Here is a 57671-nt window from a genome sequence, read left to right on the forward strand (position 1 = left end):
ACGGTGTACCTCCCGGAAGCGGCCATCCGTTTCTGGCCTTGCCGGTGGCGACCGTCCGGCGCAGCGCCACAGCAGACGGTCATCGGGTTGATCACGACCGTCCAATCGAGGGCGCGCCCGGAGTTGTCCTCTCGGGACGCAGCACTCCGGGGAGCGCGGAGCTTGCGGTCGCCGTACAGACGAGAGCAGCTGGTGCCTGATCAGGGCGCGCCGGGACGTGCTGGATCCGGCCGGGGGTGTTTGTCGGTGCCGGCCGCATGGGGACGAGCCCGCGGCTCGTCCCGGGGTGCCCGCGTCGGGAGGTGCGCACCGGGCGCGGATCAGCGCTGTGCGGCGCCAAGCAGGTCGCACAGGTCGGGATGGGCGTGGTGGGCGACTCCTGGTCCACTTCGGATGCTCGGGTGTGCACCGTGGCCGCACGCAGCCCGTCGCCTCGGCGGGTGGTGCCGGCGGATGCCCGAATACGTGTGCGCTGGCCTGCGCCGACCATCCAGCCCAGGTCCGTCTCGGACTCGTGATGCTGCAGCAGGTGCTGCTCGATGGGATCAGGTTCGCCGCGAGTGCCCCTTTCCGCGAAGTGCTCCCTCCCCGCTCACGCCATCGTAGGGTCGACAACGTGCCGGGATGAGGAAACCCGAATACCTCGATGGATTAGCTTCACGGCCTTGCATTCCCGGCCATGGCCGGGAATGCAAGGCCAACTCGGCATGGAAGCCGGCCGGGTCTCTCAATCACGAGCTCACCGGAACCGCCCTGGCTCGACCCGGCTTGGATCAGGCGCTCGCAGCGATGCGAACGGCGATACGCTCGTGGTACCGGAGCTCGACCGCCTGGCGCGCTCGGTGCCGGATGCTCGCGCCGTCGGCGATGCTTTGGCCGAGCCAGGATGTGGCGCTCCTGCTCAGCTGCCGGGATTTGACGAGTCACGGGTCTCGCGCTGCTCGGGTTCGCCTGGGTGGCGATGTTGCCGGAGCTCAGGGTTTGAGGACGACCTTGGTCCACCCGTGCTCGCGGGCGTCGAAGTTGGCGTAGGCGGAGGGCGCTTGGTCCAGCGACAGTTCGTGGGAGACCAGGAAGGAGGGCTTCGCGCGGTCCTTGTGGATCACCTCGGCGAGGAACCGGTTGTAGGCTTTGACGTTGGCCTGCCCGGTGCCCATCCGCTGGCCGGAGAACCAGAACTGGCCCATGTCGAAGGCGAGCTTGCCCTGCTGGGCCAGTTCGTCCGGGCCGTCCGGGTCCTGCGGTAGGAAGATGCCGACCACGCCGAGCGCGCCGGTGGCCTTCACGGAGCTGACCAGGTTGTTCATGATCGCGCTGGGGTTCTCGGTGCCGTGCGGGTCGTGTGCTTGATAGCCCACGCACTCGCAGCCCTTGTCCGCACCGTGCCCCCCGGTGTGCTCGCGGACTTGCTCGACCGGGGAGCCTTGCGAGTCATCGATGGGGACGGCCCCGATCTGCTCGGCGAGCTTGAGCCGGTCGGGGTGGCGATCGACCAGCATCACCGTACTGGCCCCGCGCAGTAGTGCTGAGTACGCCGCCATCAACCCGACGGGGCCGGCGCCGTAGACCACCACGGATTCTCCGGGGGAGACGTCGGCCAGTTCCGTGGCGTGATAGCCGGTCGGAAAGATGTCGGCCAGCATCACGTAGTCGTTTTCCTTGTCCTGGGCGTCCTCGGGCAGCACCAGGCAGTTGAAGTCGGCCCAGGGCACTCGCAGGTACTCAGCCTGGCCTCCGCTGTAGGAGCCCATCCCGGCGAAGCCGTACGCCCCACCGGGGGTGTCGGAGTCCACGCTCAGGCAAAAGCCGGTCTGACCGCGTTCGCAGTTCGCGCAGAAGCCACATCCGATGTTGAACGGCAGGCACACCCGGTCACCGCGCTGGACGCGGTCGACGCCGCTGCCGACCTCCACGACCTCACCGAGGTTCTCGTGCCCGAGGACCCGTCCGTGCTCCATCGGAGTGCGCCCCTCGTACATGTGCAGATCCGAGCCACAGATGTTGGTGCTGGTGATGCGGACCAGCACATCAGCGGGGCGCTCCAGGCGCGGGTCCGGGACGTCCTTGAGAGACACCTCGCGCGGGCCGTCGTACACCAGTGCGCGCACAGTAGTTGCACCCCTTCTCAATCAGGAACGACGTGTCTGTACCCACGGTCACGAGAGCTGCTCACCAGTACCGGCACGCAGACCACCAGACGCGGCCGTCTTCGCAGGACTACCCACCGCGCGCCGATGTATGTCTCTGTCGCTGCGCCAGCGCGGAGACATCAGTCGCCCCGGCAGCACACCGGGCGTGAAAAAGTAATCGGCACGGGTGGGCGCAGCGATCGGCCCCACCCGGTATGGAGCGCCTTGCTCGGAGTGCCGGAGTGAGCACACCGCGTTCGGGTGGGTCTCGCTGGAGAGCTCGTCGAACTCTCACACACAGCCGAGTCCGGCCGCCCGTGCTGTGAGAGACGACCGGGACCAAGCCCGGCTCGGAATCCGGGTCCGGTGCTCCTGACACCGACTCGGGCCGCGCAGTGGCACGTTCTCGTAGCTCAGCGGGCTACCACGCCGACGATCGCGCACAGGAGCACCCGCTCAGCAACGGTCGACAAGCGCCCTCACCAGTAATAGCGCTCCACTGTGCACCCCGGGCCACGTTCAGGAGTACCAGACCCAAAACCTGACGCATCCGGTTCCCACCCGAGTTCCTGGAGCGCTTTCAACGGCTCGACGAACGGCGCGGAGAAACGGGTCGCGGGAGGTTCGTGATCTGCGCTGGTCTGCCGGTTCGGCCGGGCTCAACTCGCGGACGGGTCGACCAGGACGTAATCCTCGGGCAGGGGCTCGTCTGCGAGGTGGGCCTGCAGCATTTCCGTGATGCCCGCGGCGATGCGCTGCTGGGCCTGGAGGGTCATGCCCGAGCAGTGGATCGTCATGGCGTGGTCGGGCATGGTGCGCCACGGGTGGTCGGCCGGGGCGGGTTGCGGGTACCAGGTGTCGCCGGCGTAGCCGCCGAGGTGGCCGCTTTCCAGGGCTTCTACGAGTGCGTCCCGGTCGACGATCGGACCGCGTGCGGTGTTGACCAGCCAGGCTCCGGGTTTCATCGCCGCCAGGCGCTCACGGCCGATCAGGGCCTGGCTGCCGGTCATCAGCGGCAGGGCCAGGCACACGACGTCGGACTCGGTGATGAGGTCGTCGAGGCGGGCGTACTTCACTCCCAACACCGATTCGTCGGCCGGAGTGCGGCGGTGGTTGGCGTAGTAGAGCATCCGCACGTCGAAGGCCTTCAGCCGCAGCGCCGTGCGCGCCCCGATCGCGCCGAGGCCGACAAGGCCGACGGTCTTGCCCTCGAGGTCGTGGGCCCTCTCGGCGACTGCGGCCACGTCCCAGCGCCCGTCGAGGACCTGGTGATAGGCCGGCATCATGTTGCGCACCAGCGCCAGGATCTGCATGACGTTGTGCTCGGCGACGCTGACGACGTTGGAGCCGGTGACCTCGGCGAGACCGATGCCGTGTTGGCGGGCGGTTTCCCAGTCGACGTGGTCGGAGCCGATGCCGGCGTTGAGGACCAGTTTCAGGTTCTTCGCCGCCCCGAGGCGCTCCGCGCTGAGATACACCGGCCAGAACGGCGTGGTGATCAGCACCTCCGCGTCGGCGAGCTCTCGATCCAGCCCGTCACCGGTCTCGGTGGTGCCGACCAACGTGTGGCCTCGCTGCTCCAGCAACGGGCGCAGCCCCAGCGCGTTCTCGGCAGCAGCGATCACAGCCGACTCGTCCCGGACGTTGCCGGTCGGGTAGGAAACGTAGACGACCTTCACGCGCCCCCCTTGCATGCGGCGGCTGGCACCTCGTTCTGATCGTTCTGACCAGTCGCATACCCGGCAGCGGAGACCCGAAAACTCGACGACGGGTTCGCCGGTCGACACGTTCGGTGCAGACCGTTTCCAAGTGAGCTGACAATCGTCTCGCCGACACGAGCCTCCGACGCACCGAGAAGGCACGGGACGGACACGGCCGGGCCGGTGGGCGGCAGCGGATGCGCGCTGCCCTGTTCGAGGTGCAGCCGGAGCACGGCTGAAACCGACGTCGTCCTCGCCCGTGCCGCGCGGTACGGGCGAGGTTTGTGGCGCGGTTACGGTCCTCGTGCACCGGGTGGTTGCGCGCGACGCGTCGAACATTCAGCGCCCAGGACCTGAAGTCCCATTTCCTGGAGCACGTGGCCATGGAGGAGTGGACTCATGCGAGTCACGTTGAGCTACGGTGCGGCGACATCAGGGTGGAGGACGACCCCGGCGCCAAGCTGGTGGAAACGACCGAGCTGACCGCGTCGCAGGTCGAGTACTCGCTGCTGGAACGCACCGTGGAGGGCGAGCTGCTGCCCATGACCGAGGAACTCGGCCTCGGCGTCACTCGTGGGCCCGCTGCGCGGAGGGCTGCTGTCCGGCGAGTACACGCGGGAGAACGCGGACACCACCCGGCCCGACCGCGGCGAGAACATGACGGGGCAGCTGACCGAGCAGGACTACGCGCTGATCGAGCAACTGCGCGAGGTCGCCGACGGCCACGGCAGCACGGCCGTGGCCCTGGCCTGGGTCCAGCAGCGCTCCCGGGTGAGCTCGACCGTCATCGGGTCACGCCGGTGCGGATGCCGACGGCGATGGGCGGCAGCGGGCAGGGCCCAACCCCGAGCAGCTGTTCGCCGCCGCCTACGCCGCGTGCTTCCACGGTGCGCTGCGGCTGACGGCCACAAACAGCGGCACCACGGTCCCCGACGGGGCAACCATCGACGCCGGGGTCGGCATCGGACCGGACGAGACCAGCTTCGGCCTCACCGCGGCCCCGACCGGCCACCTGCCGGACCTGGACCAGCAGACCGCCGACGATCCCGGAGTGCGGAGCTCCCCCGAGCGGTTCTACGGTGGCACCGTGTACCAAACCCCCGCCGGAGCACTGCTCGGACTGCGCCCGGTGGCCCCCGCAGGACAACGGTTCGCCTCCGAACACGCCGGCCTGGACCACGCCGGTTTCCGGGTCGACTCCCGTGAGGACCTGGTGGCCGCTCGTCAGCGGTTCTGCGTCGCCGGGATTCCCCACGGAGAGGTCACCGACCTGCCGGAGGTGGGTCTGGCCATCCTCTCCTGCAGCGACCCCGACGGCATCCACCCCGCCCCGTCCACCTCCTTGCCCTGATCCGGCCACCCGCCCCGGACCTCCCGGGCACGTGCGTACCGACGACGCGCACACGGTCCGCAGAGGCCGGAACCGGGAAGTCCACCCTGGCCTCACCGAGTGAACGAAAGACGTCGTCGACGATCGAGGAGCAACGATGCGAGCCGTGCAGGTCGCCCGAGCGGGCGCCCCACTGGAACTGGTCGAACGGGACGCTCCCCAGGTCCGCGACGATCAGGTGCGGGTGCGCGTGGAAGCGTGCGGAGTCTGCCACAGCGACATGTGGGCCAAGGAGGGAGTGCTGCCCAGCACGCCGTATCCGATCGTCCCCGGTCACGAGATCGTGGGAGTGATCGACGAGCTCGGTCCGGCGGTGACCGGACCGTGGCAGCGGGGAGAACGAGTGGGGATCGGCTGGTTCGGCGGGTCCTGCCACCACTGCGAGTCCTGCCGGCGGGGCGACTTCGTCACCTGCCCGAACGGCACGGTCCCCGGTATCACCTTCGACGGGGGCTACGCCGAGCACGTCGTGGTCTCGGCCGACGCCCTGGTCCGCATGCCCGCCGAACTGTCCGCGGTCGAGGCCGCGCCGCTGCTGTGCGCCGGCGTCACGACCTACCACGCGCTGCGGGAGAGCACCGCCCGGCCCGGTGACCGCGTCGCCGTGCTCGGCGTCGGTGGACTGGGGCACCTGGGCATCCAGTTCGCCGCCCGGATGGGCATGGAGGTCGTCGCGATCTCCCGCGGCCCCGGCAAGGCCGACCTCGCCCACCAGCTGGGTGCGCACCACCACATCGACAGCCAGGCCACCGACCCCGGCCGGGCCCTGGCCGAGCTCGGCGGTGCCCAAGTGGTGCTGGCGACCGCGGCCAGCGGGGCGGCGGCCAGCCAGACCGTGTCCGGGCTCGCGGCCCGCGGCCAGCTGCTGGTGCTCGGCGCGGCCGACGATCCGCTGCAGGTGGCGGCTCCCTCGCTGATCATGCCAGGCGCCTCGATCGTGGGGCACCCCTCCGGGACCTCGAAGGACTCCGAGGACACGCTCCGGTTCGGCCGGCTCACCGGGGTCCGACCGATGATCGAGACCATGCCGCTGGAAAAGGCGCCCGAGGCCTACGAGAAAATGATCAACAACGAGGCCCGGTTCCGCATGGTCCTGACCACCTGACCGACACCGACGTGGACACGTCGACGGGCCACCGTCACGGCCCGTCGCGAAACGAGGAGGATCCGTCATGGCACTGGTGCGAGTCGGTACCGAGAACAGCGCTCCGGTCGAGCTGTACTACGAGGACCACGGCTCGGGAAGCCCGGTCGTGCTCATCCACGGGTGGCCGCTCAGCGGCCGGTCCTGGGAGAACCAGGTCCCGGAACTCGTGGAAGCGGGCCACCGCGTGATCACCTACGACCGCCGCGGTTTCGGTCGCTCGTCGCAACCGTGGAACGGCTACGATTACGACACGTTCGCCGCCGACCTCGACGCACTGCTGAACCACCTCGACCTGCGGGACGCGACGCTGGTCGGCTTCTCGATGGGCGGCGGCGAGGTCGTGCGCTACCTCAGCCGCTACGGCACCGACCGCGTGGCCGGGGCCGTGTTGGCCTCCGCGGTGCCGCCCTACCTCTACCAGAGCGCGGACAACCCCGCCGGTGGGCTGGACGACGCGACGATCCAGCAGTTCCGCGACGGCGTGCGCGGCGACCGCATCGCGTTCCTCGACGGGTTCGTCACCACCTTCTTCACCGCCGGCGAGCGCTCCGACCTGGTCAGCGAGCCCAACCGCCGCTACCACCTCGAGATGGCCTCCTTCGCCTCGCCGAAGGGCACGCTGGACTGCATCACCGCGTTCGGGCTCACCGACTTCCGCGCGGAGCTCGCCGAGGTGTCCGCACCGACGCTGGTCATCCACGGCGACTCCGATGCGATCGTGCCGTTCGAGGTCAGCGGCAAGCGCTCCCACGAGACGATCACCCACAGCTCGCTGGCGCTGATCAAGGGCGGTCCGCACGGGCTCAACGTCACCCACCCCGAGCAGTTCAACCGCGCCCTGCTCGACTTCCTGTCCTGAACGGCCACGAGGACGTCGTGCTCCCCCGAGAAGACGCGGCCGCTTACGACACCACCCGGCCCTACGAACTGTCGTTCCGGGAAACCTACGAGTCCTCGTTGCCGGCTCGACCCCGCACGGCCCTGGACCGTCCGCTGACTTCCTCCGCGCTCGCACCGCCCACCCGGTGGTCACGGGACCAGGTGCTTCAGCGACTCATCGGGACGTTCTTCGACCGACAACGACTACAGCGCGTCCGGGAAAGACCTCGCCGACCCGGCGCTCGCCCACCGGAGCCCGTTGTCGCTCGCGGCACGCTGGGACGGCGCGGCGGCGGCGCTGCAGGGAAGCGGCCTGCATGAACCGGTGTACCCGCTTGCGCGAGACCTGCTCACCCCATCGAGCCAGCAGGCTGCCCTCCGGGTGCCCACTCGGTGGCGATGCCGTTCCGTGATGTTGATGATTTTTCCGTTGGTGTTTCATCGTTGCTCCGTTGTTCCGACGGTTTCTTGTCGAGCCATTCGTGGACCCTGACGGCGCACATCCGGCATGCGGGAGGTGGACGTCGCCGTGTGCTCCGGTTGGTCTTCGGGTCATTCGACGTCGACGACCGAGTACCTCACTTCGGGTGATGCGCGAAGTGCTCCGTCGCCCGCTTCAAAAATCGAGCTCCATGCGCACCGTGTTGTAGTCCTTGCGGAGCTGTTCCAGTTCAGCGCGTTTCGAGTCGCCAACGTTCCCTCGGTCACCTCGAGATCGCGGGCAACTTCGACGACCGGATTACCCGACTCAGGTGCCAACTCTGCCCCACGGGCGCGATACTCGGCAGTGCGCCTCCGCCGCGAAGCCGTCATGGTCAACCTGTTTCACAGCGAGTCGATCACCGCTCTCGCCTGTCCGCTGTGGGAACTGTCCAGGAGGCAGCACGAGCTCGGTGATGGCCTCCCCGGTGGGCGGCCGTTCTGGTCGGTGTCGAAGGGCCGGTGGCGCGGGGTCGTGTCCTTCGTGGAGGAACCAGGTGCTCTGTCCATCCTCAGTTTTGACGGATCGGGCGCGTGGGTAGTCGTGAACTGGATCTTGTGAGGAGGGAATCCCATGGAGCGCAACAGAGTGGTGATCGTGGGAGGTGGATTCGCCGGATATCACGCGGCGGAACACCTCGCCAAGAGCGTGGATCCGAACGAGACCGAGATCGTTCTGATCAACCCCACGGACTACTTCCTGTACCTTCCGCTGTTGCCCGAGGTCGCGTCCGGCATCTTGGATCCTCGATCGGTCTCGATCCCGCTGCCCGGGGCGTTCCCCGGTGTGCGGTTCGTCCTCGGTGAGGTCACCGCGGTGGACCCGGATCGCCAGGAGCTGACCTATACCGATCCCGAGGACAACACGGGTTCGCTGTCGTTCGACCGCGTGGTGCTGGCTGCGGGCAGCGTCAACAAGCTGTTGCCGATTCCGGGAGTCGCCACGCACGGGCACGGCTTTCGGGGTGTTCCGGAGGCCCTGTACTTCCGCGATCACGTGACCCGGCAGGTCGAGCTGGCGGCCGCTACCGACGACCAGCAGGAGCGCGACGCCCGATGCACGTTCGTCGTGGTCGGCGCCGGGTATACGGGGACGGAAGTTGCTGCCCAGGGCCCGTCGTTCACCGACATGCTCGCGAAGCGGCACCCGGAACTCAGCGACCAGCCGATGCGCTGGCTGCTCTTGGACGTCGCACCACGCGTGTTGCCGGGGCTCGACCGACGACTTTCCCGGACGGCTGACAGCGTCCTGCGCAAACGCGGTGTCGAAGTGCTGACCGAGACGTCGATCGGGGAGGCGTCCGACTCGGGCGTCACGTTCAAGAGCGGTCAGTTCGTGCCCACGCGCTCGCTGATCTGGTGCGTGGGTGTTCGACCGGATCCCCTCGTGGAGGCGCTCGGCTTGGAGACCCAGCAGGGCAGGCTGGCCGTGACCGAGCAGTTGTCGGTGCCTGGACACGCACATGTGTTCGCCTGCGGAGACGCGGCCGCGGTACCGGACTCTCAGAATCCTGGTGAACTGGCACCGATGACGGCTCAGCACGCCGTGCGGCAGGGCAAGCTCGCGGGCCGCAACGTTGCCGCGTCCCTCAAGCGGCAAGCGTTGTCCCGCTACCGCCACAGGGATCTCGGTTTCGTGGTGGATCTCGGAGCCCGAAAGGCCGCGGCGAACCCGTTGCACGTTCCCATGTCCGGGCTGCCGGCGAAGGCCGTCACGCGCGGCTATCACCTGATGTCCATGCGTTCCAACCGGATACGCGTCGCCACCGATTGGTTCCTGGACGCCACGAGCCGCCGTCAACTGGTGCAACTCGGCATGGTCCGTTCCGGAACCGTGCCGCTGGACACCGCGTCGCCGGAGGTGCCGAACCTGCGCTCGAACGGGGGGACTGAGCAGGAGAGCACCGAAGGCTGAATCACGCCCGACCAGGACCCCTCCCGACAGAGGAGCTGTTGATGAAGGCCGTGCGCTTCCACGCGCAAGGTGATTTGCGAGTCGAAGATCTCGACGAGCCGACCGTCGGTCCCGGTGAGGTGAAGCTGAAGGTCGAGTGGTGCGGTTTGTGCGGCACCGACCTCCACGAGTACACCGCCGGACCGATCTTCGTGCCCACTCGGGACGCGCCGCATGCAGTCACGGGCGAAAGCGCGCCGGTGGTGCTGGGACACGAGTTCTCCGGACGAGTCGTCGAATGCGGCGAAGAAGTCGCGCGGGTTTCCCGCGGCGACAACGTCGCTGTGGAACCGCTGGTCCGGGACAACACGTGCAACGCCTGCCAACGCGGTCTCTACAACGTGTGTGACAACGTCGGGTTCCACGGTCTTAGCGGTGGTGGGGGTGGCCTCTCCGAGTACACGGTCGTCCCCGAGTTCATGGTGCACCGCCTGCCGGACGGGATGAGCACCGAGATCGGCGCCCTGATCGAGCCGATCGCAGTGGGTTGGCACGCGGTTCAGCAGGCGAACTTCCGGGCTGGCCAGACCGCGCTCGTGGTCGGGGCCGGACCGATCGGTCTGGTCACCGTGCTCGCGCTCGAGGCAGCAGGTGCCCGGTGGGTGGCGGTCAGCGAGATGGCTGATGCCCGCAAGAAGAAGGCAGAGCAGTTCGGTGCGGATCTCGTGCTCGATCCGCAGGAGGACGACGTCGCTGCTAAGGTCCACGAACTCACCGGCGGAGGTGTGGACGCGGCGTTCGAATGCACCGGCAAGAAGTCGACGCTGGAGACGGCGGTGCACTCCGCCCGTCGGCACGGCGTGGTGTGCAACGTCGCCATCTGGGAGCAGCCCACCGAGCTGCGGATGAACGACTTGGTGTTCACCGAGGTCGCGTTGACCTCAAGCCTGGCCTATGCGCACGACTTCCCCGCCGTGCTGGCCGCGGTGCAGGACGGCAGGATCGACGCGAGCCAGCTGATCACCGCTCGAATCGACCTGGAAGACGTGGTCCGGGGAGGATTCGAGGAGCTCGTCGACAACAAGGACCAGCACGTGAAGATCCTCGTGCGGCCCTGACTTCGCGTGGAGCTCGTCGCGACCGGGGAACCAGGCCCGGGAAGGCGTGGTGCCGAGCCACCGGTTCCGGGGTCCTGCTCGGGCCGCTGACCCGTTTGGCGGTCAAGGGCCGTCCGGGCGGGCCCGCGGTCCGCCCTCACCACCGTTCGCGGCCGCGTCGCCATGGTGGTTGCCCGTCCGGGTCTATCACCACCCGGCCGAGTGGACCGGCCCACGCTCGGGTCAGTTTCGAGACCCGTGGTCGGGGGTGGAAGCGCAGGTGTCCTGGTGGCCGGGTGGACGTCCGCCCGCTGGCGTGCCATTCGTCGAGAGCGGTCGCCGACCGGCGCAAGACCGCAGCTGCCTGCTCCGGATCGACGAGGTCCTCGACGTCGTCCGCGTCCCGACCCAGGTGCTCCCGCAAAAGGCGCAACCGGAGGTCTTGGGCGAATCCGTGCGAACGCGAGCCGTCCGGGCACGACTCGTCGACGACCGCGGCTGTGAGTTCGGAATCATACGTCCACGATCTGCGGTTGAGATTGGCCGAGCCCACCGTGCTCCAGACGTCGTCGACGACGCACACCTTCGAATGCACGTAGATCGGCAGTCCCTCGGTGTTCTCCAGCTCGTAGACGTCCAAGCGGTCGCCGCCAGCCGCGTGCAGCAGATCCAGGGCTTTCCGGTGCGCCACGTCGCTCGTCGCGACGTGCACCTTGCCCGCCTTGTCGGGCCTGCTGGGCAGCACGGCGACCATGCGCAGCGCCGGCTCCCGGCGCAAGGCTTCGGCGAAGACCTCCGCGACCATCGGCGACCACAGAAACTGATCCTCGACGTAGATGAACCTGCGGGCGTTGCGGAGGGCTTTGACGTAGCCACGCGCGATGCTCACCTCTCCGCGTGGCGCGAACGGGTAGCGCGGAATCTTGCTCGGGTAGGTGCGCAACAGTTGTACCGCGTGCGAACCGCAGCGAGGCGGCGCTGGGAGCTGGTTCGGTAGTGCGATCCGTCCACGCTTGTTGGTACGAAACTTCTCGCGGAGCCCGTGGAACGGCTGGCGCCGGGAGGACGTCGTGTCGTGCCACCGCTCTCGGAAGCAGTGCTCGACCGCGGCCACGGCCGGCCCGCGCACTGCGAGGTGCGCATCGTGCCACGCCGGTCGCGAACCGTAGACCCGGGCTATCGAGGGCAGCACCTGGGGATCGCCGTGATGGTGGGAGTCGTCGCGCCGGCTCGGGCAGGGATCGATACCTCCGATCAGCGCGACATCGGAATCGGGGCGTCCGGGCCGACGAATCACGACGAACTTCTGGTGGTGGGCCCCGAAGGCCCGTATCCGCTGGTCCAGCACCGCGAAGCCGCCGAGGCGGTACAGCAGGTCGACGAAGCTCCTGTTCTGCGGGACGAAGTCCTTGCGCACGTCCAGGTACTGGCACCAGAAGAGCCCACGGACGATGACGCCGGCATCGAGGGCCCGGGCGCACTCGGCGCCGATCGATGGTCCGGCCGCCTGGAGCCGTTGAGTCGGATCGCCGATGAACGCGGAGAGGTAGACCTGATCCCCAGCAGTGGTGTCGGCGAGTTCCGAGAGCAAGCGGTGAAAGTACTCTTGCCCGTCCACCAGGATCCGCACCTGATTGTTGACGGACCAAGCGGCGTCGTCCGGCTCTCGACGATCGATTTCCGTTGCCGGGTTGCCGCGTTCGGCAGCGGTCAGGAGCCACTTCCGCGCGGCGCCACCTTCGGGCACGGAATCCAACGGTGCTACGACCTCCTCGTTCCCGGGGCGCGACCAGCGATCTTCGCGGCCGCTGGCGACCCTTCCACACGACGGTCCGCACTCGTGAGTCACCCCGGTCGCCGTTCAACCGACGTGGCGCGCGAGCACGACGCAGGAGCACCGCGGTGGGACGGGGCCCATCATCGAAAACTGTCCAGGGCAGCTCAGGGAAGAGCTGCTGGGACGGCAGGAGGGGCGGTCGAAGCGGCACTCCGGAGTCGCCGCGCATCGCCATCCCGCTGTACGGGTCGTCGACCGGTGCCGGGCGTGTTCCGCTGTACCGGGAGGACGTGGTGCTGGTGTACGCCCAGCCCCTCGGACCCACCAGCAGGGTTCAGTGGAGTGGGCGTGCTACGGAGACCACGCACGCGGGGAGGACGACGACCGCGCTGGTCGTTGCTCGAGGTGGTGGATGTCAGCGATGCGTTGGACGATCTGACCGCCGACTTGCATGCGCGGCACTTCCGGGGCATCGACTTCTACCGCGCTCGCTCCCCACCCGTCCGGCGAGCAGTTCTGACAACACCCCGCCCCGGATCGCTTTCGCCGCGACGGGCGAGTCGCTCCGAGAAATCCTGCCCGTTGAAGCGGCTTCGGATTCCGCGTTCGCTCGGGCCATGCAGCGCTGAGGGCATCGGCCGTCCGGCTTCCGCCGGAGTCGGGCTCAGCCCAGCGCAGGCTTCCGCAGCGGGGCCCTCGCCCGGGCGACGGTGGTGGAGGTTCCGCTTCCTCGTTTCGGAACGTTCTGCCTACTCCTGCCCCGTGCCTCGGTAGACCGGGCGGTCGGCCGCGGCGAGGGAGCTCAGGACCTGGAGCTCGCCGGGCCGGTTGCCCGCAGCGGCGAGGCGTGACAGCGCCTGGGCCCGCTCGTGCAGTCCGAGGGACGCGCATTGACCGGCCGCGGCGCGGAGGCTGCGCCGCTCCGCGTCGAACCAGGCCTCGGGGTCGACGAGCAGCCGGTCCGCGAGCACGCGGCCAGCACCTGCGTGAAGTGGGGCGGATCGATCGGTGCCGAGTCCTACACCAGCGGTTCCGAACACTGCGGATGAGCGACCGCGCGGGCCGGGATCGATGCGATGGTCGGTGCGGGCGCGGTCGGTTTCGCGGGAAACGGCGGCCGGTCTCGGGAAACCCCCGACCGTTGGTGCGACTTCAGCGCTCCTCTCCGGCCCCCGAGGACGGCGGGGCGATCCCGGCAGATCGCCCCGCCGGAGAGTCCACCGCGAGATCGCGGTTCAGACGACTGCGGTCATGCCGCCGTCGACGAACACGACCTGGCCGTTGACGAACGAGGAGGCGTCGGAGGCCAGGAACACCGCCGGGCCGACCAGGTCACCGGTGTCGCCCCATCGTCCCGCGGGCGTGCGGCCGGTCACCCAGTCGCTGAAATCGGGATCGGCCACCAGCGTGGAGGTCAGCTCGGTCGCGATGTAGCCGGGAGCGATTCCGTTGATCTGTAACCCGTGCCCGGCCCACTCGGCGGTCATGGCCCGTGTGAGGTTCCGCAGCGCCCCTTTGGCGGCCGCGTACGGCGCGATCGACGGTCGGGCCAGCTCGGTCTGCACCGAGCAGACATTGATGATCTTGCCGTTTCCGCGGTGCACCATGCCGCGCGCCACCGTCCGGCCCACGATGAATGCACTGGTCAGGTCGGTGCGCAGCACCGTCTCCCAATCCTCGACCGAGAGATCGAACATCGATTCGCGGTGCTGAAAGCCCGCGTTGTTGACCAGGATGTCGATGCCGCCGTGCCGGGCGTTGATCTCGGCGACGCTCTCGGCGACGGCGGTCTCGTCGGTGACGTCGAAGCACACCCCCTCGCACGTGGCCTGCGGCACGGCCGCGCGCAGGGCGTCGCGGGCGTCGAACACCCGCTGCCGGTCGCGGCCGTTGAGCAGCACCGTCGCGCCGGCTTCGGCGAGGCCGGTCGCGACGACGTTGCCGATGCCGCGGCTGCTGCCGGTGACGAGCGCGACGCGACCGCTGAGATCGAACAGCTCGGATACCAACGAACGCTCCAATCAAGCGAGGACGAACAGGAGGGAGGAGAGGGCGAAGCCCATCAAACCGATGGTGGTCTGCATGACGGTCCAGGTTTTCAGCGTTGTCTTCACGTCCATCCCGAAGAAGCGTCCCACCAGCCAGAACCCGGAGTCGTTGACGTGTCCCGCGGTGACCGACCCGGCCGCCAGCGCCAGCACCAGCGCGGCCAGCTGGACCGAGCTGAAGTCCTGCTCGAGCACCACCGGCTGAACCAGGCCGGCGGCCGTGGTCAGCGCGACGGTGGCCGAGCCCTGCGCGACCCGGATCACGGTAGCGATCACGTACGCGGCGACGATCACCGGCATACCGATGTTCGACATGACGCCGGCGAGCGCATCGCCGATGCCGCTGGCCTGCAGAACACCGCCGAACATGCCGCCCGCGCCGGTGATCAGGATGATCGCGCAGACCGGGCCGAGGGCCGAGTCCAGCAGCTTCTCGACGACCTCCTGGCTACGCCCCCGGCGGGTGCCCAACACGTAGGTGGCGACGAAAACGGTGATGAGCAGCGCGACCGACGTGTCGCCCAGGGCGCGGGCGACCTGGAACCAGCCGGCGTCGGAGTCGACCCAGCCCGCTTCACCGGCGGTGTTCAACCCCGTGTTGGCGAAGATCAGCAGCAGCGGAAGCAGCAGCAGCGAGATCACGGTCCGCGCGGGCGGAGGGTTGTCGTCCTGCTCCACCGGGCTGCCGCCGTTGAGCAGTTCCGGAACCGGCAGGACGATCCGCTTGCCCGCCCAGAGGCCGTACAGGTAGCTGGTCACGTACCAGGTGGGGACCGCGGTCACGAGGGCGAACGCCAGAACCAGGCCGACATCGGCGCCCAGCAGGCCGCTGGCCGCGACCGGCCCCGGGTGCGGTGGCACGAAGATGTGCATCACCGAGAACGCGCCCGCCGCGGGCAGGCCGTAGCGCAGCACACCACCGCCGAGCCGGCGCGCCACCGCGAACACGATCGGCAGCATCACGACCAGGCCCGCGTCGAAGAAGATCGGAAAGCCGAAGATCAGCGAGGCGATGCCCAACGCCAGCGGCGCGCGCCGCTCGCCGAACCTGTTCAGCAGCGTGTCGGTCAGCGACTGCGCACCTCCGCTGACTTCGAGCAGCCTGCCGAACATCGCACCGAGCCCGACCAGCAGTGCCACGCTGGCCAGGGTGGAGCCGAAGCTCTCGGTGAGGGTGTCGATGATGCTGCCGGCCGGGATGCCGGCCGCGAACGCGGTGGCGAGGCTGACCACGACCAGCGCGAGGAAGGCGTGCACGCGCAGTTTGATGATCAGGAACAGGAGGACGGCGATCGCGGCTGCGGCGATGCCGAGCAGCGGGCCCGACCCCATGGTCTGCGTCCAGCCGTCGATGTTCATTCACAAGCTCCGTTGCTTTGTCCGGGGATCGGTGGTCACCGCACGGCGGGACAGGTGTTGAGGTCGAGCGCCGCGAGGGTCTGCCGCACGAGGTCTTCCGGGGGGTTGGCGGTGTCGACGGTCGTCCCGTCCTCGTCCGGTTCGAGTGGTTCGAGATCGTCGAACTGCGAATGCAGCAGCGACGAGGGCATGAAGTGTCCGGAACGGCTCGTGAGCCGCCCTCCGATGGTTTCGGCGGTGCCGGAGAGGTGCACGAACCGCACGCTCGCCCGGGACTGCCGCAGCACGTCGCGGTACGTCCGCTTCAGCGCGGAGCAGGTCACGATCGTGCTCGTCCCGTCAGCCGAGTGCCGTGCGCTCCAGTCGCGGATGCTCCGCAGCCATGGCATCCGGTCGTCGTCGGTGAGGGGCAGACCCGCCGTCATCCTGTCGATGTTGGCTTCGGGGTGGAAGTCGTCGGCCTCGGCCGAGGGCCACTGGAGGTGGTGTGCGAGCAGCTGCGCGACGGTGCTCTTGCCCGCCCCCGAAACGCCCATCACAACCAGGCATGTGGAGCTCATACGCCTCCTCGTCGAGCTGTGTTGATCGATGTGGGAAGTTCACCCGGTGTTACGTACTACCTTTGACGCCGAAAGGTATCACCAAAATGTGTGACTGGGAATACACGATCTACTGGGTAGTCTGCGTGTGTGAAATCAGCAGGCGTCGAGCGGGAGAACAGCGTGACGAGGTCCGGAGGCGGACGCGAGGGGAGTGAGCAGCGGGGCGGCTCGGCGAACAACACGACGTCGGCGAGCACCGGGGGCGAAGCGAAGGCCGGAGTACTGCACAGCGGCGTGGTGGACACGGTCGGCCGGGAGATCACCGACGGCCGGTTGCCGGACGGGCACGTGCTGACGCTCGACGTGCTCGAAGAGCGCTTCGGAGTCTCGCGCACGGTGGCGCGGGAGGGCATGCGGATCCTGCAGTCGATGGGGCTGGTCACCTCGCGGCGGAGGGTCGGCATCACGGTGCAGCCGCGGGACTCCTGGAACGTGTTCGACCCACGCGTGATCTGGTGGCGCCTCACCGGCGAGGGGCGCGACGCTCAGCTGCGCTCGCTGACCGAGCTGCGTATCGCGGTCGAACCTCTGGCCGCGGCCGCGGCCGCGCGCAACGCCTCGGGCGAGGTGCGTTCGCGGGTGGTGGATCTGTCGGCGACGATGCGTGCCAGGGGTGAAGCCGGCGAGCTCGACGACTTCCTCGAAGTCGACATCGCGTTCCACACGGCGCTGCTGCGATCCAGCGGCAACGAGATGTTCGAGGCGTTGGCCGACGTGGTCGCCGCGGTGCTGCGGGGCCGCACGCAACTGGGGTTGATGCCGCACCAGCCGGTGTCGCAGGCGCTGACGCTGCACGAACAGGTGGCGGAGGCGGTCGCCGATGCCAGGTCGGACGACGCCGAGGGCGCCATGCGGGAACTGCTCACCGAGGTCCGCGACGCCATGGTCCCGGTGTGGCGGCGGTCGTCCGGTGGGTAACGAAGCACCGGCGATCGATGAACGCTCCCCTCCACGTTCACCACCGGTTCGTCGGCACGCTGGCACGGCGACGCCCGTGCTCGTCAACGAAGCGCGCCTCCTCGGGGTAGCAGGACACGTCTCCGATCGTCGGCAGCCCCCTTCCACGGTCGCTCGACCGAGACGACATCTATCGCCCCGGACATCTCCAGTGCGTCCACGGGTGGTCATACGTGGTGTGTTGCGTGCTCTGCCGAGTCGGGGCCGAATGCACGGGGAGTGTCGCTGTTTCGCTGAGGCTGGTTCCTCCGCGGAGGCATTGCGCGGGTCCACGTGCGGGGTGAGTGAAAGGTCGTCGGAGGCCTGCCGGGGGAGCATGGGGATGACACGGGGCTTCCTGCTTGATCTGCTTCGTGCCTTCGAACAACCGGGGAGGCGCGCTCCTGGTGAAGTGTCCGCGCGACCGGGAGCACTTCAGCTGCTCGCAGGCTCGTTACCGGGAGTTCCACCACTGGTATGCCGTGGCCGCCAGCTCCGGTAGGAGCAGGTGCGTGCGGCGAAGACAGCGGCCGAGGTCGGGTTCGAGGGAGCGTAGCTGCCAGACGTGCTGGATGCCCATGTCGTGCAGCTGTGCCGCGTCGAGATCGCACTTTCCGGTGAGGGCCAGAACGGGTGTGCGGTGTTCGCGTGCCAGCGTGGCAACGGCGCTGGGCGCCTTTCCGCAGTTGCTCTGCGCGTCCAGTGCGCCTTCACCGGTGATGACCAGGTCGTGGTGGTGGATGCGGTCGGGCAGGTCGGTGGTTTCGAGGACGTATTCTGCTCCGGACCTGCGTGTTGCGTTGAGCACGGCCAGCGCTGCGTAACCGACGCCGCCGGCGGCACCGGCGCCGGCTTGATCGACAGCCGTACGGTCGAGAAGGTCGGCGAACCGCGTGAGTCCGGTTTCCAGCTCCCGTACCTGGTCGGTGGTCGCGCCCTTCTGAGGCCCGTAGACGGCTGCGGCCCCGTTGTCGCCCAGCAGCGGGTTGGTGACGTCGGTGGCAAGCGTGAACGGAACTGCGCGGAAACGCGCCTTGAGCCCCTCGGGCACGAGGACGTGGGCCAAGCGGGTCAGTGCGCCACCACCCGGTGATAGCTCTCTCCCGTCCTCGTCGAGCAGGTGCACGCCGAGTGCCTGCAGCATTCCGGCTCCGCCGTCGGTGCTGGCGCTGCCGCCGACGGCCAGAGTCGTGCTCGTGCACCCGTGCTCGTAGGCGGCCATGATCAGCTCGCCGAGACCGTAGGAGGTGGCTCCCAGCGGGTCCGGTCGCGCGTTCGGGAGCTTCGCGAGGCCGCAGATGTCGGCGAGTTCGATGACGGCGTGACCGTCGCACTCGGCGAAGCCGGTCCTGACCGGGTCGCCGAGTGGACCGCTGGCTCGGACGGGCGTCCACCGGTATCCGGCGCGCAGGACGGCTTGGAGCGTTCCCTCGCCTCCATCGGCGACCGGGTGTACGGATACCTCGGCGTGCGCGTCGATTTCGTTGATGCCCTGCTTCGTCAGTTGTGCGGCTTCGAGGCCAGTCAGGGATCCCTTGAACTTGTCCGGCGCCACGAGGACCCGTGTGATGGTCATCAGGATGCCACTCCGAGCAGTGCGGCAGCGGTGGGCACGAGCGCGATGATGATGAGGCCGCCCAACACGTCGAAGAACAGGCCGCAGCGGATCATCTGGGTGATCCGCACCGCCCCCGAGCCGTACACGATGGCGTTCTGCGGGGTGGCCACGGGGAACATGAACCCGAACGACGCGGCGAACACGCCTGCCAGCGCCGGGACCAGGGGGTTGATCCCGGCTGCGACGGCCAGCGGGATGATGATCGGTACGACCACGGCGGCCGAGGCGGTGTTGCTGGTCGTCTCGGAGATCAGGATGGCCATGGCGACCGCGAAGACGGTCAGCGCGAACGGGGTCGCCACGCCGAACGTGTCCGATGCTGTGACGCCGATGGTTTCGGCGAGTCCGGTCTCCTGCAGCAGGGACCCGAAGATGAGTCCGCTGCCGAACAGCAGGATCGTGCCCCAGTCGATGTTGGTCGCGTCCTGCCACGTCAGCGTCGTCTCGCGTCGCGCCCAGTTCGTGGGCAGGATGAACAGCAGTCCGGCGCCGATGATCGCGACGACCCCCTCGTCCAGCCGTCCCTCGATGACGTCGTAGAGGGTCGAGTTGGTGCCGGTGGTCAGCGCGAACGCGGACGGGGTGATCCAGAGCAGCACCGTCGTCGAGAACGCGACCAGCGTGTTGAGCTCCGCACGGGACAGGCGTCCCATGCGTTGCCGTTCGCGTGCGACGTACTCCTGTACACCACTGATCCTGCGGACCTCGGGCTTGTTGAGCAGGAGGAGCACCGCGGCGAGCACCACGAACATCACGGTGCAGATGGGCAGGGCCATCGCGGTCCACTGTCCGAAGGTGATCTGCGTTCCGGTGGCTTCTTCGATGAGTGCGCGGCCGATGAGGTTCGGTGGGGCGCCGACCGGGGTGAGCAGACCGCCCACGCTGGCCCCGTAGGCGAGCATGAGCATCAGCGCGGTCCCCACTCGCAGATGACGGGGGTCGATGTTGCCCGCAGGGTGGCCTCGTTCCCGAAGCAGACGTGAGATGACACCGAGAATGCCCAGCGCAGTGGGCAGCAGCATGGCGACGGTGGCCGTGTTGGACACGAAGGCCGAGAGCACGCAGGTGATACCGCCGAAGGCGAGGATGATCCGTGGAGTACTGCGGCCCACGCCGGGGATCCCGAGCACGGCGAACGAGAAACGCCGAGTCAGGCCGTGCTTGAGCATCGCCTGCGCCAGAATGAAGGCCCCCACGAAAGTGAGGATGGTCGAGGATCCGAAGGGGGCCAACACCTCGTCAACGGGCGCGACACCCAGCAACACGATCGCCGCGACGCCGAGCAGACCGCTGATGGGAATCGGCAGCGCTTCGGTGATCCACATCGTGATCACTCCGAGCAGCACCGCCGCCAGCATGTGCTGATCGGTGGACAGTGGCAGGGGCAGCAGCGCGAACCCGACCGCGATCACAGGGGCCAACCACAGCCCGTGGGTCTGCCGGAAACGCTCGAACTTCTCCTCGCCGCGAGACAGTTCAGGCCGCACCTGCTCGGTTCTGCTCTCGCTGTCGTCACCTCCGGCGTCGTCGTCGGTTGTCGTGTGTGGAATTCCGGTGTTGGTCACAGCTCCTCCATCCGCATGCAAGGTGGCCATCACTGTGGGGCCGATCACTGCAAAGGTCCAAGACATCCTGGCTCGGCCCGCGATAGGTTTTGCCTATTCGGGATGGAGGAACGGGATGGATTCGCGACAGTTGGGCTATTTCCTGGCGGTCGTCGACCAGGAAGGGTTCGTGCGTGCCGCCGAGCACCTGCACCTGGCGCAGCCGTCGCTGTCACAAGCGATCAGGGCGCTGGAACGGCAGCTCGACACCCCGTTGTTTCACCGCCACAGTCGGGGGGTCACGCTCACCGAGGCGGGCCGTGCCCTGGTCGGGCCGGCTCGACAGGTGGTCCGCGACCTGCAAACAGCGGGTGAGACGATCAATGCGGTCAAGGGTTTGCGGCATGGCCGGATCGACGTCGTCAGCATGCCCTCGCCCGCTATCGCCCCGCTCAGTGACCTGATCAGCGACTTCGGGCGCCGGGCTCCCGCCGTCACCGTCAACGTCGTCGCCGCCGCCACGGCCGAGCGGACTCTCGAGATCGTTCATTCCGGTTCCTGCGAAATCGGCGTGCTCGGAACCCCGTATCCCTTGCACGATGCGAACCTGACGACCCGGCGGTTGCGCAGCCAGCGTTTCGTGCTCATCACCAGCGGAAACGACGACTCGCCCGAGGGCACCCTCCGTCGTGAGGAGCTGGCGGGCCGGCGCCTGATCGTCGGCCCCCGCGGCACCGGCATGCGCCTGTTGATCGAGGAGATGCGCAGTCACGGTGTCGATCTGAGCGTGGTGGTCGAAACCGAACACCGCGAGCAGGTCCTCACGCTGGTCGCCAACGGAGTCGGCAGCGCCGTCCTCACCGACGGCTGGGCGTCCGTGGCCCGCAGGATGGGTTTGCGCGTGCTCGACCTCGAACCGCCTGCGCACCTCGATCTGTGGATGGTCACCCGCCAGGCTCCGATCACTCCCGCGGCCCAGGAATTTTGGGACATGGTCGCTCAGGACGACCAGTCGACATAGGCTCTACCTATTGCATTGCCAGTGAGGATCTGTTGGACTTCTGCCGCGATGGTGACCTTCACTGAGACGGGAGCACAGCACGTCCCGTGCCCCGACATCGCTCCTGGAGGAGGTCCCATGACCACGCGCACCTTCCACATCGCCGCGATCCCCGCCGACGGTGTCGGCACGGAGGTACTCGAAGCAGGCAGAACGCTTCTGGACGCGCTCGCCGCGGACTCGGGCGGGGAGTTCGCCTTCGAGTGGACCGACTACCCGTGGGGAACCGACTATTACCACCGCACTGGTCAGATGATGCCCGATGACGGGCTTGACCAGCTGCGGGATGTCGACGCGATCTACTTCGGCGCGGTGGGAGCACCTGAAGTGCCCGATCACGTCACTCTGTGGGGACTCCGGCTGGCGATCTGCCAGGGATTCGACCAGTGGGCCAATGTCCGTCCGGTCACCTTCCATCCCGGTGTCACCAGCCCCCTGCGCACGATCGATGACACCTCGCTGGACTGGGTGGTGGTTCGGGAGAACAGCGAAGGCGAGTACTCCGGACTCGGCGGACGCAACCTCGCCGGGCGCGGACCCGGCAACGAGGTCGCCGTGCAGTCGTCACTGTTCACGGAGACCGGGTGCGAACGCATCGTCCGCTTCGCCTTCGACCTCGCCCGCACTCGACAGCGCAAGGTCGTCACCAGCGTCACCAAGAGCAATGCCCAGCAGCACGGCATGGTCCTGTGGGACGACGTCTTCGCCCGCGTGGCCGCCGACTACCCCGACGTCGAAGCCAACAGCTGCCTGGTCGACGCCATGGCCGCCCGGTTCGTGCTGCACCCCGAAGACCTCTCCGTCGTGGTGGCCTCGAACCTCCACGCCGACGTCCTGTCCGACCTCGGAAGCGCGCTGGCCGGCAGCCTCGGGCTCGCCACCAGCGCCAACCTCAACCCCGAACGGCGCACCCCGTCCATGTTCGAACCCGTGCACGGCAGCGCACCGGACATCGCCGGCAAGGGCATCGCCAACCCCATCGGCGCCATCGGCAGTGCCGGTCTCATGCTCTCGCACTTCGGACTCCACGATGCCGCCACCCGAGTTCGCGACGCCATCGACGCGACGACCGCAGCCGGTGTACTCCCCGCCGACCTCGGCGGGGACGCGACCAGCAAACAGATCACCGAGGCCGTCCTCGACCATCTCGAGACTGCCCGGTGATCGAGGGAGCCGGGTCTTGACCTGGCACGTCGAGCATCGCTCGGTAGAAAGGACCGGGCGCAGCCGAGCGCTGGACGTGTGATCGGAGAAGCGGATCAGGTCCCGAGCACCAGTCGTTCCCGATGGGGGAGGACGTGGGCGCAGTGGTCCGGCACGTTGTTGCCCATGGGGTTCAGGCCGGGCCGGTGCGTGCGGTACAGCCTTTCCCGTCGCAGAAGGTGATCACGGTGTTGTCGCGCAGGCAGAGGTTCTTGGGCCGGTCGGGGGCTCGTGGTCGGTCGCCGGTGTTGCCGTGGCGGGTAGCGGTCTCCGGGGTGGTGGTTGGTCCAGTGGGAGTCCATGCGGAGTCCGCAGAGTCCGCGCTGAAGGAGACCGGTGAGTAGGTGGGTGCGTGTGCTGCCGTCCTTGGTGGGGCGGGCGGCGCGGATGGTCTGGGCGGCGACGAAGTCGGCTTCGTTGACCAGTGCCGGGGTTTCTGCTCGGACGCTGACCTACCGCTTTGCCGGCAACGGTGGATTCGGCCCCGTGCCTCCCCACCAGTAGGTCAGCGTCGAACTCGCGATCCCCGCGCCGACCACAAGGCGCTTGTTCACCAGCACATGATCGCCGAGCAAAAAACACCACACCGTCCTCGACCCGCCGATCTGCCTGCGTCGGCCCCGTTCCGCTGCTGAAGGACCAACTTTTCAGGACCGACGAGGTCGTCCGCAAGAGGAAGAGCGAGCTGCGTCGGAAACACCCCAAGTTCTCCCCGAAGCAGCAGACCGAACCGCGGCGGATGCACGCCACCGGCGACTACAGCATCATCGACCTGACCGAGCTGTTTTCCGTGTCCTGGCCGGCTGCCTACCGCACGCTCCAACACCGTGGTGGATCGTGACACGTTCCTTACCAGCACTTTTCCCCGCATGGCGGGGTGAAGTCAGGCCGTCGAAGTTCGGTGGTACGAGAGCACCACCGCGGCCGGGCCCCCTTTCCGAGCCGGTCTCGAGCCTTTCCGCCGGATTGCTCCCGCTGCTCGCGAAGCGCGGCGTTTTTCCCGCACACGAGCGGGGGGCTTTACTGCTCACGCGGTGCTTGCTATGCATCTTCCCCAAGATCGCCGTGGGCACGGGCCAGCGCCCGGAGCGTCCTTCTCCACGGTGTCCCACTGCCCGCAGGAGGAATTCGATGCGCGTATGGCGCAACCACGTCGCCACTGCCGTTGCGTGCGTGCTGACCGTCATGACGCTCGCCGTACCGGCTCGGGCCGGGACCGACGTGGCGAGACCCGCCGGGGCACGAGGACCGGCGTTGAGCGCAGATTCCGACGATCTCGCTCGGAGCCTGGAGTGCGGTGCGAACCTGGCCGACAGCACCGAAAAGCCGGTACTGCTGGTTCCGGGAACGACGTTGAATCCCACCGCGGAGTACGCGTGGAACTACCAGCGCGCGTTCGAGCGTCAGCACCGCCCGTACTGCACGGTGCGACTTCCCGGCAACGCGATGGGTGACATCCAGGTCGCTGCGGAATACGTCGTGCACTCGATTCGCACCATGTACCGGCTCAGCGGCCGACGAGTGCAGATTCTCGGTCACAGCCAGGGCGGCATGGTGCCCCGGTGGGCCTTGAAGTTCTGGCCGGACACCCGCGAGCGGGTGGACGACGTCGTCGCGCTGGCGGGCAGCAATCACGGCACCGTCGATGCCAACGCCCTCTGCGCGCCAGCGGTGGGTTGCGCTCCGTCCATCTGGCAGCAGCGCACGAACAGCGATTTCCTCCGCGTGCTGAACTCGGGCGGGGAGACCTACCCGGGCGTTTCCTACACGAACGTCTACACCACCCTCGTCGACGAGGTCGTCCAGCCCAACCTCACCGACAGCGGCTCCACACCGCTGCACGGAGGCGGAGGCGACATCACCAACGTCGCCGTCCAGGACATCTGCCCCACGCACGTCACCGACCACCTGCTCGTGGGCACGTCCGACCCCGTCGCCTACGCCCTGGCGATGGACGCTCTCACCCGTGCCGGCCCGGCCAGACCCGAGACGATCGACGAATCGGTGTGCACGCGTGCATTCCAACCCGGTGTGAACCCGGCGACCTTTCCCCTCCACATGGCGAAGATGACCACCACGGTCACGCGGACCCTCGCGCTGCATCCGCATGTTGCCCGAGAACCGGAGCTGAAGCCCTACGCGCAGGACCTGGGAGGCGACCAACAGCTCGTTTCGGAATGATCGGCGTGTCTGATGGTGCGGGTCGATCGGTCTGCGCAGGGCTGCGGTGCGATCGAGGAGTTGGTCCCCGAGGAGTCGTGGCTGGTCTCCTACCGCGAACTTCGCACTTCTTTCCGGAATGAGCTTTAGGGCAGTCCCGCGTGGGGAGTGTCGACTCGAGTCGTCAGTAGCTTGGCCTCGCGGGCGTGCTTGCGAGCTCCTTCGTGGAAGTCGGGCGCGGTGCAGAGGAACAGCGTGCGACCATCGGTTCCGCCGAGCATGCAGGCGAAGACGCCGGTTCCGACCTGGATCTCCTCGCTGATCTCGCCGCCCGGGTGCACTCGCAGGACCCGGCCGCCCACGGCGTCAGCGATCCACAGCGCTCTGTCCGCGTCCGTGCAGCACCCGTCGGCACCGACGACCACGTGGGCGAGCAGCTTCTCGAGTTCCCGATCGGTGGGTGGTTCCCCGAACTCGGCCCAGGTGCGGCGGTTGGTCAGGCCACCGTCCTCTGCGATGTCGAACGCGGTCACGCGGTTGCCGAAGGTCTCGCAAACCAGCAACGTGCCGTCCTCGGTGATCACGCTGCCGTTGGGGAACCACATGTCGTCGGCGACCTTGCCGACGGTTCCGTCGGGATCGACGCGCAGCAGACCGGCCGGCTCGAGAGGGGCGCCGCCCATGAGGTCGAAACCGAACTCACCGACGAACGCCCTGCCACGGGAGTCGACGACCATGTCGTTGAGGTGCCCGTTGACGTGGCCGGAGAGGTCGGCGTGGGGCACCAGGGTGCCGTCGGTCTCGCGGCGCAGCAGCCGCGCATCACGCATCGAGATCACCAGCAGCCGGCCGTCCGGTAGCCATCCGAGTCCGGAGGGTTGCTGAGGCACCTCGGCCTCGACCCGAAGATCGCTGCCGTCCTCCGCTGCCGAGTACACGCGGAACGTGTAGAAGTCCGAGAACCATATCCTTCGGTCGTGCCAGCGAGGGCCTTCCAGGTAGGCCAGGCCCGTCACGGCGGTGTTGATCTCGCGGCTCAAGTGTCCCCCTTCGAAACGACGGGCTCAGCAGCGTCGAGGAAGCGCTCCAGCTCGGCTTGGACGTTGGATCCGCAGGGTTGGAAGACGACTTCGGTGACCCCGCGGGAGCTGTAATCCTCCAGGAGGCTCCGGACCCGGTCACGGCGTCCGCTGAGCGTGACGTCCTGGAGCGTGGTGCTTCCTCCGGCACGCCAGGCGGCTTGGTCCGCGGCGTTGAGCTCGACGCAGTGTCCGGCGTGGACGGCGAGGTGGCGTTGGTCCCGGGGTGTTTCCTCGACGACGCTCAACCACTCCTCCCCGCCGGGGAGGGCGAGGACGGCATCGGGGCCGCCGAACTCGTACGCGCTGTGGAACGACAGGGCCCAGCCCGGACCACCCGCGGAGCGCGCGTGCTCGGAGTCGTCGTCCTCTCCCTCGTCGAGCACCGTGCCCCACGCGAGATAAGCGGCCCAGGAGTGGTCGGCGATGAAGTCCGGGAGCTGCAATGTGGTGAAGAGGCCGTCGCCGAGTTCGTTGGCGATCTTGTTGCCCTTGGGGCCGAGGGCGCTGATGAGGACCGGGACGTCGATGGGGCGGGCGGGCGCGTGCCCGTCGGGGTGCAGCATCTGCATCCGGGCGCCTTCCCATTCCACGACTTCGCCGCGGAGCAGTGCCCGGTACGTACGGATGTAGGATTCCATGAACGCCCAGGAAATGGCGCCGTAGCCCATCGCCCGGCGACCTGTGAACCCCGTGCCGAATGCCACCGCGACGCGGCCGGGTGCGAGCGCACTGAGCGTTGCCGTGGCGGTGGCGTTGACCATCGGGTGACGCAGGCTCGGGACGAGCACTCCGGGGCCCATACCGATGCGCTCGGTGCGCTGCGCGGCGAGCGCCAGAGTCATCCACACGTCCGGGCTCTGCTGCGGGGTGTCGTACACCCATGCCCGGTGGTAGCCGAGGCGCTCGGCCAGCGCGATGTTGTCAGGAGAGTCCAGGTCGGTGGGAAACGCGCAGGACACGTCCATTGGCGCCCTCCTTCCGGCCGGTGGTTCCGGGGTCAGCCTCGCCGCCGCGACGTTCACCGACCGCAGCGCTAACTGAGCGCATAGTTATCGCCTCTGGTGTGGTGTGTCAAGTCACAGCCGCCTGCGTTTCGGAGATGGCTGCGCACCACCCGCAGGCGCCACCTCCAGAGGGTCCGGGCAGGCGGAAGGGAGGCAACCATGGACGCCGAGCATCCCGGCGTGGCGTCGCGTGGCGAGCGCGTGGTGCTCTCCGAGGCGGTGGACGAGTCACCGGAGCTGTGGGACAGCGGTTTCGGGGAGGTCGCCGGGAACTTGCTGACATCGGCGGTGCGGTGTTTTTCGGCGAGTGGTTTCCACGGAACGACGAACAGGGACATCACCTCGGTCATCGGTCTGCCCCCCGGGGGGCGCTTTGTGTGCACTTCCCCTCGAAGGAACGCGTACTCTTCGAAATCATCCGAACCGGGCACGAAAGCTCGCTCGGAGCTCTCGAAGAGGTGGAGGACAGCGATAACGCACTCTCACGCACGAGAGCGCTCGTCGAGCGGTTCGTCGGCCGGCACGCCCGGCATCACGTGGTGGGGCGAGTCAGCCAGTGCGAGCTGGAGGCGCTGGCACCGGAGCACTACGACGAGGTGCTCGGACCGCGCCGGCGGTCCACGGCGATGTTCCGAGAGGCCGTCACCCGGGGAATCGAAGAGGGAGCTTTCGTCGACATCGACGTACCCCGCGTCGTACGTGCCATGCTCTCCTTGGGCGTCGACCTCGTCCGGTGGTACAGGCCCGACGGGCGGGACGCGCCCGAGCAGCTCGGCGAATTCTGTGCTGATCTCGCACTGGGCATGGTGACGAGCCGGGACGACGACGCGACGAACCCGGCCGGGCAGGACCGTTCCACTCGTTGAGGTCGGCACGCGGTGACGAAGTGCTCTCCGCCCGGCGCTGCAGTGATTGTGCTGTTTACCGTGATGGTCACGATTCGCTGTCGCGACGTCGCCCGTGGGTGAGCGCCAGGCTCGTTGTTGCTGCAGGGTGACGAGCGTGGTTGTCCGCCACGGCGGCAACGGTCCGAGGACGGTCTGCTCGTCGTGCGCCAAAATCCGCCCGCGCACCATCACCGACCGGACGACACTCCTCAAAGGACTCGAGCGGGTCCGAGAGCAGGACTTCGCCACCATCGACAACGATCTCCTCGCGCCGTCCCGCCCGATCCGGGACGGCGCGGCACCCTGGCGGCCATCCTGACTCTCAACGCCCGCGGAGCCGGTTCGTACGCCGATCACCGTCCCGACGACGGAGAGGGGGCGGTTCGGGAACCTTCACCGAGGCACCCCGCTCAGCTGCCGCGAACGCGCGACACGGCCATGAACAGGCACGTCGGTGACCAGATCGGTTTCAGATGCCCAGTACGGTGAAAACCCCATGCGGGGTGGCCAACAACAGGGTCCACCTCGGCCACGGGCCCACAGGCACCAAACGATCCACACTGAGACGCGGGACCGCGGTGCGGTCGGCGGTGATCCCGTCGGGACTCGCCCCGAACGCCCGAGGGACGCCGAACTGGAGGAAGAAACGATGACGCAGCGCTCGACCGGCCTCCGGTCGTTGATGTCGCCCGGTCGATACGTGCAGGGGCGTGGCGCCCTGGCCGAACTCGGCACGCACGTGGCCCGGCTCGGCGAGCGGCCCCTGCTGGTCGCCGACGACCAGGTGCGGGAGCTGACGGAGGAGCCGATCCGCGCCTCGTTCGAAGCGGCGGGTCTGCCGGTGCTGTTCGAGACCTTCGGCGGTGTGCCCAGTCGCGTCGAGAGCGAACGGGTCGCGGCGCGGCTGCGCGACCACGGCGCCGACGTGGTCGTCGGCGTCGGTGGCGGTGCGCCCATCGACACGGCCAAGGCCGCCGGCGACGATCTCGGCATCCCGCGGGTCAGCGTGCCGACGGTGGCCTCCACCGACGCGCCCACCTCGGCGCTGTCGGTGGTCTACACCGAGGATGGCGCGTTCGAGTCCTACCGGTTCTACGACCGCAACCCGGACGTGGTCGTCCTCGACACCGAGCTGATCGCCAAGGCCCCCACCCACTTCCTGGTCGCCGGTGTCGGTGACGCGCTGGCCACGTGGATCGAGGCCCGCGCCGTCTCCCGCGGTGACGGAACGACGATGACCGGTGATCGCGCCACCCGCGCCGGTACGGCGCTGGCCAAGCTCTCCTGGGACATCCTGTGGGAGTCGGCGCTGCCGGCGGTGCGGGCGGTCGAGCACGACCTGGTCACCCCGGCGGTGGAGGCGGTGGCCGAGGCCAACACGCTGCTGTCCGGCCTCGGTTTCGAGTCCGGCGGGCTGGCCGCCGCGCACGCGATCCACGACGGGCTCACCGCCGTGCCGCACACCCACGCCCTGGCGCACGGGCAGAAGGTCAACATCGGGTCGATCGCCCAGCTGATCCTCGAAGGAGCTCCGAGTTCCGAGATCGAGGAATTCGTCCGGTTCACCGCGCGAGTGGGACTGCCGACGACGTTGACCGAGGCGGGACTGGGCGAGGCGACCGACGACGTGCTGCGCACCGTCGCGGAGGCGGCCACGGCCCCGAGCGAAACGATCCACAACCTGCCGTTCGCCGTGACGGTCACCGACGTGGTGGACGCGCTCAGAGCCGTGGAGGTCTTTGGGCAGCAGGCGCGGGACGAAGCGGGTCTGTCGCGGGCGCAGGCGCCCACCGCTCACGGGTGAGGCGGCGCGGGCGCGCTCGAGCCTCGGCCACCGAGGCCGATGTCGAAGACCTCCAGGACGGCGAGGGCACCGAGCAGGAACAGGTGCTGCACCCGGGGCCCGTGGTCTCGGCGTGGATCCGGGACAGCGTGGTGATCACGTCGTTGCCCTCGGGGACGAGGACCTGGGGGAGCGGCACGGCGGCGCCCTCCGCAGTAGCGACTCGGCTTCGCCGTGCAGCGCGAACCGACCCTAGCGCGGTTCCGATCAAGCGAAGCCCGTCGTGGACGGGCGTAGCGCGGAACGGTTCCCCGCGAAGCAGGTCCGGCCGATGGTGGTCGTCGGTCGGCCGGCAGGTTTCCCCGGATTCGCCGTCGACACGGGCCCACCGGCATGGGCGGTGTGGCGTTCGCGCGTGCGCGGTGCTCGTCCACCAGCGCGGAGGGTCGAGCGGCGGTCCGCGCATCGCGTCGAGGACGAACGGCAGGACATCGATCGTCAGCACCGCGATCGGGCGGGTGAAATCCGGCAACCTCGGCCACTCGGGGCGCGGTGAGGACGGGGGTGCCTCGAGCGGTACCAGGGCGTGGTTGCCGGGGTCGAGCGGCATGCTTGCCCCGCACCCGTGATCCCTTGAGCATCCCCGTGACCGCGGGGCGCGGAGCACGGCCGTGTTGTCCGGTTCGCCCTCGACCCGAACGGCGGTGAGAAGGCTGCCGTCAGCCGCAGGCGGCACCAAGCCCGGTCCTGCCACGACCGTTGCCACGACCACCGACCACCTGCCCGATAAGTGCCGTTGCAGCACTGAGGGCGCGGCGTGAAGCCCGTAACCGGTGGGGAAGCGGTTTGGGCGACCGGCCCACGGGTAGGCCACGCACATGGGCTTTACCCGCGACAAATCCTGTTCGCACGGCCCCGGCCGGTCCTCGGCCGGGGCCATCGGCATCGGTGTCGCCGCCGGGGTGGTGGCTGCGGTCGGCATGATGTTCGGCCGCAAGGCGGCGACGACCGCCAAGATCGGCGAGGGGCACCCCCTCAAGCATCGCGCGCTCGACCTGGCCTCCGGCGTCATGCAGCCGAAGTACCCGCTGGACGCGATGAGCACCTACCTCAACGGCTTCCACATGTACGCCGACGAGATGGGGCGGCAGGTCGAGGCGACGCATTTCTGCGTCCATCTGCGCCATGACCTGCACCAGTGCGTGATTTTCGACCGCAATGCGCCCGATGCCCGCCTGATCGGGATCGAATACATCATCAGCGAGGAGCGTTTTCGCGCTCTGCCCGAAGATGAGAAGAAGCTGTGGCACAGCCACCACTACGAGGTCAAGTCCGGGGTCCTGGCCGCTCCGGGAATTCCCGATATGGCTGAGCACACCTATTTCGACGACCTCGTGACGACCTATGGGAAGACGTTCCACACCTGGCAGTACGATCGCGACGATTTCCCCTACGGAGTCCCGCAGCTGATGATGGGCCTGACAGGGGACGGGCAGGCTGATGAGGAGCTGGTCCGCCGCCGGGACCGCAGGCTCGGCATCTCCACGCGGCATAAGCGGGAGAGCCGGGCCGACATCCCGATGCCGGAGGTGGCCTCGGGCGCCAACCCCTGGGAGAGCGGCCGTACCGTGCAGACACGCCTGGAGGAGATGGACTTCAAGTGGTAGCCACGCCCGGCAACTCGCGGAAGACCAGACCAGCGGCTCGACCGCGAGCTCGCCGATCTGGCTCCCGTCATCCGCCGCGACACCGGGGCATGGTTATGCCTGCTGCGTGACGGCTGGCCCCACGCTCGGCCCCGGGACATCATCGGCGCGCCGAGGGACTTCACCCGATTCGACCGGCGACAGCACGGCGCGCTCGACGTGCCGTGGCTGGCGTGGGCGTGGATCGGCCGCCGGTCACGCTGCTGTCCAGTCGCACCGAGGGCGAGCGCGTCCGCCACAGCGAGCTGTTCCCCGCCCTCCGAGCTCACATCGCACTACTCGAGCCGCACTGACTGACTGGCCGCGCAGCTCGGGCTCAACACCGCAGGTCCGGCTGCGCTGCGATGCCGCCGATGAGGATGTCGACGATCTGGCAGGCCAGGTCGTGCACGTCTTCGTCGGACTGGTCGTCGATCTTGCGGTACCACGTGTCGACGGTGTTGAGGCTGCTCAGCAGCGTGCGGGTCGCGAGACTCGCGTCGACTTCCCGCAGTGAGCCGTCCTCGATCCCCTCGGTCACCACCCGGTGAAAGATTCTTTCGTAGTCGCGCCTGAGCTCGTTCAGCGCGACCAGGGAGTCCCGTTGCCGGATCTTCAGCTCGGTCGATTCTTGAGCGCGCACTCCCTGGTGGACGACATGGTGGTAGGCGATATCGCTCATCAGGTTGATCACGTGTGCCAGCGACATCGCTACGAGCCGCTCGCGGCCGGTTCCGTCTCCGTGCGCGTGGGGTTCGACGCGCTCGCGGACGCGTCGCATGCCCTCCTCGTACACCGCGATGAACACGTCGAACTTCGATCGAAAGTGGTAGTAGATCAGACCCTTGGTAGCGCCCACGTCATCAGCGATGTCGTCGATCGTGGTGCTTCCGAACCCCCGGCGCATGAACGCGTCCGCAGCGGCGTCGAGGATCCTCCCCTTGACCCCGCTGTCCACCTCGGAACTTGTACTCAACGACTCCTCCATCGCTCGTCGGACTCCACGTCATCATGCCACCGCGGCCCGTGCGCAGGTCCCTGAACCGGTATTGACTTCGAGTGCTCGCCATCACATACTACTCAGTAGTATCCCTGGTGAGAGGATTATTACCTGTGAGTTTCAGCTTTGACGGCAAGGTCGCCATCGTGACCGGAGCCGGTGGTGGCCTCGGCCGGGCGCACGCTCTGGCGCTGGCCGACCGAGGTGCGAGGGTCCTGGTCAACGACGTCGGCGGGTCCCCGTCGGGCGGAGGGGCCGACGACGGCCCGGCGGCGAGCGTGGTCGCCGAGATCGAACATCGCGGTGGCGAGGCCACGGCCGACCGCTCCGACGTCACCGACGCGACCAGCGCCGACGAGATGGTCGCTCGAGCGATCCAGCGGTGGGGTCGCATCGACATCCTGATCAACAACGCGGGCATTCTGCGGGACAAGTCGTTCGCCAAGGCCGATGTCGACAACTTCCGGAAGGTCCTCGACGTCCACCTGATGGGCTCGGTGCACTGCACGAAGGCTGTCTGGCCGCACATGGTCGAGCAGGGCTTCGGGCGCGTCCTGATGACGACGTCCGCCTCGGGCATCTACGGCAACTTCGGCCAGGCGAACTACGGCGCGGCCAAGTCCGGCGTCGTTGGTCTGATGAACGTGCTCGCGATCGAAGGCGCCCACAAGGGAATCCACGTCAACGCACTAGCGCCAACGGCGGCGACGAGAATGACCGAAGAGCTCATCGACGCCGCTGCGCTGGACGTGCTGACCCCCGAGTCGATCGCACCCGGGGCGCTGTTCCTGGTCTCCGAGGCCGCGCCGAACAAGACGATCCTCGCCGCCGGAGCCGGTGTCTTCGCCGTGGCACGCATGGAGGAGTCCGCCGGCGTATATCTGCCCGCGGAGGCGCGCTCTCCGGAGAGCATCGCCGAGCGCTGGGGCGAGATCAGCGACATGTCCGCGTCCGTGGTCACCGGATCCGCGTTCGAGCAGACGAACCGTTACGTCGCGCTCGCCGGTGAACACCACCATGCGACGGGAGCAGCACAGTGAGGGAAGCAGTCATCGTGTCCACCGCCCGGACGCCGATCGGCAGGGCCTACCGAGGGGCGTTCAACAACACCTCCGGGCAACATCTCGCCGCGCACGCGCTCACCGGAGCGCTCGGCAAGGCGGGCCTCGACGGCACGGATGTCGAGGACGTCGTCCTCGGGTGCGCGAGGCCGGAAGGATCGACCGGTTTCAACATCGCACGCCAGGCCTCCCTGCGCGCGGGCATGACCGTTGACCGGCAATGCTCCTCGGGCTCGATGGCGATGGCGATGGCGATGGCGATGGCGATGGCGACCGCCGCGAAGCAGATCGGCTCCGACGGGAGGTCGGTGGCCGTCGGCGGCGGGGTCGAGTCGACCCCCCCGGTCCAGAACGATCACAAGAACCGCTTCCGCGAAGTCGATGAGTGGTTGGCCCGGGAAGTTCCGGCCATCTGCATGCCGATGCTGGAGACCGCGGAGGTCGTCGCCGAGCGCTACGGCGTCGGCCCGGAGGAGCAGGACGCGTTCGCTCTGGCGTCGCAGCAGCGCACCGCCGCGCAGGAGCGGGGCTTGTTCGCCGACGAGATCGTCCCGCTCTCCGGTACGAGACTCCGGGTGGACGAGGCGACCGGGGAGTCCCGCTCCGAGGCCTTCCGGCTCGACGAGGACGAAGGCGGTCGCCCGTCGACGACGATCGACGGGTTGTCCGCACTGCCTCCGGTGCTCACCGGCGACGATGTCGCCGGCCGACCTTCCGTCACGGCGGGCAACGCTTCGCAACTGTCGGACGGTGCTTCCACCGCGGTGCTGATGGAAGCCGGCGAGGCGTCCCGCCGCGGTCTCGAACCGCTCGGGACGTACCGGGGTGTCTCGGTGGCGGGGTGCCCGCCGGCCGAGACGGGTACCGGGCCGGTCTTCGCGGTCCCGAAACCGCTGGCACAGCACGACCTGTCGATCGACGACATCGACCTCCGGGAACTGAACGAAGCGTTCGCCTCGCAGGCACTGTTCTGCCGAGACGAGCTCGGACTGGACTCCGGCAAGGTCAACGTCAACGGCGGCACCGTCTCCATCGGCCACCCCCACGGCATGTCCGGGGCACGGCTGGTCGGTCACGCCCTGCTCGAAGGCCTGCGTCGCGGGTCGCGCCATGTCGTCGTCACGATGTGCGTCGGCGGCGGTATGGGTGCCGCCGGATTGTTCGAGGTGGCCTCATGACTCCAGACGCCCTCTTCGACGTCAGCGGCAGGACCGTCGTGGTCACCGGGGGGTCCCGGGGAATCGGCTTGATGATCGCCCGAGGCTTCGTCGAAGCCGGCGCCACCGTCGTCATATCGTCCCGCAAGGCCGAAGCCTGCCAGCAAGCGGCCGACGAGCTGTCCGCATCCGGAACCTGCGTCGCACACCCCGCGGATCTCTCCACGCAGGACGGTATCGCGAGCCTGACCGAACGGGTCCGGGAACTCTCCTCCCGCGTCGACGTGCTGGTCAACAACGCGGGCGCCACCTGGGGCGCGCCGATCGACGAGTTTCCGGACAGCGGGTTCGACAAGGTGTTCGACGTCAACGTCAAGGCGATCTTCGCGCTGACTCAGCAGTTGCTCCCCCAGCTGCGGGCCGCGTCGAGTGCCGAGGACCCCGCACGCGTCATCAACATCGGCTCGGTAGACGGCATCGCGGTCTCGGCCTCCGACAACTTCTCGTACGGTGCCAGCAAGGCCGCCGTGCACATGCTCACGCGCAAGCTCGCCAGCGTGACCGCAACCGACGGGATCACCGTGAACGCCATCGCGCCGGGACCCTTCCCCAGCAAGATGATGGCCCACGCGCTCGACGACCCCGAACACCGTTCCGAGATCGTGGACCGCATACCGCTCGGCCGCCCGGGCGCCCCGGAGGACATCGCGGGAACCGCGGTCTTCCTCGCGTCCCGTGCCGGTGCGTACCTCACCGGCACCGTCATCCCGGTTGACGGCGGCCTGACCGGAGCACGGTGACAACCACCGAACTCGACCGTGGTGGTTCGAGCACTACCGAACGCAGAGCGACAACCACAGCACGACCGCGCTCGAGGCATCGAATTTTCCGTATCACACGTTCCAACGCCTGATCGGCTTTGTCGCGAAGGGTGACAGCATGACACCAGTCATCGCCATTATGTTGATCTACTTCTTGCTCATGTTCGGCATAGGGTACTGGGCGAAATCGCGGGTGAAGTCTTCCAAGGACTTTCTGGTCGCCGGCCAAACGCTCGGTTTCTTCGTGATGGCCGTCGGCACGTTCTCCTCGATCCAGAGCGGCTTCGGAATGATCGGCCACACCGCCAACATCTACTCGTGGGGGCTGCAAGCGATCGTAGCGGCGGCGTTCCTCGTTCCCGTGGCCTTCGCGGTGTCCTGGTTCCTGCTCGGCTCCCGGCTCTACAGGCTGGCGCGGCAGTACGACGTGTACTCCATCCCCGACGTCATCCGCATCAGGTACCCCAGCCGCCCGGCTCATCTTTCGATGTCCATCGCGACGTTCGTCGGCTCGGTCGCCTACATGACCGCTCAAGTCACCGCGACCGGAGTGATCGTCAGCCTCATCTTCGGCACGTCGGTCACCGTCGGCGCGATCACCGGGGCGGCCATAGTGGCGCTCTACACCATCGCCGGCGGGATGCTGGCCGGAGCCTGGACCGACTTCATTCAGGGCTTGCTCATGGTCGTGCTGTCGATCGGGACGTTCTTCGTGGCCACCAATACCGTCGGTGGGTGGAGCACGATGCTCACCACCATCAGCAACCACGACATCGAGTTCCTCCAGCTGGATGCCACGCAACCGCTGACCTATATCTACGCCTTCGCCGTGATGGCGATCCTGGGCACCGCAGCACAACCGCAACTGATCACCAAGTTTCTCATGCTGCGCTCCCCCTCGGAGCTGAAGTGGGGTGCACTGGTCGCCGCGCTGGCATACGGGATCACCACCCTGTTCGCGCTCAGCGTCGGCCTGACGATGCGCGCCCTCACCATCGAAGGACGGGCTCCGGAGCTCGACAACATCGACAACACGACCACATGGTTCTTCAACAACATGGTGCCGCCGGTGTTCGCCGGGTTCGTCCTCGCAGGCCTCCTCGCCGCGATCATGTCCAGTTCGAACTCCTTCATCGCCGTCGGTGCGTCCTCGTTGATGAGGGACCTCCCCAGCGCTCTGGGCATCACCGTTCGCAACGAAGTTCGCTGGGCACGACTCGCCAGCGCGTTCGTCGTGTCGTGTTCACTGGTGTTCGCTCTCTACCTGTCACAAGTGGTCTTCCTGCTCGGCGCGATCGGTTGGGCCGCTTTCGCCGCGGCGATCTTCGGGCCGCTCGCGCTCGGCCTGTACTGGCGGCGCGCCACGGGACTGGCCACCACCGTCGCCATCAGCTTCGGCATTGTCGCGAACCTCGCCACCACTGTTCTCACCGCGCAGGGGATCATTGCGATTCCGACCTACATCCAGACCGGCGGACTCGTCACCTGCCTCGGCATCATGATCTTCATCATCGTCTCCGTCTGCGCTCCCTCCCGCGCTTCCGCGGACAGGTTCACGGAAATGTGGGAACTTCGGGCGGCGGAGAAGACCGCGACCAAGTAGCCACCGCCGACGCGCACGCGACAAGATCTCGACCCAAGGATTTCCGAATGAGTATCGATCGCACGGACAAACTGGTCGGCGCATGCTTCGCGGCAACCACCGCCGCGACCGTCGGAATGTTCTCCAACTACTGGCCCGTCGTGTACTACTCGATTCCCGTGCTGGTGACGCTTTTCATGCTGATGGGCTCACTGGACAAACGTGACGAGTGGAACCCGCCCGCGACCGCCGGCATCGTGTCCTTCGGCCTGGTGCTCGTACTCCTCTTCGGAGTGGCGAACGCGGCGCTGCACGACGGCGGCATCATCGGTGGGCTACCGACCTCGACCGCCGTATTCGTGTACGCGATCTGGCCGGTCGCCACCGTGGTCGGACCGCTGGTGTTCGCCTGGGTCTACCACACGTGGCTCCGCCACGACCTCGAAGACACGGATGCACAACCCGTCGCACAGTAGCTCGCGCGTCGACGGCTTCGCCGTGCTCCCGAAGGTGCCGGCTGTCGCCCGTCGGCAGACGAAGTACCACCGACACGTTCCACCGGACAACGGAAAGGCTCGCGCACTCGTGCCACCCGAAGAGTTCCCGCTGTGTGATGTCCCGAAGCACTTCACCGCCCTTAAGCCGCACACCACCGCTGTACGCTGCGACGGCGACGAGCTGACCTGGGCGGACCTGCACCACGAGAGCAATCGCGTCGCACACGGGTTGCTGCGGTCCGGAGTCTCGGCGGGCAGCATCGTCACACTCGCACTGCCCAACGGAACCGACGTGATCGTGTCCACGTTCGCCTGTTACAAGGTGGGCGTCACCCCCCAACCGCTGTCGCCGAAACTCACCGACACGGAGCGGGATGAGATCCTGACGTTGGCCCGGCCTGCGGCCGTCGTCACCGACGCGAACAACCCTCGCATCGCGGGTGGGGTGACGGTCGACCGGCTTCGCGAGCTCGGGGCGACGGACGAGGACCTCCCGACCGCGATCGCACCCTCCTGGAAGGCCCCGACGTCCGGCGGGTCGACCGGCCACCCGAAGATCATCCTCTCGGGCGGACCTGCGACGTACCGCGGCTTCGATGCGACCGTGTGGGGCATCGGCCCCGCGGATCGGCTACTCGTACCCGCGCCCCTGCACCACAACGCGCCGTTCGCCACGGCGCTGGCCGCCCTGTTCACCGGTGCGACCGTGACGTTGACGAAGAAGTTCGACCCGGTCGGCACTCTCGAGGAAGTGGCCCGCAACTCGATCAGCTGGCTCTACCTCGTACCGACGATGATGCGCCGGATCCACGCCCTGCCCGACGACGTCAAGGAGCAGTACGACCTGTCCTCGCTGATCTCCGTCTGGCACGTGGCCGAGCCGTGCCCGCCGTGGCTGAAACGTGCCTGGATCGACTGGATCGGCCCGAAGGCGGTCTGGGAGCTGTACGGCGGCACGGAAGCGCAGGCAGGATGCACCGTCAACGGACGTGAGTGGTTGGCCCACCCCGGATCGGTGGGACGCGTCGCCTGGGGCGAGATCAAGATCGTAGCCGCCGACGGAACGGACGTGACCTCACCCCGCACGCCGGGTGAGGTCTACATGCGGCCGGAGCCGGGAAACCCCGAGCCCTACCGCTACATCGGCGCGAAGCCGAAAGCGCTCGACGGCTGGGAGTCCCTCGGCGACCTGGGCGAGTTCGACGAGGACGGATACCTGTACCTGCACGACCGTCTGTCCGACACGATTATCGCGGGTGGGGTGAACATCTACCCGGCGGAGATCGAGAACGCCTTGCTCGAGAACGCCTCGGTGCTCTCCAGCGCCGTGATCGGACTACCGGATCCCGACCTCGGTAACCGCGTACACGCCATCGTCGAAACGTCCGGGGACGCGTCGGTGACCGTGGACGCCATCGCCGCACATGTCAGCACTCGACTAGCACCCCACAAGAGACCGACGAGCATCGAGATCGTGCACGAACCATTGCGCGACGACACGGGCAAGATGCGCCGCTCGGCATTACGCGCCCAGCGGCTGGAGCACGCGCCGACGTCGTAGACCCGGCCGCGGTGGTTCGACCGCAGCGACCCCACGAGCCGGCCCGCTGGCCCGGGTTGGTCCTCGTCACGACGGGTCGGCACCGCAGGTCGGTGGCCGGATGAATCTTGGTGTCAGCCCACCTCGGGAGCGCCCCAGAGCTTCGCGGCCATCCGAGTCGACCGGGTCAGTGAGCCCCCTCCGGACCGGATCGGCCGGCGTCAACGGCTCCGTCACCACGGGTGGCGGTCGCTCCTACGGCGCGTGGTCGGTGACGCCGTTCTCCCGGCCCGGCGTGGCCCCGGACGCGGCGGGCCAGCTGATGCTGAGGTAGCAGGCACGGTCCCCGGTCGTGGACGACGTCGGCGAGCACGCGTTCGGCGCGGAGTAACTCCTCCGCAAGGACTGCAACACCGGGTCCGGGGTGAACGAGACGTCCTCGCCCAAGTTGGACACGAACTGCTGCGGAGCGTTGAACACCGCATCCCCACGCACCGCCTGTTGGGCGTTGCCCCGGGGAAGTTCCCCGCGTGGGTCTCCGGACGTGCCGATGCGGAACGCGGTCGAGCCATCCGGGGTCTCCACGAACTGACCCGAATCCGCCAGAGCCGACCCGTCACCAGCGAGCTCGGCTGTCCGCCGAAGCGGGAACGGTCCGGTTTGGAGTGTCCGCTCAAGCGGGAACCACTCCACCCGTTGCCGTGGAAGAGGAGCCGTGCGATGCACGGTAACGCGTCGTTGACTCCGGAGGGGCGCCGTCGCTTTTGTGCACGTGTTCTGCGGGCAAGCGGACGCTCGCGCAGGTGGCCGGGCGAGGCCGGTACCGCCCGGCGAACGTCGAGCGAGTGGTGCGGCAGTAGCGCATCGCTGCACTCGATGCTCGAGCATCGAGTAACCGAGCAGACTGTGATCCGGGCGGTTCGTATCGAGCGTGCCGGAGCCTGCTCGGGCCTGCCCAGGCGTAGCGGAGGTCCACGCTCGTGCGTTCGACGGTCCAGGCGAGACTGCTCGCTGTTGTGCCTTGTGGCTCGGACCGCGGAGAGGCCGTATACCTGTTCCGCGATCCGAGCCGGACTCATCTTCTCGTCGCGGGTCAGGCGAACTGGACCCCGCCGTCGATCATCACCGACTGGCCGGTCATGTAGTCCGAGTCGTGCGAGGCGAGGTACGACACGAAGCCCGCCACGTCCTCGGGCACGGACACCCGACCGAGGTGGATCAGCTCCGAGTACTTCTCGATCGCCGCACCCTTGCGCAACCCCTCGTTCTCGGCCAGCTTCTCGTCGATGTGGTCCCACATCGCGGTGCCGACGATGCCCGGGCAGTACGCGTTGACCGTGATGCCGTGCTGCGCCCATTCCATCGCGGCGGCCTGGGTGAGACCCCGCACGCCCCACTTCGAGGCCGAGTAGGTCCCGAGCAGCGGAAACGGCCGGTGCGCCACGATCGATGCGGCCCCGATGATCTTACCGCCGGTTCCCTGGTCGATCATCTGCCTGGCCGCGGCCGTGTAGCACAGGTACACGCCGCGCAGGTTGATCGACATCAGGTGGTCGAAGTCCTCGGGACCGGTCTCCAGCAGCGGTTTCACGTCGGCGATCCCCGCGTTGGCGATCATGACGTCGAGCTGGCCGAGGTCGGTGGTCGTGCGCTCGACCATGGTTCGCACGGCGTCCGCGTCGGATACGTCGGCGACGATCGCGGTCGAGTTCCTGCCCGTGGCCGTGATTTCGCCCGCGACTTCCTTGAGCGGGCCGCTGTTGGCCTCGACGTCGTTGACCGCGACGTCGAGGCCGTCGGCGGCGAGACGCAGCGCGATCCCCCTGCCGATTCCTCGCGCCGCGCCCGTGACGAGTGCGGCCCGCGGCGGCTGTTCCGGTGTGGTCATGTCTTCCTCCGAGTTGGCCGTGCGGGGAGCGGTCATTCGTGGTTCGGCACGGCCATCTCGCCGAGCGGGGACCAGTCGCTCTGGGGAACCGTCGCGTTGATGATCCGCGGTGTTTCCGCGAGGTAGGGCGGCAGAGTCTTCTGCGCGGTCTTGAAGTGGTCGGAGCCGACGTGCGCGGCACCGGCCTCGTCGTCTCGGAAGGCTTCGACCAGCACGTACTCGGTCGGGTCCTCGACGCTGCGGGACCAGTCGTACCAGAGGCATCCGGGTTCGGCGCGGGTCGCCTGCGTGAACGCGTCGGCGATGTCGGGCCAGCGGTCGGCGTGTTCGGGCTTCACGCGGAACTTCGCGGTAATGACGATCATCGGTTTCCTCGATCCGTTGTGACGACGGGAGCGTGTTCGACGCGGCTCAGGGGGTGAGGATGGCGCGGCCGCGGATGCGTCCGGCCTCCAGATCGTCGAGCGCGTGCTGGAAGTCCTCCAGCGGGTACTTGGTGGTGTGCAGGCGAACCTCGCCCCTGGCCGCGAGGGTCATCAGCTCGCAGAGGTCGTTGTAGGAGCCCACGAGGTTGCCGATGAAATTGATCTCGTTCGAGATGACGTCGATCGTCGGAATGTCGAGGTTCTCGCCGTAACCGACGACGTGGTAGTCACCGGCACGGCGCAACATGCCGACTCCGTCGGCGGTGGCACCGCTTTCCCCGACGAAGTCGACGACGGTCTCGGCGCCGTCCCCACCGGTGAGGTCGAGAACCTCCTCGACGTGGTTGCCCTCCGCGACGACGCCGTGGTCGGCGCCGATGTCGCGGGCCAGCTTCACCGCCTCCGGGTTGCGGTCGACGACGATCAGCTCGGCGGCGGTGAGTGCCTTGAGCACCTGGATCCCGATGTGCCCCAGACCGCCCGCGCCGATCACGACGCACCGGTGCCCCGGACGCAGCGTGCGTGCCGCCTTCGCCGCGGCGTGGTAGGCGGTCAGGCCCGCATCGGCGAGCGCGGCCACGTCGGAGGGTTCCAGGGAGTCGTCGATGCGGACGACGCTGCGGGCCGAGGTCTTGAGGTAGTCCGCGTACCCGCCGTCGGTGTCGATGCCGGGGAACAGCGAGCGGGCGCAGTGGACGTCGTCGCCGGACCGGCACGCCCGGCAGAGCCCGCACGTGACGAGCGGGTGGACGATGACCTTGTCGCCCTCGGCCACGTTCGTCACCGCGTCACCGACGGACTCGACCCAGCCCGCGTTCTCGTGGCCGATCGTGTACGGCAGGGTGACGCCGGACTTCTCCGCCCACTGGCCCTCGAGGATGTGGACGTCGGTCCTGCAGACACCGGCACCACCGATCCGCACGATCACGTCGTGCGGATCGGTGACCCGCGGCGTGGCGACGTCGGTCAGTTCCGGGGACCGGTGATAACCGGTGACCTGTACGGCCCTCATGCCGTGGTCTCCTTCAGATCGAGGGGTTCGTCGGGGTAGCGGGTCCGCAGCAGACCGCGGCAGAAGTGCGCGTTGCCGTCGATCGAGATGCGGGTGGAGCGCGCCAGCCGCAGCCGCAGCGGCGCCTGGTCCGGCGGATACGGGCTGCCGCGTTCGTCGACCAGGACCGGCAGCTGGCCGTCGGTGTCCAGCCCCAGGGCCTCGCGCCGACGCAGCAGGGCCCTGGTCGTGTTGTCGTCCGGCAGGTCGGCGATGGCGATGCGGTGCAGCTCGGTCTCGGCGAGCTCCGGGTCGGCACGCAGCATCCCGGTCAGCACCCGCTCCACCGCGGCGGTGTGCGCCTTGCGGCGGAAGGTGCGCCGCAGGTCGTCGAGGTCGGAATCGGCCTCGTCGCCGAACGTGCCGCGATAGCCGGCGTCGGCGGCGAGCCCGCGGTTGATCATCTCGGAGTCGTGGTGGTCGTCGAGCTCGACGGTGACCGCACGGGTCCAGGGCAGGTCGGTGAGCACGTCCTTGGCGTCCGAGGCCATCAGGTAGGCGAAGTTCGGCGCGCAGAACGCGGTCGGCAACCGCAGGTGCACCGTGACCGAACCCTCGTCGACCACGAGCGAGCGGACGAAACCCAGATCGGTGATGGGCTCGTCCAGCTCGGGATCGACGACGGCTCCGAGGGCGGCGAACGCGTCCTGTTCGGGCCCGCGCATCAGGCCACCTCCGCGGTGCGCGACTCGGGGAGCCGCAGCTCGGCCGGTACGGGGATGTCGTACATCGCCGCCGCGTTGAGCCCGAGGATCTTCTTCTTCTGGGCCGTGGTCAGCGGGGCGTACTCGGTCATGTCCTCCGGGATCTGGAAGTCCACGAACCGTTCGATCAGCCAGCGCGGCGTCCACAGCGCGTAGTCGCTGGAGAACTGGACGCGGTCCTCGTCGAGCCAGTACAGCAGTTCCCCGATGATCTCGGCGAAGTACCTCGGCCGGGTGTGCATGAACGGAATCGCGACGGCGAGGCCGGCGTGCACGTTCGGCTCCTGGGTGGCGATCCAGCAGAAGTCCTCCAGCCGCGGCAGCCCGCAGTGTTCGATCACGAAGTTCAGGTCCGGGAAGTCCGTGGCGACCTTGTCGACGTCGGCGACGTCGAACGCGTCCTTGTCCAGGGGCCGGATCGTCGGCCCCTTGTGGATGTGGATGTTGCGGATTCCCAGCTCCTGACAGACTTCCAGGTAGCGGTACGACCACGGGTCGTCGAGTTTCCAACCGCGCGATTCACCGCGCCATTCGGCGGTGTAGAGCTTGGTTCCCTTGAGGTCGAATCGCTTGGCGTCCTCGCGCAGTTGCTTCAGCCCGACTTCGCCGAACCGCGGGTCCCAGCAGTGGTTGTAGGTGAGCTTGTCCGGGTGTTGCCGCGTCAGCGCGAACGCCTGCTCGGTCTGGCCGAAGCCGTTCTCGTAGAAATCGCCGAGCAGGGCCGGTTGGAAGATCGCGTGGTCCACGTAGCCGTCGTCGAACAGGTCCCGCATGAGCCGCTCGCCGCCCTGGTAGAGGAATTCCTCGTAGGGCCAGAGCTCGGAGTCGGGGCTCAGGTTGCGGTGGTAGTCGTAGAAGCAGTCGATGAACTGCTTGCCGTGGATGTTGCGCTGGTTCTCCGGTCGGGCGTCCCACAACGCGACGTGTGCGTCGATGATGAAGTAGGACTCGCCGTCCTTTCGGTACATGGATGTCCTCCGTGAATGACGGCAGCCGTGCTGCGTTGTCCGGAACACTAGGAATTCACTTCCCGGATTCGAAGGGTTCGGATGTCTCAGTCTGAGACTCCCGGTTCGGGCGCTTCCGGGAACGGGCAGCAGTGGCCGTCTCGGGTGTGCTGGGAACAGCTGTGTCCGGGGTGATTCGAGGTGCACAGCGGATTTCCGCTGTGCGGTCCGTTACGGCGAGGCCGGTGTCGGTGGATCGGTCACCGAGGTGTGCGGATGCCGTACTGGCTGATCTTGCGGTAGATCGTCGCGCGGCTCATGCCGAGGATCTCCGCGGCGCGGGTGACGGTGGTCCCCGGCTCGGCCAGGCAGCGCACGATCTCGTCGCGTTCGACGGTTTCGATGCGGGTCAGCGTGCGGGTCGGCCCGCACAGGACCTCGGGAGGAAGGTGCCGGGTGTCGACGACGTCGCTGCGGTTCGCGGCCTCGCGGACGACCCTGCGCAGCTGCGCGACGTTGTCCGGCCAGTGGTACGTGCGCAGCGTCCGGGCCGCCTTCGGGGTGAACCGGACCCGCCGGTTGCGGGCGCGGGTGCCGAAGTGCTCGGCCAGCGCGAGGATGTCGTCCGGCCTGCGGCGCAGCGGCGGGATCTCCACGACCGTGTCGACGATCCGGGACAGTGCTTCCGGGATCGCCGTCGCCTCGCGGGCCGTGACGGTGATCGGCCGGCGGGCCCGAGTCGTGACGATCTCGGCGAGCTCGGTGGCCGCCCAGGACGGCAGGGCGTCCACTCCTGCTGCGATGACGCTGGTGTTGCCCTTGCCGAGTTCGGGAGTCCACAGCGTGAGCCACGGTTCGGTGTCGCGCGGCTCGGGTGGCCGGGCGTTGAGGATTCGGTCGCGTGGGTGTGCCCGACACAGGGCGGCGCTCAGCAGTGCAGTCTTGCCGGCGCCCCGCTCTCCGACGACCCCGACCGACCGGCCTGCGGCGAGCGCGCACTGCACCTCGGCGAGCGCGGTTTCCCAGTCGGGGGACAGCTGTGGCGAGGGGGAGTCGGGTCGTGCCGCCGTGTTCACGCGGAAGACCTCGCCACGAGGCGTCGGGTGCGGTCGCAGGCCGTGTCCGCGGGACAGCATCAACGCCGAGGTGTGCCCGGCGGCGGTCTGGGCCAGCGCCAGCAGCAGGTTGGCGGACTTCCGCGACCAGGTCGTCAGGTTGACGCTGCCGAGCAGGCGACCGTGCACCGGGTCCGTGACCGGCACGGCCGCGCAGGTGTAGTTCCACAGCCCGGTGCAGTAGTGCTCCTCACCGCGGACCAGCGATGGTGCGCGGTCGGCGAGCGCGAGTCCGAGCCCGTTCGTTCCGGCCTCGCGCTCGGAGAAGGCGAAGCCGGGGGCGAGGTAGCTCCGGTCCAGCGCGTCGACCAGGGTGCGGTCGTGGCACGCACGGCTGAGCACGTGACCTGCCTCGTCGGTGAGCATGAGACTGACGGGCTCGTTCGCCAGCGTCTCCTGCAGGCCGCCGAGCACCTCCTGGCCGCACCGGAAGAACAACGAGTCGTCACCGACCGTGCCGATGAAGACCGGATCGACCCGGTCGGTGGGGGCCCCGTAGCTGTGACTGCGCTGCCACGACGCCGACAGGCGTGGGCCGCGTACCGTCGGTGCACCGCTCGTGCGGCCCGCCCGGGCAAGCTCGTCCACCTGCGCACCTCCCGCCTACCTCGTTGTACGTGCGTTGACTGTGACACAGCCAACGCGCACACCAATGTGACCGGCGTCTCGAAATGAGACGCCGCGGCCGCTCGGTACCGGCGAGGTAGGCCGAGGCGATGCGGTGGCGTGATCGGATGCGGCGGCGCGGTCGCGGGCGCGGCCGAGATCATCGTGGTGGACGCTGACCCGAAGATGAGCACGGCACGCATCGGCCACATCGCCCTCTCGAACCTTCTCACCGGACGGGCGGTGCCCACGCCGTCGACGACGACGTCTGGTTCGTCGGCAGCGACGAGTGCGTCATCGTCGATGGGTCGGGTGGGCGGCCGTCACTCCGGCTCTGAAAGTCGGATTCGGGTGGGTGGTGCGCAACTGCCTGGTCCGCTCCTCGGCAGTCCGACGCCCACGCCTGCGACCAGACCTACCCGCCGGCGGTTGTGTCCGCTGTTCAGCGGTCCGCTGGCGCCTCCCGGTCCGGGTGACACCACCCCCGGATCACGGACGACAGGGGGGAGGGGGGACGCAGTCATGCCGGACCAAGCGACCGGGACTCCCGGTTGGGGCCGCGAGCAAGGTAATGAGGGTGTTGTGTGCAGCCGATCGGGAGCGAGTCGCTCACGAGGCCTCTACCCCCAGTGAAGAGGCCTCGTGGAGTCGAGCTCGGATGATGAGCGCCACGTCGCGCCCGACCGCTTCGCCGGAACGGCTCCGGTGGACGCGGTTTCCGCGATGGTGCACAGGTCCGGACAGTCGGACGTGCTCTGCTCGCCTGCGGGGTCCTGCTGGTTGGTCGATTCGAACGAGTGGTCCTGCGGTCGGTCAGGTATGACCGCATGCCTTGGCCGGGGTGGGTGATCGGTCAAGAATCTCGTTCAGCGCGATCTCGGTTCCAAGCCCGTCCTCCTTCCTCGCTGTGCCTGACGCGGGCTGTGGGTAGCTCATCGTGTCAGATATTCTTGACGCGCTTGGAAAGGTACGGCCGGATGCATCCGCTGTCAAATATCAGCGACAGTGATGTTGTGGATATTTGACATGGATGTGGCTGGGGGACCGATTGGAGGGTCGGCGTGGCAGACGAGGGACGCGAGGCGTTCGCGAGCCGGCTGTACGAACTGATGGACGAGCAGGTCCGGGACGACGGGCGCCCGTGGTCGATCCCGGCGCTGGCACGTGCGCTGACCGAGCGTGGTCATCCCATCTCCCGGCAGCACCTGCACGGCGTGGCCAACCGGAAGCACGTACCGACCTGGGACCTGGTGCGAGCACTCGCCGAACTCTTCGGGACGACGACGGACTCGTTCACGGGGCGCCGATCCGGTGCGGACGACGAACTGCCCGTCCTGCTGAACAGGGCGGGGGAACTGGACGAGAACGGGCGCGCGGAAGTCGCGGACTTCATCCGGTTCCTGCACCAGAAGCGCAGACGGACCGGTCCGGACGGGTGAGACTCCTGCGGCCGGTGGTGCCGCGGTCGGCCGCGGAAACGGAGTGGTCCGGGTGATCGAGGGAGGAACGTGTCGTTACGGCAGGTCTTGAGGCAGCATCGGGAGGAGGCCCGGCTGCGGCGGCAGCTGCGTTCGACGCTGCGACGGGCGGGCATCGCGGAACCCACCGACATGCTCGAGGTGTGCGAGCGCCTCAGTGCGATCTGGCCGGTGCCGATCGTGGCCGCACCGTTCGATCTGCCCGCGCACGGACCGTTCGGGCTCACCATCCGGTACGCACCGGAGCCGCAGGACGAGGCGATCTACATCCTGTATCAGCGGGTGGCGACCCCGTTGCACCAGCAGCACGTCGTGGCGCACGAACTCGGGCACGTTCTCGGCGGTCACCCTCTCGACCCGGTCGACGATCTGTCCGAGATCGACCCGAACGGCAGCACGGGAACGCTCCGCCGCACCTCGTACAACTCCCGCGTCGAGCGGGAGGCCGAGACGATCGCGACCGTCCTGCTCGGCCGTGCCGCCGCGCGGGACGGTGTCACCCTGCCGTCGAACGGTGCCCGGGACCACCGGTTGCGGCGCGTGCTTGGAGACAAGGTCGAATGGTTGTGACGCCGACCGAGGTGCTCGAACTGGGGATGACCGGTTGGTTCGGTTATCGCCTCGCCCGCAGCCCCCGCGACCGCGGGTTGTGGGTCATCGTGATCGCGCTGGTGCTGCTGCTGCTCGGTGAAGCGTTCATGATCACCGCGCTGCGGGCGTTGAGCGACGGCGCGATCACTCCTGGCGCGGGCAAGCTCATCCAGAACTGCGCGCTCGCTCTCGGGTTCTACGCGGTGATGCTGTTCTTCCTGCTGTCGGCGTCCGGGACGCGATACGCCACCGGCCGCGCGGAGGAACGACCACGAGTGCCGCTGCGGGGATGGTGGGACGGTGTCGCGGTCGTGGCCGTGTGCGCGGTGCTGTCCCTGTCGATGGCGGCCACCCCGCCGCGACTCCAGGCCGGTTCCTACCCGGCCAGCGGCCGGTTGCAGGACGCCGCCCTCGAGCGTCCCGAAGTCGTGGCCTTCTACGCGGTGGCTCTCGTCTACTTCACGTACTCCTGCAGCGCTGCCGCCGTCTGGGCGGTGCGCTACGGGCGCGAGTCCAGCGCCCGCGTGCGGTTCGGGCTGTGGCTGGCAGCGGCGGGCATGGTGCTGTTCGGCATCGCCTCCGCCGGGCGCGGGCTGTACGTCGCGTCCGCCGGGGTGGGCCTGGCAGTCCCGGACATGCTGGCCACCGGCGCCACGTCGCTCATCGAGATCGGAGCGGTGCTGTGGATCAGCGGGCTGCTCGCGGTCGGGATCGCCGCACGGTGGGCCACGTTGCGGGTCTGGCTGCACCACCGCCGCCAGTACCGGGCTCTGCGACCGCTGTGGGCGCGACTGCACCGGGCCTTCCCCGAAGACGCACTCGACCACACCCACCGGGAACCGGGGCAGCTCTGGCGGGACCGGCTCTCCGCCGCACAGGTGCACCGCGCGTTCTGGCGCCGCGCGATCGAATGCCGCGACGGCCTCTCCAAGCTCAGCCCCTGGCTGCGGGACGTGGGCTGCGACCCCGATGCCGATCCGGCCGAGCAGGCTGATGCCGTGCGCCGTGCACTCGAATTGCGCGCGAGCGGGCACACCCCCTCCTCGTCGGCGCCCCTGCTGGTAGCAGCACCGACCACGACCACGGCCACTGTGGACACCGATGTGAGCCAGTTGGTCCGACTCGCCCGAGCCCTCGACGCCCACGAGTGAAAGCGGACTCCCATGCAACAGCTCATCACCGCCGACCAGGTGCTGCCCGGCCCGGCCGGGCAGCGGATCGAGGACGGCGCGGTGCTCGTCGACGGGGACACGATCACCGCCGTCGGCCCCCGTGCCGAAGTCGAACCGCAAGCCGACGACGCGCGGCACCGCACCGCGGTGGGCGGAACCGTGCTGCCCGGACTCGTCAACGCCCACGTCCACCTGTCGTGGGACGCCGGCTTCGGCATGCTCGACCGCTACCGCGCGGCCGACGACGCGGAACTGCTGCTCGGCATCGCCGGTCGCGCGCAGCAGGCCCTGCGGGCGGGGGTGACGACTCTGCGGGACCTCGGTGACCGCGACGGGCTGGTGCTGCGGGTGCGCGACGCGATCGACCGCGGTGACCTCGTGGGCCCGCGCCTGCTCGGGTCCGGCCCGCCGCTGACACCGCCGAGGGGGCACTGCTGGTTCTTCGGCGGCGAAGTCTCCGGAATCGAGGAGATCCGCGACCGCATCCGCGGCAACGCCGCGCTCGGCGCCGACGTCATCAAGGTGATGGCCTCGGGCGGGGAGATGACCCCCGACTCGCCGCCCACCTGGCAGAGCCAGTTCTCCCCCGAGGACCTGGCCCTCGTGGTGAAGGAGGCCCACGCGGCCGGGATCCCCGTGGCCGCGCACGCGCACGGCACCGAGGCGATCGCGGCCGCTGCCACGGCCGGCGTGGACACCATCGAGCACTGCTCGTGGCAGGGTGCGGAGAACTCCGGCTCGGAACTGCGAGACGAGGTCGCCCGTGAGATCGCCGCGCGGGGGATCGCCGTGTGCCACGCCTACCCGCCGGACTGGAGGACCTTCCAGCGGATCGTGGTCGGTGAGGAGCGTTCGCAGGCGGCCCTCGACCGGATCCGCTGGATGGACGAGCACGGTATCCGGTTCGTGCCCGGCACCGACGGCGGCCTGCCCACGTCGGTGTTCGACGACTACGTCGGCGCGCTGAGCTACTACGTCGACGCGGTCGGCTGGTCTCCCGCACGCGTGATCGACATGGCCACCAGCGGGGCGGCCCGCGCGCTCGGTCTGGACCGGGTCGGCCGGCTCGCCCCCGGCTACGCCGCGGACCTCCTCGTGGTCGACGGTGATCCGCTCGCCGACGTGACCGCACTGCACCAGCAGCGGCTCGTGCTCGCCCGGGGGCGTGCGGCCACCCCCGAAACCGCTGTCGGGTAGAGCAGGCCGGGCCCGCGCGGGCCCGGGCCAACCACGCCCGTGCTGCGTCGAATTCCGCCGCTGCCAGCTCAGCATCGACCACAGCCGCGTCCACGGTGTACTTGTCAGGACCATACCGAGTCACCACGCAGACTACGGCGGCCGCTCCGGGAGCGAGGAACTCGCAGGTCGCCGACCATCGGCACAGGAACCGTGTGATCGGCTCGGGCCAACGCCACGAGCCGCAGCAGCTCCTCGGACTGCTGTCGACGAGTTCGTGCAAACCCCGCCCGGTTGGACCAAGCCTGCCCGTGGCACACGTCTGCTGACTTGGACCGACGCTCGAGGCAAAGCGTCGATTCGGAGGTTCAGCCGTGGCGGACGTGGAGCATTACCGAGCAGAACCGGTGCGGGTGTGCATCGCCCCGGACACAGAAGTACACGCCGTGCCCGCCGTGGTTGGCGTCGTACTGCCCGGGCCGTTTCCGTGTGGGTGGGCTCCGTGCTCGGTGCCGGCTTCCCGGATGCGGGCGTAGTGACCGTCGAAGTCGCCCTCGGTGACCAAAACGCGTAGTGCTGAAGCGGGAAGTCGATTCCGTGTTCGGCGAACTGGAGCAGGACGGGTCAGGTGTCCACGGGAATCTCGGAGAGGTATTCCCACAGGTCGCGTACGTTGCCGAAGTGGTGTTCCGGAAGCTGCCGGAGAACTGCGAGCAGCTCCGCTCGGGATCCGGAATCCTCGGTGGTGGCCAGGATTCCGGACGTGGTCACTGGTGGGACGACGAAGCTTGCTCGATCGCATCAAGGACTTCGAGCCTTGAGCGGAGCAGGGGGATCGGCTGTCCGTCGCGGCTCAAAAACTGACACTGACGTCAATGTAGAGTCGTGGGGACGTGGTCCGGATCGTCGGATCTCGAGCGACAGGGGCGGCTTATGGTGGATGGATGCTCGGACGGGCGATCATCGGTGGGTACTGGCGGTGTCAGTGCCGTGGGTAGCGAGGAGGGGGCGCGGCTGTTGAGCGGGCACGCGCAGATCGGTGAGGTCGCCGAGCGCACCGGCCTGTCGTTGCGCACGATCCGCTACTACGAGGAGGTCGGTCTGGTGGTGCCGAGCGCGCGCAGCCAGGGCGGTTTCCGGCTCTACGCCGAGCCCGACATCGAGCGGCTGGAAGTGATCAAGCGGATGAAGCCGCTGGGGTTCCAGCTCGACGAGATGCGCGAGCTGCTGGGGATTCTCGATGCCCCGCGCGAGAACGAGCACACGCAGGACGGGCGGAGTCGCCTGCACGAGTTCCGGCAGAAGGCCGAAGATCGGTGTCAGAGCCTGCGGGCGCAGTTGCACGTGGCCGAGGACTTCTCCGCCACGTTGCGCAAGCGCCTGTCCGAATAGTGCGGCTCGACCGGGTACCTGTAGTGGGAAGACCTCCCGCACGGGCGGCAGCGAGAACGCGGTACCGCCCGTACGGGTCGGTGTCAGTGGCTGCCGAGGTTGCCGGCGAGGGCGCTGTGGCGCTTCTCGCTGGAGTCGTTCATCCCCGTGATGGTCAGCGTGGTGCCGCGCTGCTCGTACTTCGTGGTGATCGCGTCGAGCGAGGCGACGGTGGAGGCGTCCCAGATGTTGGCCTCGGACAGGTCGATGACCACGTTCTCCGGATCGTTGGCGTAGTCGAACTGGAACACCAGGTCGTTGCTGGAGGCGAAGAACAGCTGGCCGGTGACCCGGTAGATCTTGGTGCTGCCGTCGGGGTCGAGGACGCTGTCGACGGACACGAGGTGGGCGACCCGGCGGGCGAAGAGCACCATCGCCGTGAGCACGCCGACCACGACGCCGATGGCGAGGTTGTGGGTGAACACGGTGACCGCGACGGTGGCCACCATCACCGCGGTCTCGCTCTTGGGCATCCTGCGCAGCGTGGCGGGGTGGATGCTGTGCCAGTCGAAGGTCCCCACGGAGACCATGATCATGACCCCGACGAGGGCGGCCATCGGGATCAGCGCGACGACGGGGCCGAGCGCGACCACGAGGACGAGCAGGAACAACCCGGCCAGGAAGGTGGACAGCCGGGTGCGGGCACCGGACTTCACGTTGATCATCGTCTGGCCGATCATGGCGCAGCCGCCCATGCCGCCGAAGAAGCCGGTGACGATGTTGGCCACGCCCTGACCCCAGGACTCGCGGGTCTTGTTGGAGTGGGTGTCGGTGATGCCGTCGACGAGCTTGGCCGTCATGAGCGATTCCAGCAGGCCGACCAGTGCCATGGCCAGGGCGTACGGGGCGATGACGCGCAGGGTCTCGAAGGTCAGCGGCACGGAGGGCAGCCCCAGCACCGGCAGACTGCTCGGGAGCTCGCCCTGGTCGCCGACGGTGGGCACGGACATGCTCGCGGCGACGGTGAACGCGGTCAGCGCGACGATGGCCACCAGCGGGGCCGGGATGGCCTTGGTCACGCGGGGCAGTCCGACCATCACGGCCAGTCCGACCGCGACCAGGGCGTAGACCGTCCAGGGCACGTCGGTGAGGTAGGGCAGCTGGGCGGTGAAGATGAGGATGGCCAGGGCGTTGGTGAACCCGACCATGACGCTGCGGGGCAGGAACCGCATGAGCCGGGCGACGCCGAGCCCACCGAGCAGGGCCTGGATCAGTCCGCCCAGGATGACGGTGGCGATGAGGTACTCCACCCCGTGATCGCGAACGACGGGAGCGACGACCAGGGCGACCGCGCCGGTGGCTGCTGAGATCATCGCGGGCCGCCCGCCCACGAAGGCCAGGGTCACGGCCATGGTGAACGAGGCGAACAGCCCCACGCGGGGGTCCACGCCGGCGATGATGGAAAAGGAGATGGCCTCGGGGATCAGGGCCAGTGCGACGACGAGGCCGGCCAGCACCTCGGTGCGCAACACGCGGGGGGACAGCCAGGAGGGACGCCGGAGACGAGAGCTCAGGGCGGCGGGAAGCGACATCATCTTCTTTCGTCAGTGGTGAATGCGGAGAAGGGCCCCAGGCGCAGCCACGTCGACGGAGCTGCGCGGACGGGCGTGACTCTACCTTTACGTCAGGGCAGAGATGGAGAGAATGTGACCCACGTCGGTTTGTGACGCGGTGCACGGTCCACGGGGCGTCGTGGTGAGCCGGGCGCGATGTCATCCGCGGCACGGATGAGGCCCGGCCGAACTACTTGGTCGGGCGGTGCGGTCGGGCCTGCGGTCTCCCGTGGGCGGTGGGTGCTTACTGGGACGGTGCCATGCGGGTGGCGAGGGTGTCGGCGAGTTCGCCGACGTGTTCCGCGTTCTCGAGGCGGTCCAGCCATGCCGTGGGCAGTTCCTGAACGCCGGTGCGGGCCGCGGCCAGAGCACCGGCCATGGAGGCGATGGTGTCGGTGTCGCCGCCGGCGCGGATCGCGTAGCGGATCGCCTCGGCCGGTTGGTCGGGATGCTGCAGGAAAGCCAGGACGGCCAGGGGGACCGAGGTGGGTGCGGCGGCGTCGTTGCCCAGGCGTTCGGCGGCGAAGGCGGGCGAGGCGGTGTCGACGAGGGCGTGCACCTGGTCCAGGTGGGATCGCCAGTCGGTGTGTTCGACGGCGCGGGAGAGTTGGCTGAGGAAGGCCGCCTTGTCCAGGGGTTTGCCCCCGTCGCTGTTCAGGGCCAGGAAGGCAGCACAGGCTTGCAGCATGGCGCCGCGTTGCCCGTGGAGGTGGGAGTGGGTGATCACGGCGCTGCGGGCGGCGAGTTCGGTGACGTGGGCGGGGCTGGTGCCCACCAGCGCGATCGGGGCCACGCGCATGGCGCCCCCGTTTCCGTAGGAGCCCTCCCCGCCGAAGCAGTCCTCGGAGGCTTTCCTCCACGGCGTTCCCCTCAGGACGCGCTCGAAGATTTCCCGGCTGCCCATGCCGTAACCCCGCCAGGGCTCGCGTTGCCATTCCCGGGCCAGTTCGAGCGCCAGGGCGTCCTCGTCGACCGGGACCGGATGTTGCCGGTCGACGAGATGACGCGCCAGCACCAGGGTCAGTGCCGTGTCGTCGGTGTAGCGCAGCTGAGTGGCGGCGCGCTCCTGCTGCGCGAGACGCTCACCGTCGACGCTGTGCGCGCCTTCGAAAGCGGCTCCCAGGGCGTCGCCGACGGCGACACCGAACAACAGCCCCCGTGCCTTGGCGGCGGTCTGGGAAGGTGCTCCGGACGTGGTCATGGGCCGTTCGTCTCCTGCTCGGTGTGGGCGATGATGCGAGGGCAGGGGAGTACTGCGACGCTGGACAGCACGTAGGCAGCACCCTCTCCGGGTGTCATCGGGCACCCGGTACCGGGCTTCGAGCGCGGTCCGCTTCGGCATTGTGCGCACCGAGGTGGTGTGTCCCGGTTTCCGTGTCGCTGGTTCCCCGTTCTCCGGCTCTGCCAGGTCCCCCGGAACCGCCCCTCGCCGTGGTGGTCCGCCCGCGCGGGAACAGCCGCCCGAGGAGGAGCTTCCCAGCTCGCCCTCGGGGCCGGAACGACTGCTTTCCGGCCCCGAGGACGCGGAGCGTTACAGCGTCTGGGCGAGCCTGTTGGCCAGCAGGCTGGTGAACTGCGAGGGCTCCCGGAGCTCACCGCCCTCGGCCAGCAGCGCCATGCCGTGGACGAGTTCGGCCGTCTCCTCCAGCTCCTGACTCTCCCCGTTCTTGCCGTAGGCGTCGCGCATCCCGCTCACGAGGGGGTGGTTGGGGTTGACCTCGAGGATGCGCTTCACCCGCGGCACCTCGTGACCCATGGCGCGGTACATCTTCTCCAGCGTCGGGCCCATGTCGTTGGTGTCGCCGACCACGCAGGCCGGGGACGTGCTCAGGCGCGAGGACAGCCGCACTTCCTTCACGTCGTCGGCGAGCTTGGTCGACATCCAGGACAGCACCTCGGAGAACTCCTGCTCCTGCTGCGCCCGCTCGGTCCCGGAGCCGTCCTCGTCCTGGTCGTTGAGATCGACTTGCCCCTTGGCGATCGACTGGAACTGCTTGCCGTCGAACTCGGGAGCCGACTCCACCCACATCTCGTCGACCGGGTCGGTCAGCAGCAGCACTTCCAGGCCCTTGTCCCGGAAGGCCTCGATGTGCGGGGAGTTCTCGACCTTGGACCGCGAACTCCCGGTGATGTAGTAGATGCTGTCCTGGTCGTCCTTCATCCGCTCGACGTACTGGCGCAGCGTCGTCTTGCTCTCCGGATCGTGCGTGGACTCGAAGGACGCGATCTCGAGGATCTGGTCGCGGTTGTCGAGGTCGTTGACCAGACCCTCCTTGACGGCCTGTCCGAACTGGTCCCAGAACTTCCCGTAGCGGTCCGGGTCCTCGGTCATCATGTCCTTGACCGTGGAAAGGACCTTCTTGACCAGCCGCTTGCGCATCATCTGGATCTGGCGGTCCTGCTGCAGGATCTCCCGCGAGACGTTGAGGGAGAGGTCCTGGGCGTCCACCACGCCCTTGACGAAGCGCAGGTACTCCGGGAGGAGCGCCTCGCAGTCGTCCATGATGAACACGCGCTTGACGTAGAGCTGCACACCGCGCTTGTGGTCGCGCGTGAAGAGGTCGAAGGGAGCCATCGAGGGGATGAACAGCAGCGCCTGGTACTCGAACGTGCCCTCGGCCCGCATGTGGATGGTCTCGAGCGGGTCGTTCCAGTCGTGGCTGATGTGCTTGTAGAACTCGTGGTACTCCTCCTCGGCGACCTCCTCCTTGGGGCGGGCCCAGAGCGCCTTCATCGAGTTGATCGTCTCGATCTGCCGCGTGGTCTCGCCCTCGGAGTCGGTGCGCTCGACCTCCATCCGGACGGGCCACGAGATGAAGTCGGAGTAGCGCTTGACGATGTTGGTGATCGTCGTGCTGTCGGTGTAGTCGAGCAGGCTGTCTTCCTGGTCCTCGGCCTTCAGGTGCAGCGTCACCGCCGTGCCCTGCGGGGCCTCGTCGACCGTTTCGATGGTGTAGGTGCCCTCGCCGGTGGAGTCCCACCGGGTGCCCGTGTCCTCACCGGCCCGGCGGGTCAGCAGCGTCACCCTGTCGGCGACCATGAAGCTGGAGTAGAAACCGAGCCCGAACTGGCCGATCAGCTCCTGCGCGGCCGCGCCGTCCTTCGTGTCCTTGAGCTGCTGGAGGAGTTCGGCCGTTCCCGACTTCGCGATCGTGCCGATGAGCTCCTGGACCTCGTCGCGCGACATGCCGATGCCGTTGTCGCGCACCGTCAGCGTGCGATGCTCCCGGTCGGCCTCGATCAGGACGTGCGGATCGGAGGTGTCCACCTCCAGGTCCTTGTCGCGGAAGGACTCCAACCGCACCTTGTCGAGCGCGTCCGAGGCGTTGGAAACGAGTTCGCGCAGGAACGTGTCCTTGTTCGAGTAGATGGCGTGCACCATCAACTGCAACAATTTGCGCGATTCCGCCTGGAATTCGAACGTTTCCGCCTGTGTACTCACTGATCCCCTTTTCGAAAATCACAATTCTCGCGCGTCGCGTCGAACGACGACACCAGTACGGGCAGGATTATAGGAGCTCGCGTGAACGCGACAATCACCCCGCCCTCGACGTCGGTGACACCGCATTCCGGCTGACCGCTGGTGTCGCAGTGGAACCTCGGGAACACACCGGGTGGCAGCGCGGGCCGATGTCCTCGACGGCGGCGTCGCACCCGTCGATGGCGGTGGTCGGGACGAGTCATGCCCACGAGCCGAGGGTGAGCAGGCAGCGGCCGGGCCGCGTTCCTCGACGGCGACTCCGTCGCGGACGAACCGTGACACCTCGGCGGGCAGGTCGAGGATCATCGAGGTGGACACCGGCGACGTGCCCCGAGCAAGCTGTTCCACAGCGGACCGATGAGGGTGTACACTTGTCCACGTTCCGGGCTCCCGGTGACCCCCAGGCCGGTCGAGCCCGGAACTCCTCGTTGATACCGGATCGGCTGTAGAGCTGTCTTTCATCACGGGCGAGCCGGTCACGCGTGTCGGCGAGAACGTTCGTGCCTCGTACACCTGGTGGCGCGACCGGTGGTGCCTACGGTTGTGTCCAGGCATTCATGTGCTCGACCAGGACCAACTACCCTCGGGCGCTCCTGATGGGAAGCTCGGATTCCGCGCTCATGGCCGCAGCAGTTGCCGCACCCGTGCGGCTTGGCGGGCGAGGTGGTCGCGCTCCGGCACGCTGGTCGCGGCGCGGGAGGCCTCGGCGTACAGCTCGGCGGCGTGCCCGCGATCACCGGCGCGTTCGTGCAGGTATGCCGCCACCGCGGCGTGACGGGCCAGGCCGGGGTTCACGCCGACCAGCGCCGCCAGACCGGCCTGCGGTCCGTCGGCCTCGCCGACCGCCACCGCGCGGTTGAGCCGCACCACCGGGCTCTCGGTGAGCAGCAGCAGTTCGTCGTACCATTCCACGATCTGCGCCCAGTCCGTC

Annotated in this window: 50 protein-coding genes and 2 pseudogenes (2 of these 52 running past the window's edge); 26 read left to right on the forward strand and 26 right to left on the reverse strand. The window is 68.3% G+C overall.

Annotated features, from left to right (window positions below; genetic code table 11):
* The 4 genes from FHX42_RS27010 to FHX42_RS07475 form a co-directional block, all read right to left on the reverse strand.
* A protein-coding gene (locus FHX42_RS27010; RefSeq protein ID WP_182543339.1) for a helix-turn-helix transcriptional regulator crosses the window boundary here: on the reverse strand, positions 1-420 show its beginning. Its footprint begins 516 nt before the window's first position; only the first 420 of its 936 coding nucleotides appear in the window; the start codon lies at positions 418-420; its stop codon lies beyond the left edge, outside the window.
* 554 nt (positions 421-974) lie between these two features.
* Positions 975-2108: a glutathione-independent formaldehyde dehydrogenase gene (locus tag FHX42_RS07465; protein WP_182543340.1), complete on the reverse strand. Its 1134-nt coding sequence runs from the start codon at positions 2106-2108 to the stop codon at positions 975-977.
* A gap of 680 nt (positions 2109-2788) precedes the next feature.
* The gene (locus FHX42_RS07470) at positions 2789-3808 is read right to left on the reverse strand and encodes an NAD-dependent formate dehydrogenase (RefSeq protein WP_182543341.1); all 1020 of its coding nucleotides are present in this window, start codon (positions 3806-3808) and stop codon (positions 2789-2791) included.
* A gap of 437 nt (positions 3809-4245) precedes the next feature.
* Positions 4246-4488, reverse strand: coding sequence for a hypothetical protein (locus tag FHX42_RS07475; RefSeq protein WP_182543587.1), 243 nt, complete (start codon positions 4486-4488; stop codon positions 4246-4248).
* On the opposite strand from FHX42_RS07475, the pseudogene FHX42_RS27710 reads away from it, so the two are divergent.
* The 7 genes and pseudogenes from FHX42_RS27710 to FHX42_RS07500 all read left to right on the forward strand — a co-directional run.
* Positions 4427-4570: pseudogene (locus FHX42_RS27710) on the forward strand (hypothetical protein); the annotation flags it as partial. The gene FHX42_RS07475 and the pseudogene FHX42_RS27710 overlap by 62 nt on opposite strands.
* 103 nt (positions 4571-4673) lie before the next feature.
* Positions 4674-4796 (forward strand): annotated as a pseudogene (locus tag FHX42_RS27300) (organic hydroperoxide resistance protein); the annotation flags it as partial.
* 84 nt (positions 4797-4880) lie between these two features.
* Positions 4881-5180: a VOC family protein gene (locus tag FHX42_RS27305; RefSeq protein ID WP_328795944.1), complete on the forward strand. Its 300-nt coding sequence runs from the start codon at positions 4881-4883 to the stop codon at positions 5178-5180.
* Positions 5181-5316: 136 nt separating this feature from the next.
* Complete coding sequence (locus FHX42_RS07485) at positions 5317-6324, forward strand: alcohol dehydrogenase catalytic domain-containing protein (protein ID WP_182543342.1); 1008 nt, start codon at positions 5317-5319, stop codon at positions 6322-6324.
* Between the two features lie 67 nt (positions 6325-6391).
* A complete protein-coding gene (locus FHX42_RS07490) occupies positions 6392-7225 on the forward strand; it encodes an alpha/beta fold hydrolase (RefSeq protein ID WP_182543343.1) in 834 nt (277 codons plus the stop codon).
* Between the two features lie 1074 nt (positions 7226-8299).
* Positions 8300-9640 carry an NAD(P)/FAD-dependent oxidoreductase gene (locus tag FHX42_RS07495; protein ID WP_182543344.1) on the forward strand — a complete coding sequence of 447 codons (1341 nt, stop codon included), beginning with the start codon at positions 8300-8302 and terminating at the stop codon, positions 9638-9640.
* 41 nt (positions 9641-9681) lie between these two features.
* Complete coding sequence (locus tag FHX42_RS07500; protein WP_182543345.1) at positions 9682-10737, forward strand: 2,3-butanediol dehydrogenase; 1056 nt, start codon at positions 9682-9684, stop codon at positions 10735-10737.
* 136 nt (positions 10738-10873) lie between these two features.
* Here the strand turns inward: FHX42_RS07500 and FHX42_RS07505 are convergent, their stop codons facing one another.
* The 5 genes from FHX42_RS07505 to FHX42_RS07525 form a co-directional block, all read right to left on the reverse strand.
* The gene (locus FHX42_RS07505; protein ID WP_328795968.1) at positions 10874-12463 is read right to left on the reverse strand and encodes a phospholipase D family protein; all 1590 of its coding nucleotides are present in this window, start codon (positions 12461-12463) and stop codon (positions 10874-10876) included.
* A gap of 779 nt (positions 12464-13242) precedes the next feature.
* Positions 13243-13464 (reverse strand): hypothetical protein, encoded by a 222-nt coding sequence (locus FHX42_RS07510; protein ID WP_182543347.1) that lies wholly within the window; start codon positions 13462-13464, stop codon positions 13243-13245.
* A gap of 264 nt (positions 13465-13728) precedes the next feature.
* Entirely contained in the window at positions 13729-14502 is a 774-nt protein-coding gene (locus FHX42_RS07515; protein WP_182543348.1) for an SDR family oxidoreductase, read from the reverse strand.
* A 12-nt stretch (positions 14503-14514) separates the two neighbouring features.
* A complete protein-coding gene (locus tag FHX42_RS07520; protein ID WP_182543349.1) occupies positions 14515-15900 on the reverse strand; it encodes a GntP family permease in 1386 nt (461 codons plus the stop codon).
* Positions 15901-15935: 35 nt separating this feature from the next.
* Positions 15936-16460, reverse strand: coding sequence for a gluconokinase (locus FHX42_RS07525; RefSeq protein WP_182543350.1), 525 nt, complete (start codon positions 16458-16460; stop codon positions 15936-15938).
* A 276-nt stretch (positions 16461-16736) separates the two neighbouring features.
* Between FHX42_RS07525 and FHX42_RS07530 the strand changes: the two genes are divergently transcribed.
* Positions 16737-17420, forward strand: coding sequence for a FadR/GntR family transcriptional regulator (locus FHX42_RS07530; protein ID WP_328795969.1), 684 nt, complete (start codon positions 16737-16739; stop codon positions 17418-17420).
* 472 nt (positions 17421-17892) lie between these two features.
* Here the strand turns inward: FHX42_RS07530 and FHX42_RS07535 are convergent, their stop codons facing one another.
* Together FHX42_RS07535 and FHX42_RS07540 are read right to left on the reverse strand one after the other, a co-directional pair.
* The gene (locus FHX42_RS07535; protein WP_182543351.1) at positions 17893-19014 is read right to left on the reverse strand and encodes a glycerate kinase; all 1122 of its coding nucleotides are present in this window, start codon (positions 19012-19014) and stop codon (positions 17893-17895) included.
* Positions 19014-20621, reverse strand: coding sequence for an SLC13 family permease (locus FHX42_RS07540; RefSeq protein ID WP_328795945.1), 1608 nt, complete (start codon positions 20619-20621; stop codon positions 19014-19016). Before FHX42_RS07540 ends, FHX42_RS07535 begins: the two co-directional genes overlap by 1 nt.
* Positions 20622-20736: 115 nt before the next feature.
* Here FHX42_RS07540 and FHX42_RS07545 point away from each other — a divergent pair, with 115 nt between their 5' ends.
* The 4 genes from FHX42_RS07545 to FHX42_RS07560 all read left to right on the forward strand — a co-directional run bounded on the left by FHX42_RS07545 (position 20737) and on the right by FHX42_RS07560 (position 25044).
* The gene (locus tag FHX42_RS07545) at positions 20737-21621 is read left to right on the forward strand and encodes a LysR family transcriptional regulator (protein WP_182543353.1); all 885 of its coding nucleotides are present in this window, start codon (positions 20737-20739) and stop codon (positions 21619-21621) included.
* Positions 21622-21738: 117 nt separating this feature from the next.
* Positions 21739-22824, forward strand: a complete 1086-nt coding sequence (locus tag FHX42_RS07550; RefSeq protein ID WP_182543354.1) for a tartrate dehydrogenase — start codon at positions 21739-21741, stop codon at positions 22822-22824.
* Positions 22825-23199: 375 nt separating this feature from the next.
* On the forward strand, positions 23200-23367 hold the full coding sequence (locus FHX42_RS07555; RefSeq protein ID WP_182543355.1) for a hypothetical protein: 168 nt from the start codon (positions 23200-23202) through the stop codon (positions 23365-23367).
* A 627-nt stretch (positions 23368-23994) separates the two neighbouring features.
* Complete coding sequence (locus tag FHX42_RS07560; RefSeq protein ID WP_235986926.1) at positions 23995-25044, forward strand: esterase/lipase family protein; 1050 nt, start codon at positions 23995-23997, stop codon at positions 25042-25044.
* Positions 25045-25169: 125 nt separating this feature from the next.
* On the opposite strand, the gene FHX42_RS07565 is transcribed toward FHX42_RS07560, so the two are convergent.
* Together FHX42_RS07565 and FHX42_RS07570 are read right to left on the reverse strand one after the other, a co-directional pair.
* On the reverse strand, positions 25170-26063 hold the full coding sequence (locus FHX42_RS07565) for an SMP-30/gluconolactonase/LRE family protein (protein WP_182543356.1): 894 nt from the start codon (positions 26061-26063) through the stop codon (positions 25170-25172).
* Positions 26060-27070 (reverse strand): LLM class flavin-dependent oxidoreductase, encoded by a 1011-nt coding sequence (locus tag FHX42_RS07570; protein WP_182543357.1) that lies wholly within the window; start codon positions 27068-27070, stop codon positions 26060-26062. The genes FHX42_RS07565 and FHX42_RS07570 overlap by 4 nt, the downstream gene beginning before the upstream one ends.
* A gap of 497 nt (positions 27071-27567) precedes the next feature.
* Here FHX42_RS07570 and FHX42_RS27310 point away from each other — a divergent pair, with 497 nt between their 5' ends.
* The 3 genes from FHX42_RS27310 (at position 27568) to FHX42_RS07585 (ending at position 31446) form a co-directional block, all read left to right on the forward strand.
* Positions 27568-27975 (forward strand): hypothetical protein, encoded by a 408-nt coding sequence (locus tag FHX42_RS27310; RefSeq protein WP_182543358.1) that lies wholly within the window; start codon positions 27568-27570, stop codon positions 27973-27975.
* A 670-nt stretch (positions 27976-28645) separates the two neighbouring features.
* Complete coding sequence (locus tag FHX42_RS07580; protein ID WP_182543359.1) at positions 28646-29800, forward strand: glycerol dehydrogenase; 1155 nt, start codon at positions 28646-28648, stop codon at positions 29798-29800.
* Between the two features lie 857 nt (positions 29801-30657).
* Complete coding sequence (locus FHX42_RS07585) at positions 30658-31446, forward strand: OBAP family protein (RefSeq protein WP_182543360.1); 789 nt, start codon at positions 30658-30660, stop codon at positions 31444-31446.
* Positions 31447-31801: 355 nt separating this feature from the next.
* Here FHX42_RS07585 and FHX42_RS07590 read toward each other — a convergent pair whose 3' ends face one another.
* Positions 31802-32440 (reverse strand): TetR/AcrR family transcriptional regulator, encoded by a 639-nt coding sequence (locus FHX42_RS07590; RefSeq protein ID WP_235986928.1) that lies wholly within the window; start codon positions 32438-32440, stop codon positions 31802-31804.
* Between the two features lie 137 nt (positions 32441-32577).
* On the opposite strand from FHX42_RS07590, the gene FHX42_RS07595 reads away from it, so the two are divergent.
* From FHX42_RS07595 to FHX42_RS07620, 6 genes are all read left to right on the forward strand, one after another.
* Positions 32578-33504, forward strand: a complete 927-nt coding sequence (locus tag FHX42_RS07595; RefSeq protein ID WP_182543362.1) for an SDR family NAD(P)-dependent oxidoreductase — start codon at positions 32578-32580, stop codon at positions 33502-33504.
* The gene (locus FHX42_RS07600; RefSeq protein ID WP_182543363.1) at positions 33501-34703 is read left to right on the forward strand and encodes an acetyl-CoA C-acyltransferase; all 1203 of its coding nucleotides are present in this window, start codon (positions 33501-33503) and stop codon (positions 34701-34703) included. The genes FHX42_RS07595 and FHX42_RS07600 overlap by 4 nt, the downstream gene beginning before the upstream one ends.
* A complete protein-coding gene (locus tag FHX42_RS07605) occupies positions 34700-35482 on the forward strand; it encodes a glucose 1-dehydrogenase (protein ID WP_182543364.1) in 783 nt (260 codons plus the stop codon). Before FHX42_RS07600 ends, FHX42_RS07605 begins: the two co-directional genes overlap by 4 nt.
* A gap of 139 nt (positions 35483-35621) precedes the next feature.
* Positions 35622-37106: a sodium:solute symporter family protein gene (locus FHX42_RS07610; protein WP_182543365.1), complete on the forward strand. Its 1485-nt coding sequence runs from the start codon at positions 35622-35624 to the stop codon at positions 37104-37106.
* A 47-nt stretch (positions 37107-37153) separates the two neighbouring features.
* Positions 37154-37561 (forward strand): hypothetical protein, encoded by a 408-nt coding sequence (locus FHX42_RS07615; RefSeq protein WP_182543366.1) that lies wholly within the window; start codon positions 37154-37156, stop codon positions 37559-37561.
* A gap of 109 nt (positions 37562-37670) precedes the next feature.
* Complete coding sequence (locus FHX42_RS07620) at positions 37671-39143, forward strand: AMP-binding protein (protein WP_328795946.1); 1473 nt, start codon at positions 37671-37673, stop codon at positions 39141-39143.
* Between the two features lie 234 nt (positions 39144-39377).
* On the opposite strand, the gene FHX42_RS07625 is transcribed toward FHX42_RS07620, so the two are convergent.
* From FHX42_RS07625 to FHX42_RS07655, 7 genes are all read right to left on the reverse strand, one after another.
* Positions 39378-39707: a hypothetical protein gene (locus FHX42_RS07625; RefSeq protein ID WP_182543368.1), complete on the reverse strand. Its 330-nt coding sequence runs from the start codon at positions 39705-39707 to the stop codon at positions 39378-39380.
* A gap of 508 nt (positions 39708-40215) precedes the next feature.
* On the reverse strand, positions 40216-41010 hold the full coding sequence (locus FHX42_RS07630) for an acetoin reductase (RefSeq protein WP_182543369.1): 795 nt from the start codon (positions 41008-41010) through the stop codon (positions 40216-40218).
* 32 nt (positions 41011-41042) lie between these two features.
* Positions 41043-41375 (reverse strand): putative quinol monooxygenase, encoded by a 333-nt coding sequence (locus FHX42_RS07635; RefSeq protein WP_182543370.1) that lies wholly within the window; start codon positions 41373-41375, stop codon positions 41043-41045.
* A 46-nt stretch (positions 41376-41421) separates the two neighbouring features.
* On the reverse strand, positions 41422-42447 hold the full coding sequence (locus tag FHX42_RS07640) for an NAD(P)-dependent alcohol dehydrogenase (RefSeq protein WP_182543371.1): 1026 nt from the start codon (positions 42445-42447) through the stop codon (positions 41422-41424).
* The gene (locus tag FHX42_RS07645; RefSeq protein WP_182543372.1) at positions 42444-43151 is read right to left on the reverse strand and encodes an iron-sulfur cluster assembly protein; all 708 of its coding nucleotides are present in this window, start codon (positions 43149-43151) and stop codon (positions 42444-42446) included. Before FHX42_RS07645 ends, FHX42_RS07640 begins: the two co-directional genes overlap by 4 nt.
* Positions 43151-44158 carry an amidohydrolase family protein gene (locus FHX42_RS07650; RefSeq protein ID WP_182543373.1) on the reverse strand — a complete coding sequence of 336 codons (1008 nt, stop codon included), beginning with the start codon at positions 44156-44158 and terminating at the stop codon, positions 43151-43153. Before FHX42_RS07650 ends, FHX42_RS07645 begins: the two co-directional genes overlap by 1 nt.
* Positions 44159-44397: 239 nt before the next feature.
* Entirely contained in the window at positions 44398-45840 is a 1443-nt protein-coding gene (locus FHX42_RS07655; RefSeq protein WP_182543374.1) for an AAA-type ATPase lid domain-containing protein, read from the reverse strand.
* Positions 45841-46919: 1079 nt separating this feature from the next.
* Here FHX42_RS07655 and FHX42_RS07660 point away from each other — a divergent pair.
* The 4 genes from FHX42_RS07660 (at position 46920) to FHX42_RS07675 (ending at position 50296) form a co-directional block, all read left to right on the forward strand.
* On the forward strand, positions 46920-47297 hold the full coding sequence (locus FHX42_RS07660; RefSeq protein WP_182543375.1) for a hypothetical protein: 378 nt from the start codon (positions 46920-46922) through the stop codon (positions 47295-47297).
* 69 nt (positions 47298-47366) lie between these two features.
* Complete coding sequence (locus FHX42_RS07665) at positions 47367-47906, forward strand: hypothetical protein (RefSeq protein WP_182543376.1); 540 nt, start codon at positions 47367-47369, stop codon at positions 47904-47906.
* Complete coding sequence (locus FHX42_RS07670) at positions 47897-49078, forward strand: MAB_1171c family putative transporter (RefSeq protein WP_182543377.1); 1182 nt, start codon at positions 47897-47899, stop codon at positions 49076-49078. Before FHX42_RS07665 ends, FHX42_RS07670 begins: the two co-directional genes overlap by 10 nt.
* A 12-nt stretch (positions 49079-49090) precedes the next feature.
* Positions 49091-50296: a metal-dependent hydrolase family protein gene (locus tag FHX42_RS07675; protein WP_182543378.1), complete on the forward strand. Its 1206-nt coding sequence runs from the start codon at positions 49091-49093 to the stop codon at positions 50294-50296.
* 603 nt (positions 50297-50899) lie between these two features.
* Here the strand turns inward: FHX42_RS07675 and FHX42_RS07680 are convergent.
* Positions 50900-51046, reverse strand: a complete 147-nt coding sequence (locus tag FHX42_RS07680; RefSeq protein WP_182543379.1) for a hypothetical protein — start codon at positions 51044-51046, stop codon at positions 50900-50902.
* 246 nt (positions 51047-51292) lie between these two features.
* Here FHX42_RS07680 and FHX42_RS07685 point away from each other — a divergent pair, with 246 nt between their 5' ends.
* Positions 51293-51667, forward strand: a complete 375-nt coding sequence (locus tag FHX42_RS07685) for a MerR family transcriptional regulator (protein WP_235987127.1) — start codon at positions 51293-51295, stop codon at positions 51665-51667.
* Positions 51668-51750: 83 nt separating this feature from the next.
* On the opposite strand, the gene FHX42_RS07690 is transcribed toward FHX42_RS07685, so the two are convergent.
* The 4 genes from FHX42_RS07690 to FHX42_RS07705 form a co-directional block, all read right to left on the reverse strand.
* Positions 51751-53238 carry a SulP family inorganic anion transporter gene (locus tag FHX42_RS07690; protein WP_220480070.1) on the reverse strand — a complete coding sequence of 496 codons (1488 nt, stop codon included), beginning with the start codon at positions 53236-53238 and terminating at the stop codon, positions 51751-51753.
* Between the two features lie 265 nt (positions 53239-53503).
* Complete coding sequence (locus FHX42_RS07695) at positions 53504-54460, reverse strand: ADP-ribosylglycohydrolase family protein (RefSeq protein WP_182543382.1); 957 nt, start codon at positions 54458-54460, stop codon at positions 53504-53506.
* Positions 54461-54790: 330 nt separating this feature from the next.
* Complete coding sequence (gene htpG / locus FHX42_RS07700) at positions 54791-56701, reverse strand: molecular chaperone HtpG (RefSeq protein ID WP_182543383.1); 1911 nt, start codon at positions 56699-56701, stop codon at positions 54791-54793.
* 657 nt (positions 56702-57358) lie between these two features.
* On the reverse strand, positions 57359-57671 hold the 3' end of the coding sequence (locus FHX42_RS07705) for an RNA polymerase sigma factor (RefSeq protein ID WP_182543384.1). The gene runs 833 nt beyond the window's last position; the window shows 313 of its 1146 coding nt (coding positions 834-1146); the start codon falls outside the window, past its right edge; it ends in the stop codon at positions 57359-57361.

The organism is Halosaccharopolyspora lacisalsi, from assembly GCF_014137975.1.
Classification (GTDB): Bacteria; Actinomycetota; Actinomycetes; order Mycobacteriales; family Pseudonocardiaceae; genus Halosaccharopolyspora; species Halosaccharopolyspora lacisalsi.

Bases quoted from the DNA above. Each gene is read 5' to 3' on its own strand.
- FHX42_RS07475 (WP_182543587.1), bottom strand. From the start codon at position 4,488: ATGTTCTCGCCGCGGTCGGGCCGGGTGGTGTCCGCGTTCTCCCGCGTG.
- FHX42_RS07485 (WP_182543342.1), top strand. From the start codon at position 5,317: ATGCGAGCCGTGCAGGTCGCCCGAGCGGGCGCCCCACTGGAACTGGTC.
- FHX42_RS07490 (WP_182543343.1), top strand. From the start codon at position 6,392: ATGGCACTGGTGCGAGTCGGTACCGAGAACAGCGCTCCGGTCGAGCTG.
- FHX42_RS07495 (WP_182543344.1), top strand. From the start codon at position 8,300: ATGGAGCGCAACAGAGTGGTGATCGTGGGAGGTGGATTCGCCGGATAT.
- FHX42_RS07500 (WP_182543345.1), top strand. From the start codon at position 9,682: ATGAAGGCCGTGCGCTTCCACGCGCAAGGTGATTTGCGAGTCGAAGAT.
- FHX42_RS07520 (WP_182543349.1), bottom strand. From the start codon at position 15,900: ATGAACATCGACGGCTGGACGCAGACCATGGGGTCGGGCCCGCTGCTC.
- FHX42_RS07525 (WP_182543350.1), bottom strand. From the start codon at position 16,460: ATGAGCTCCACATGCCTGGTTGTGATGGGCGTTTCGGGGGCGGGCAAG.
- FHX42_RS07535 (WP_182543351.1), bottom strand. From the start codon at position 19,014: ATGACCATCACACGGGTCCTCGTGGCGCCGGACAAGTTCAAGGGATCC.
- FHX42_RS07545 (WP_182543353.1), top strand. From the start codon at position 20,737: ATGGATTCGCGACAGTTGGGCTATTTCCTGGCGGTCGTCGACCAGGAA.
- FHX42_RS07550 (WP_182543354.1), top strand. From the start codon at position 21,739: ATGACCACGCGCACCTTCCACATCGCCGCGATCCCCGCCGACGGTGTC.
- FHX42_RS07560 (WP_235986926.1), top strand. From the start codon at position 23,995: ATGCGCGTATGGCGCAACCACGTCGCCACTGCCGTTGCGTGCGTGCTG.
- FHX42_RS07570 (WP_182543357.1), bottom strand. From the start codon at position 27,070: ATGGACGTGTCCTGCGCGTTTCCCACCGACCTGGACTCTCCTGACAAC.
- FHX42_RS07580 (WP_182543359.1), top strand. From the start codon at position 28,646: ATGACGCAGCGCTCGACCGGCCTCCGGTCGTTGATGTCGCCCGGTCGA.
- FHX42_RS07585 (WP_182543360.1), top strand. From the start codon at position 30,658: ATGGGCTTTACCCGCGACAAATCCTGTTCGCACGGCCCCGGCCGGTCC.
- FHX42_RS07605 (WP_182543364.1), top strand. From the start codon at position 34,700: ATGACTCCAGACGCCCTCTTCGACGTCAGCGGCAGGACCGTCGTGGTC.
- FHX42_RS07610 (WP_182543365.1), top strand. From the start codon at position 35,622: ATGACACCAGTCATCGCCATTATGTTGATCTACTTCTTGCTCATGTTC.
- FHX42_RS07615 (WP_182543366.1), top strand. From the start codon at position 37,154: ATGAGTATCGATCGCACGGACAAACTGGTCGGCGCATGCTTCGCGGCA.
- FHX42_RS07630 (WP_182543369.1), bottom strand. From the start codon at position 41,010: ATGACCACACCGGAACAGCCGCCGCGGGCCGCACTCGTCACGGGCGCG.
- FHX42_RS07635 (WP_182543370.1), bottom strand. From the start codon at position 41,375: ATGATCGTCATTACCGCGAAGTTCCGCGTGAAGCCCGAACACGCCGAC.
- FHX42_RS07640 (WP_182543371.1), bottom strand. From the start codon at position 42,447: ATGAGGGCCGTACAGGTCACCGGTTATCACCGGTCCCCGGAACTGACC.
- FHX42_RS07645 (WP_182543372.1), bottom strand. From the start codon at position 43,151: ATGCGCGGGCCCGAACAGGACGCGTTCGCCGCCCTCGGAGCCGTCGTC.
- FHX42_RS07650 (WP_182543373.1), bottom strand. From the start codon at position 44,158: ATGTACCGAAAGGACGGCGAGTCCTACTTCATCATCGACGCACACGTC.
- FHX42_RS07670 (WP_182543377.1), top strand. From the start codon at position 47,897: ATGGTTGTGACGCCGACCGAGGTGCTCGAACTGGGGATGACCGGTTGG.
- FHX42_RS07675 (WP_182543378.1), top strand. From the start codon at position 49,091: ATGCAACAGCTCATCACCGCCGACCAGGTGCTGCCCGGCCCGGCCGGG.
- FHX42_RS07690 (WP_220480070.1), bottom strand. From the start codon at position 53,238: ATGTCGCTTCCCGCCGCCCTGAGCTCTCGTCTCCGGCGTCCCTCCTGG.
- FHX42_RS07695 (WP_182543382.1), bottom strand. From the start codon at position 54,460: ATGACCACGTCCGGAGCACCTTCCCAGACCGCCGCCAAGGCACGGGGG.